At 73.4% G+C, this 51,293-nt stretch carries 50 protein-coding genes and 1 pseudogene; 13 read left to right on the top strand and 38 right to left on the bottom strand.

Going from position 1 to position 51,293, the window contains the following annotated elements; genetic code table 11:
- Positions 1–136: 136 nt before the first annotated feature.
- The 14 genes from AC068A_RS07765 to AC068A_RS07830 all read right to left on the bottom strand — a co-directional run bounded on the left by AC068A_RS07765 (position 137) and on the right by AC068A_RS07830 (position 11,791).
- The gene (locus tag AC068A_RS07765; RefSeq protein ID WP_478582167.1) at positions 137–556 is read right to left on the bottom strand and encodes a DMT family transporter; all 420 of its coding nucleotides are present in this window, start codon (positions 554–556) and stop codon (positions 137–139) included.
- Between the two features lie 82 nt (positions 557–638).
- On the bottom strand, positions 639–959 hold the full coding sequence (locus tag AC068A_RS07770; protein WP_360630012.1) for a DMT family transporter: 321 nt from the start codon (positions 957–959) through the stop codon (positions 639–641).
- A gap of 91 nt (positions 960–1,050) precedes the next feature.
- Positions 1,051–1,533: a nucleoside deaminase gene (locus AC068A_RS07775; protein WP_478582172.1), complete on the bottom strand. Its 483-nt coding sequence runs from the start codon at positions 1,531–1,533 to the stop codon at positions 1,051–1,053.
- 132 nt (positions 1,534–1,665) lie between these two features.
- A complete protein-coding gene (locus AC068A_RS07780; protein WP_478582175.1) occupies positions 1,666–2,760 on the bottom strand; it encodes an oxidoreductase in 1,095 nt (364 codons plus the stop codon).
- 1 nt (position 2,761) lies between these two features.
- Entirely contained in the window at positions 2,762–3,418 is a 657-nt protein-coding gene (locus AC068A_RS07785; RefSeq protein ID WP_478582177.1) for a DsbA family oxidoreductase, read from the bottom strand.
- 274 nt (positions 3,419–3,692) lie between these two features.
- The gene (locus AC068A_RS07790; protein ID WP_478582179.1) at positions 3,693–4,694 is read right to left on the bottom strand and encodes a TIGR03842 family LLM class F420-dependent oxidoreductase; all 1,002 of its coding nucleotides are present in this window, start codon (positions 4,692–4,694) and stop codon (positions 3,693–3,695) included.
- 73 nt (positions 4,695–4,767) lie between these two features.
- On the bottom strand, positions 4,768–6,174 hold the full coding sequence (hydA, locus tag AC068A_RS07795) for a dihydropyrimidinase (protein ID WP_478582182.1): 1,407 nt from the start codon (positions 6,172–6,174) through the stop codon (positions 4,768–4,770).
- A 16-nt stretch (positions 6,175–6,190) separates the two neighbouring features.
- Positions 6,191–7,486 carry an aspartate aminotransferase family protein gene (locus AC068A_RS07800; RefSeq protein ID WP_478582185.1) on the bottom strand — a complete coding sequence of 432 codons (1,296 nt, stop codon included), beginning with the start codon at positions 7,484–7,486 and terminating at the stop codon, positions 6,191–6,193.
- Positions 7,483–8,325, bottom strand: a complete 843-nt coding sequence (locus AC068A_RS07805; protein WP_478582187.1) for a nitrilase-related carbon-nitrogen hydrolase — start codon at positions 8,323–8,325, stop codon at positions 7,483–7,485. The genes AC068A_RS07800 and AC068A_RS07805 overlap by 4 nt, the downstream gene beginning before the upstream one ends.
- A 189-nt stretch (positions 8,326–8,514) precedes the next feature.
- On the bottom strand, positions 8,515–10,254 hold the full coding sequence (locus AC068A_RS07810) for a hypothetical protein (RefSeq protein WP_478582190.1): 1,740 nt from the start codon (positions 10,252–10,254) through the stop codon (positions 8,515–8,517).
- 99 nt (positions 10,255–10,353) lie between these two features.
- Complete coding sequence (locus tag AC068A_RS07815; RefSeq protein ID WP_478582193.1) at positions 10,354–10,734, bottom strand: PPOX class F420-dependent oxidoreductase; 381 nt, start codon at positions 10,732–10,734, stop codon at positions 10,354–10,356.
- Between the two features lie 9 nt (positions 10,735–10,743).
- Positions 10,744–11,136: a hypothetical protein gene (locus tag AC068A_RS07820; protein WP_478582196.1), complete on the bottom strand. Its 393-nt coding sequence runs from the start codon at positions 11,134–11,136 to the stop codon at positions 10,744–10,746.
- 106 nt (positions 11,137–11,242) lie between these two features.
- Positions 11,243–11,413 carry a hypothetical protein gene (locus AC068A_RS07825; RefSeq protein WP_478582198.1) on the bottom strand — a complete coding sequence of 57 codons (171 nt, stop codon included), beginning with the start codon at positions 11,411–11,413 and terminating at the stop codon, positions 11,243–11,245.
- Positions 11,414–11,539: 126 nt separating this feature from the next.
- Positions 11,540–11,791: a helix-turn-helix domain-containing protein gene (locus tag AC068A_RS07830; protein WP_385680245.1), complete on the bottom strand. Its 252-nt coding sequence runs from the start codon at positions 11,789–11,791 to the stop codon at positions 11,540–11,542.
- A gap of 78 nt (positions 11,792–11,869) precedes the next feature.
- Here AC068A_RS07830 and map point away from each other — a divergent pair, with 78 nt between their 5' ends.
- The gene (gene map / locus AC068A_RS07835) at positions 11,870–12,637 is read left to right on the top strand and encodes a type I methionyl aminopeptidase (protein ID WP_478582203.1); all 768 of its coding nucleotides are present in this window, start codon (positions 11,870–11,872) and stop codon (positions 12,635–12,637) included.
- An 87-nt stretch (positions 12,638–12,724) separates the two neighbouring features.
- Here the strand turns inward: map and ggt are convergent, their stop codons facing one another.
- Positions 12,725–14,530 carry a gamma-glutamyltransferase gene (gene ggt / locus AC068A_RS07840; RefSeq protein WP_478582206.1) on the bottom strand — a complete coding sequence of 602 codons (1,806 nt, stop codon included), beginning with the start codon at positions 14,528–14,530 and terminating at the stop codon, positions 12,725–12,727.
- 115 nt (positions 14,531–14,645) lie between these two features.
- Here ggt and AC068A_RS07845 point away from each other — a divergent pair, with 115 nt between their 5' ends.
- Positions 14,646–15,371: a hypothetical protein gene (locus tag AC068A_RS07845; protein WP_478582208.1), complete on the top strand. Its 726-nt coding sequence runs from the start codon at positions 14,646–14,648 to the stop codon at positions 15,369–15,371.
- Here the strand turns inward: AC068A_RS07845 and AC068A_RS07850 are convergent.
- From AC068A_RS07850 to AC068A_RS07860, 3 genes and pseudogenes are all read right to left on the bottom strand, one after another.
- Positions 15,331–16,638 (bottom strand): cytochrome P450, encoded by a 1,308-nt coding sequence (locus AC068A_RS07850; RefSeq protein ID WP_478582210.1) that lies wholly within the window; start codon positions 16,636–16,638, stop codon positions 15,331–15,333. The genes AC068A_RS07845 and AC068A_RS07850 overlap by 41 nt on opposite strands.
- A gap of 114 nt (positions 16,639–16,752) precedes the next feature.
- On the bottom strand, positions 16,753–18,453 hold the full coding sequence (gene murJ / locus AC068A_RS07855) for a murein biosynthesis integral membrane protein MurJ (RefSeq protein WP_478582213.1): 1,701 nt from the start codon (positions 18,451–18,453) through the stop codon (positions 16,753–16,755).
- Positions 18,450–18,703: pseudogene (locus AC068A_RS07860) on the bottom strand (peptidoglycan bridge formation glycyltransferase FemA/FemB family protein); the annotation flags it as partial. The gene murJ and the pseudogene AC068A_RS07860, both read right to left, overlap by 4 nt.
- A 541-nt stretch (positions 18,704–19,244) precedes the next feature.
- Here AC068A_RS07860 and AC068A_RS07865 point away from each other — a divergent pair.
- Together AC068A_RS07865 and AC068A_RS07870 are read left to right on the top strand one after the other, a co-directional pair.
- Positions 19,245–20,447: a L,D-transpeptidase gene (locus tag AC068A_RS07865; protein WP_478582216.1), complete on the top strand. Its 1,203-nt coding sequence runs from the start codon at positions 19,245–19,247 to the stop codon at positions 20,445–20,447.
- Positions 20,448–20,616: 169 nt separating this feature from the next.
- Positions 20,617–22,212: a CocE/NonD family hydrolase gene (locus tag AC068A_RS07870; RefSeq protein WP_478582218.1), complete on the top strand. Its 1,596-nt coding sequence runs from the start codon at positions 20,617–20,619 to the stop codon at positions 22,210–22,212.
- A 2-nt stretch (positions 22,213–22,214) separates the two neighbouring features.
- Here the strand turns inward: AC068A_RS07870 and AC068A_RS07875 are convergent, their stop codons facing one another.
- The 10 genes from AC068A_RS07875 to AC068A_RS07920 are packed head-to-tail and all read right to left on the bottom strand — an operon-like array spanning position 22,215 to position 30,382.
- Complete coding sequence (locus tag AC068A_RS07875; protein ID WP_478582221.1) at positions 22,215–22,958, bottom strand: amino acid ABC transporter ATP-binding protein; 744 nt, start codon at positions 22,956–22,958, stop codon at positions 22,215–22,217.
- 46 nt (positions 22,959–23,004) lie between these two features.
- Entirely contained in the window at positions 23,005–23,622 is a 618-nt protein-coding gene (locus tag AC068A_RS07880) for a histidine phosphatase family protein (RefSeq protein WP_478582224.1), read from the bottom strand.
- A 54-nt stretch (positions 23,623–23,676) separates the two neighbouring features.
- Positions 23,677–24,120, bottom strand: a complete 444-nt coding sequence (locus tag AC068A_RS07885; RefSeq protein ID WP_478582227.1) for a DUF6278 family protein — start codon at positions 24,118–24,120, stop codon at positions 23,677–23,679.
- 58 nt (positions 24,121–24,178) lie between these two features.
- Positions 24,179–24,964: an exodeoxyribonuclease III gene (locus AC068A_RS07890; RefSeq protein ID WP_478582230.1), complete on the bottom strand. Its 786-nt coding sequence runs from the start codon at positions 24,962–24,964 to the stop codon at positions 24,179–24,181.
- A gap of 41 nt (positions 24,965–25,005) precedes the next feature.
- Positions 25,006–25,638: an MBL fold metallo-hydrolase gene (locus AC068A_RS07895; RefSeq protein ID WP_478582232.1), complete on the bottom strand. Its 633-nt coding sequence runs from the start codon at positions 25,636–25,638 to the stop codon at positions 25,006–25,008.
- Positions 25,639–25,668: 30 nt separating this feature from the next.
- Positions 25,669–26,256, bottom strand: coding sequence for a hypothetical protein (locus AC068A_RS07900; protein WP_478582234.1), 588 nt, complete (start codon positions 26,254–26,256; stop codon positions 25,669–25,671).
- Positions 26,253–27,413, bottom strand: coding sequence for an ROK family glucokinase (locus AC068A_RS07905; RefSeq protein WP_478582237.1), 1,161 nt, complete (start codon positions 27,411–27,413; stop codon positions 26,253–26,255). Before AC068A_RS07905 ends, AC068A_RS07900 begins: the two co-directional genes overlap by 4 nt.
- A 16-nt stretch (positions 27,414–27,429) precedes the next feature.
- Positions 27,430–28,305 carry an ATP-binding cassette domain-containing protein gene (locus AC068A_RS07910; RefSeq protein WP_478582239.1) on the bottom strand — a complete coding sequence of 292 codons (876 nt, stop codon included), beginning with the start codon at positions 28,303–28,305 and terminating at the stop codon, positions 27,430–27,432.
- A complete protein-coding gene (locus AC068A_RS07915) occupies positions 28,272–29,354 on the bottom strand; it encodes an ABC transporter permease (protein WP_478582241.1) in 1,083 nt (360 codons plus the stop codon). The genes AC068A_RS07910 and AC068A_RS07915 overlap by 34 nt, the downstream gene beginning before the upstream one ends.
- The gene (locus AC068A_RS07920; RefSeq protein ID WP_478582244.1) at positions 29,351–30,382 is read right to left on the bottom strand and encodes a sugar ABC transporter substrate-binding protein; all 1,032 of its coding nucleotides are present in this window, start codon (positions 30,380–30,382) and stop codon (positions 29,351–29,353) included. The genes AC068A_RS07915 and AC068A_RS07920 overlap by 4 nt, the downstream gene beginning before the upstream one ends.
- Before the next feature lie 206 nt (positions 30,383–30,588).
- Here AC068A_RS07920 and AC068A_RS07925 point away from each other — a divergent pair, with 206 nt between their 5' ends.
- Entirely contained in the window at positions 30,589–31,593 is a 1,005-nt protein-coding gene (locus tag AC068A_RS07925) for a Gfo/Idh/MocA family protein (RefSeq protein WP_478582247.1), read from the top strand.
- Positions 31,594–31,653: 60 nt separating this feature from the next.
- Here AC068A_RS07925 and AC068A_RS07930 read toward each other — a convergent pair whose 3' ends face one another.
- The 3 genes from AC068A_RS07930 to AC068A_RS07940 form a co-directional block, all read right to left on the bottom strand.
- Positions 31,654–32,841: a cytochrome P450 family protein gene (locus AC068A_RS07930; protein ID WP_478582250.1), complete on the bottom strand. Its 1,188-nt coding sequence runs from the start codon at positions 32,839–32,841 to the stop codon at positions 31,654–31,656.
- Positions 32,842–32,889: 48 nt separating this feature from the next.
- Complete coding sequence (locus AC068A_RS07935) at positions 32,890–33,858, bottom strand: DMT family transporter (protein WP_478582253.1); 969 nt, start codon at positions 33,856–33,858, stop codon at positions 32,890–32,892.
- Between the two features lie 201 nt (positions 33,859–34,059).
- Positions 34,060–34,680: a dihydrofolate reductase family protein gene (locus tag AC068A_RS07940; protein ID WP_478582256.1), complete on the bottom strand. Its 621-nt coding sequence runs from the start codon at positions 34,678–34,680 to the stop codon at positions 34,060–34,062.
- Between the two features lie 189 nt (positions 34,681–34,869).
- Between AC068A_RS07940 and AC068A_RS07945 the strand changes: the two genes are divergently transcribed.
- Both AC068A_RS07945 and AC068A_RS07950 read left to right on the top strand, forming a co-directional pair.
- Complete coding sequence (locus AC068A_RS07945; protein WP_478582259.1) at positions 34,870–36,570, top strand: serine/threonine-protein kinase; 1,701 nt, start codon at positions 34,870–34,872, stop codon at positions 36,568–36,570.
- A gap of 108 nt (positions 36,571–36,678) precedes the next feature.
- The gene (locus tag AC068A_RS07950; protein WP_478582262.1) at positions 36,679–37,410 is read left to right on the top strand and encodes an SDR family oxidoreductase; all 732 of its coding nucleotides are present in this window, start codon (positions 36,679–36,681) and stop codon (positions 37,408–37,410) included.
- Here AC068A_RS07950 and AC068A_RS07955 read toward each other — a convergent pair whose 3' ends face one another.
- The gene (locus tag AC068A_RS07955; protein ID WP_478582265.1) at positions 37,411–37,614 is read right to left on the bottom strand and encodes a GNAT family N-acetyltransferase; all 204 of its coding nucleotides are present in this window, start codon (positions 37,612–37,614) and stop codon (positions 37,411–37,413) included.
- A 269-nt stretch (positions 37,615–37,883) separates the two neighbouring features.
- On the bottom strand, positions 37,884–38,216 hold the full coding sequence (locus AC068A_RS07960) for a DUF6415 family natural product biosynthesis protein (RefSeq protein WP_478582268.1): 333 nt from the start codon (positions 38,214–38,216) through the stop codon (positions 37,884–37,886).
- Between the two features lie 154 nt (positions 38,217–38,370).
- Between AC068A_RS07960 and AC068A_RS07965 the strand changes: the two genes are divergently transcribed.
- The gene (locus tag AC068A_RS07965; protein WP_478582271.1) at positions 38,371–39,594 is read left to right on the top strand and encodes a helix-turn-helix domain-containing protein; all 1,224 of its coding nucleotides are present in this window, start codon (positions 38,371–38,373) and stop codon (positions 39,592–39,594) included.
- Between the two features lie 272 nt (positions 39,595–39,866).
- On the opposite strand, the gene alc is transcribed toward AC068A_RS07965, so the two are convergent.
- Positions 39,867–40,988, bottom strand: a complete 1,122-nt coding sequence (gene alc / locus AC068A_RS07970) for an allantoicase (protein WP_478582274.1) — start codon at positions 40,986–40,988, stop codon at positions 39,867–39,869.
- Between the two features lie 2 nt (positions 40,989–40,990).
- Positions 40,991–42,331 (bottom strand): allantoinase AllB, encoded by a 1,341-nt coding sequence (gene allB, locus AC068A_RS07975; RefSeq protein ID WP_478582277.1) that lies wholly within the window; start codon positions 42,329–42,331, stop codon positions 40,991–40,993.
- Between the two features lie 330 nt (positions 42,332–42,661).
- On the opposite strand from allB, the gene AC068A_RS07980 reads away from it, so the two are divergent.
- Positions 42,662–43,465 carry an IclR family transcriptional regulator gene (locus tag AC068A_RS07980; RefSeq protein WP_478582279.1) on the top strand — a complete coding sequence of 268 codons (804 nt, stop codon included), beginning with the start codon at positions 42,662–42,664 and terminating at the stop codon, positions 43,463–43,465.
- A gap of 377 nt (positions 43,466–43,842) precedes the next feature.
- Positions 43,843–45,357 (top strand): hypothetical protein, encoded by a 1,515-nt coding sequence (locus tag AC068A_RS07985; RefSeq protein ID WP_478582282.1) that lies wholly within the window; start codon positions 43,843–43,845, stop codon positions 45,355–45,357.
- Here AC068A_RS07985 and AC068A_RS07990 read toward each other — a convergent pair.
- Both AC068A_RS07990 and AC068A_RS07995 read right to left on the bottom strand, forming a co-directional pair.
- Positions 45,324–46,097: an ABC transporter ATP-binding protein gene (locus AC068A_RS07990; RefSeq protein ID WP_478582285.1), complete on the bottom strand. Its 774-nt coding sequence runs from the start codon at positions 46,095–46,097 to the stop codon at positions 45,324–45,326. The two genes, AC068A_RS07985 and AC068A_RS07990, sit on opposite strands and share 34 nt — an antisense overlap.
- On the bottom strand, positions 46,094–47,188 hold the full coding sequence (locus AC068A_RS07995; protein ID WP_478582288.1) for an ABC transporter permease: 1,095 nt from the start codon (positions 47,186–47,188) through the stop codon (positions 46,094–46,096). Before AC068A_RS07995 ends, AC068A_RS07990 begins: the two co-directional genes overlap by 4 nt.
- A gap of 134 nt (positions 47,189–47,322) precedes the next feature.
- On the opposite strand from AC068A_RS07995, the gene AC068A_RS08000 reads away from it, so the two are divergent.
- Positions 47,323–48,594 carry a sensor histidine kinase gene (locus tag AC068A_RS08000; RefSeq protein ID WP_478582290.1) on the top strand — a complete coding sequence of 424 codons (1,272 nt, stop codon included), beginning with the start codon at positions 47,323–47,325 and terminating at the stop codon, positions 48,592–48,594.
- On the top strand, positions 48,591–49,220 hold the full coding sequence (locus AC068A_RS08005; protein ID WP_478582292.1) for a response regulator: 630 nt from the start codon (positions 48,591–48,593) through the stop codon (positions 49,218–49,220). Before AC068A_RS08000 ends, AC068A_RS08005 begins: the two co-directional genes overlap by 4 nt.
- 49 nt (positions 49,221–49,269) lie before the next feature.
- Here AC068A_RS08005 and yczR read toward each other — a convergent pair whose 3' ends face one another.
- The gene (yczR, locus tag AC068A_RS08010; RefSeq protein WP_478582295.1) at positions 49,270–50,757 is read right to left on the bottom strand and encodes a MocR-like transcription factor YczR; all 1,488 of its coding nucleotides are present in this window, start codon (positions 50,755–50,757) and stop codon (positions 49,270–49,272) included.
- An 88-nt stretch (positions 50,758–50,845) separates the two neighbouring features.
- On the opposite strand from yczR, the gene AC068A_RS08015 reads away from it, so the two are divergent.
- On the top strand, positions 50,846–51,160 hold the full coding sequence (locus AC068A_RS08015; RefSeq protein ID WP_478582297.1) for a hypothetical protein: 315 nt from the start codon (positions 50,846–50,848) through the stop codon (positions 51,158–51,160).
- The last annotated feature ends 133 nt before the right edge of the window (positions 51,161–51,293 follow it).

The raw sequence follows: 51,293 nt of genomic DNA on the forward strand, positions 1-51,293 counted from the left end.
TTTCTTCTTTCCCCTCGGGGCCTCGCTTTTTTTTGCCTGTTTCAGGACCGCTGAGGTGATGGTTTGTCCCTTCCCTGTCCCCTCTTCCTTTTGTGCGGAAGGGCAGCAGGCGCCTGGGGCGTACGGTCGGCGAGCATCAGACCTGAAGTGCTTCGGGCCTGTCCGCGGGGCGCTCGGTTTCCCGCGTCCCGGCAGCCGCCTCGGGGGACTTCGTGCGGTCGGCGAGCTTGAGCCAGACGACCCCGACGATGATGACCGCCAGCCAGGCGCCCTTGGCCACGGTGAGGCTCTCGTCGAAGAAGAGCGGGCCGAAGACCGCGGCGCCGACCGCGCCGATACCCGCCCAGACGGCGTAGCCGATGCTCACGTCGATCGAGCGCAGGGCGAGGCTCAGTGCGTAGAGCGTCAGCAGGAAGAACACCACGGCGACCAGGGACCAGGTCAGGCGGGTGAAGCCCTCGCTGCCGCCGACGGCGAGCGCGTACCCGATCTCGAAGGCTCCGGCGAGGAGGAGCATGAGCCAGGCGTTGGCGGAGCTCCGGGCTGCGTTGGACATGGGAGATGAGTCCTCTCGTGGGGATGTCGTCAGGTGGTTGCGGGGTTGCACAGAATGCGAGGCCGGGAGGTCTGCTCCGGGCTCAGGCGGAACCGCTCAGCTGCAGGCCGACGACGCCGCCGATGACGAGGACGATGCCGATCGCCTTGTTCCAGGTCAGACGCTGGCCGAAGAACAGCGCTCCGAGGAGGGTGATGCCGACGCCGGCGACGGACGTCCACAGGGCGTAGCCGACGCCGACGTCGAACTTCAGCAGCGCCCTGCTGAGGAAGAAGGTCGCGGCAGCCCCGCTGAGCAGGGTGATGGCGGTCCACTTGCGGTTCTTGAAGCCTTCGGCCTTTCCGGCGGCGATGGCGACCGTCACCTCGAAGACGACGGCGATCGCGAGGTAGAGCCAGTGCATGGGGGGTCCTTCCGTGCGGTGAATGGTGGTGAGTGGGGGTGAAGGGCGTCGTACGACGATGCGGGGAGGCGGGAGCCCTGGGCTGTCGGGGCTATCGCCGGGCCCGGCTCATGGTGAGGTAGTCCTGGAAGGGCTGCTCTGCTTCGGGCAGTCGCAGCGCCGTGACCTGGAAGGGCCAGTTCTCCGGATCCTCGGCGAAGAGGGAGTACGAGCTCGTGTAGTCGAAGCCGTACCGGGCAGCGGTCCTGCGGTCGGCGGCGTGCACGACATGGCCGATGCCGGCGTACAGCGCCGCCATGTAGCACAGGGCGCAGGGTTCACCGGAGGCGATCAGAGTGGCTCCTGCCGCGGCGCGGACCCCGTGCTTGGTGGTGGCCTCCCGGAGGGCGACCACCTCGGCGTGAGCGGTCGGGTCGTTGTCCTCGCGGACTCGGTTGAAGCCGGTCCCCAAGATCCGTCCGCTGGTGCCCACGATCACGCCGGAGAAGGGGATTCCACCCTGCGCGACGTGCTCGCGGCTGATCCGGATCGCTTCGTGGACATGGTCCATCAGTTCGCTGTCGTGTGTACGCATGAGCAGTTCGTCTCCCGAGTTGCCCTGAGCCTGGCATACCATTTGCCTGCACATGCAAGCATATGTAGGCAAGAGGCCGCCTTCAGAAATCTCAGCTTAGGGCATTTATCTTGTATGTGCATGCACTAACTGTCAAGCGTTCACATGGGAACGGGCGTTGGCCAGTGTCGCCAGCGGCTCGATCAGCCGGGGGTCGAAGGGCGTCGGGACCGTGCCCGCGGCGACCCTGCGCGGCAGGTCGGGGTTGGCCAGCGCGCCTCTGGCGATCGCCAGGACGTCGGCGTGCCGCTCGTCCAGGATGCGCCGTGCCAGCGCGTCCCGGTGCAGCCCGCCATTGGCGATCACCGGAAGTCCGGTGACGGCCCGGGCGAGCCCGGGAAGCGTCGGCCCGTGCGCAGGCCAGTCCCGTCCTCTTCCCGCGAGATGCAGATAGTCGGCCCCGGCCGCGGCAGCCGCCGTGAAGACGGCACGCGCCTCGGCGTCACCTCCCGGCCATCGCCACGAGGGATTGTTGACCTTCCCCTGGGAGAGGCGGACACCGACCGTGAAGCCGGGCCCGGTCGCGCCTTTGACCGCGGCTGTCACTTCCCGTACGAGCCGGGAGCGCTCCTCGGCACCCCCTCCGTATTCATCGGTGCGCAGATTGGTGTAGGGGGTGAGGAACTGGTCGAGCAGGTAGCCGTTGGCCGCGTGGATCTCCACGCCGTCGAAGCCGGCGCCGCGGGCGCGGGCCGCGGCGGCGGCGAAGCCCTGGACGGCTTCGCCGATCTGGCGGCGGGTCATCTCCATCGGTACGGGCCAGCGGCCGCTGCCGCGGTACTTGGTCAGCTGCTCACCGAGCGGCCGTACCGCCGAGGGGCCCACGGTCCGGTCGCGGAACCGGTTGCCCTGCGCCACGGCCCCGGCATGCATCAGCTGCAGGATGACGCGCGCCCCGGCGGCATGGACCCGGTCGACGACCGGCCGCCAGGCAGCGGCCTGCGCCTCGTCCGCGATGCCGGGCTGGTGCAGATAACCCTGGCTGAAGGCGGTGTCGGTGTAGGTCCCTTCGGTGATCAGGAGTCCGAAACCGCCCTCGGCGAAGGTCTCGTAGTACTCGGCCATCTCCGGCGCGGCCCGGCCGTCCTCGGTCGCGGAGACCCGGGTCATGGAGGCGAGGGCGAATCTGTTGCGCAGCTCCATCCCGGCGAACCGGCAGGCGGTGAGGGCGGGGTGGGCGCCGTGCACCTCAGCAGCTCCCGTCGATACCGCAGGCGGCGCCGTAGGCGTCTTCCTCGGCCTGCTGCGCCTGGGCGTCGAGGATCGCCTTGCGCAATTGGGCGGGGCGCGCGACGCCTTCGATCCGGGTGTCACCGATGAGGAAGGTGGGAACCACCCGCACCTGGTGGGCCGCCGCCTCACGCAGGGCCTCCTGGTGCTTGGCGCGATGGGTGCCGTTCTCCAGCGCGGCCCGGAACCCGGCTTCGTCCAGGCCGATCTCGCCGGCCAGGGCGGTGAGGACGTCGAGCTGTCCGAGGTCCTGGTTCTCCTGGAAGAAGGCACGGAACATCCGCCGGTTGTAGGCGGTCCCCAGGCCGTGCTCGGCCGCGTACTGGTAGCCCTCGAAGGCGAGGGCGGTGTAGGGCTGGGGGGACACGTCGGGGAGCTTGATGTCGACCCCCAGGCGGCGGGCCATGGGGTAGACGGCGCTTTCCCAGATGGCGGGCAGGTAGTCGTCCTCCGGCCGAAGGGTGGGCTGGGGATGGGGCCGCAGCTCGAACGGCATCCACTCGATCTCCACCTCGGCGCCGACATCGTTGACGGCCTCTTCGAGAGGGCCTTCGGCCAGCATGCAGAAGGGGCAGACGTAGTCGGACCAAATCTTGATCTTCACGGGGGCAGCCATGCGCCGACTCCAGGTGAGTGATTGTGCAAGCAATAATATCCCCCTGACAGTGCGTCCGGAGGATGGAGGAGCGGGAAAAGGTTGCAGGATCATGCACTTTGATGTCAAGTCCCCTGCGCCCCGCGGAGGCGAGGCGGTGGGCAGGGAGGACCGTTCGGAAACGGCGGCGCGATCAGATCGGCAGCCGGTAAACCAGAAGCCGTCTCCGAGCCTGGGTGAAACCCCGGCTGGGAGACGGCAGTCCAGGTACTGGACGTGCACCGGGCACGGCGAGTCAGTCGCGTAGCACCGGGATGATGTGCCGGCCGTACTCGTCGATGGTGGCCGCCTTCGCGTCGTGCATGTCGTAGACGGCGAACTGGTCGACGCCGAGGGCCCGCAGGGCCCGCAGCTTCTCGATGTGCGCCTCCGCCGGACCCAGCAGGCAGAAGCGGTCGACGATCTCGTCGGGGACGAAGTCCGTGGACGGGTTCCCGGCCCGCCCGTGGTGGCTGTAGTCGTAGCCCTGGCGGGCCTTGATGTACTCGGTCAGCTCGTCCGGGACCATCGCGGAGTGCTCGCCGTAGCGGGAGACGAGGTCGGCGACGTGGTTGCCGACCATGCCGCCGAACCAGCGGCACTGGTCGCGGGCGTGCGCCAGGTCGTCGCCGACGTAGGCCGGCGCCGCGACGCAGATGGTGATCGCGGCCGGATCGCGGCCGGCGGCCGCGGCTGCCTCCCGCACCGCCTTGATCATCCACTCGGTGAGGTACAGGTCGGCGAGCTGGAGGATGAACCCGTCGGCCTTCTCCCCCGCCAGCGCCAGCGCCTTGGGGCCGTACGCGGCCATCCAGACGGGCAGCCTGCCCTCCCGGATCCAGGGGATGCGGATCGGGTTGCCGTCGACGACCGCCTCCCGGCCCTCGGCGAGGTCCCGGATGACGCCGATGGCCTCGCCGAGCCGGGCCAGGGTGTTGGGTTTGCGCCCCGCGACCCGCATCGCCGAGTCGCCGCGGCCGATGCCGCAGACGGTGCGGTTGCCGTACATGTCGTTGAGGGTGGCGAAGGTGGAGGCGGTGACCTCCCAGGTGCGGGTGCCGGGGTTGGTGACCATCGGGCCGACGTGCAGCTTCTGGGTGTTGGCGAGGATCTGGCTGTAGATGACGAAGGGCTCCTGCCACAGCACGGCCGAGTCGAAGGTCCAGCCGTAGCGGAAGCCGTTGCGTTCGGCTCGGCGCATGAGGCTGACGACCTCGGAGGCGGGCGGGTCGGTCTGCAGGACGAGGCCGAAGTCCATGGGCGGCTCCTTGCGTGGGCGGTGCGGCGTACGGGTACGGGGCGGCGTACGGGTGCGGGGTGCGGGGTGCGGTCTACAGGTACTGGCAGGTGGAGCGGGGCACGAAGGCCCCGTGTCCGGCGCGTCCGGTGAACTCGCGCCGGTCGATGACGAGTTCGCCGCGGGAGAGCACGGTGTCGACGCGGCCGGTGACCCGCTTGCCCTCGTACGCCGAGTAGTCCACGTTCATGTGGTGCGTCTGCGCGGAGATGACCTGCTCGGCGTGCGGGTCGTAGAGCACGATGTCGGCGTCCGAGCCCGGGGCGATGGTGCCCTTCTGCGGGTAGAGGCCGAACATCCGGGCCGGGGTCGCGCAGGCGATCTCGATCCAGCGGCGGCGGGTGATGTGCCCGTCCAGGACCGCCTGGTGGAGGAGGTCCATCCGGTTCTCCACGCCCGGGAGGCCGTTCGGGATCTTCGAGAAGTCGCCGCGGCCCAGCTCCTTCTGCCCCTTGAAGCAGAACGGGCAGTGGTCGGTGGAGACCACCTGGAGGTCGTCGGTGCGCAGGCCCCGCCACAGCGCGGCCTGGTGCTCGCGGGGCCGCAGCGGTGTCGAGCAGACGTACTTGGCGCCCTCGAAGTCCGGCTCCGCGAGGTTGTCGGTGGACAGGAACAGGTACTGCGGGCAGGTCTCCCCGAACACCGGCAGGCCCTTGTCGCGGGCGGCCGCCAGCTCGGCCACCGCCTCCTCCGCCGAGACGTGGACGACGTACAGCGGGGAGCCCGCGACGCGGGCCAGCTGGACCGCCCGGTGCGTGGCCTCGGCCTCGAGCAGCGCCTTGCGGACCTCGCCGTGGTGGCGGGGGTCGGTCTCCCCGCGGGCGAGGGCCTGTTCGACGAGCACGTCGATCGCGATGCCGTTCTCGGCGTGCATCATGATCAGCCCGCCGTTGCCGGAGGCCCGCTGCATGGCGCGCAGGATCTGCCCGTCGTCGCTGTAGAAGACCCCCGGGTAGGCCATGAAGAGCTTGAAGGAGGTGATGCCCTCCTCGACGAGGAGGTCCATCTCCTTCAGGGTGCCCTCGTTGACGTCCGAGAGGATCATGTGGAAGCCGTAGTCGACGGCGCACTTGCCGTCGGCCTTGTCGTACCAGGCGTCGAGCCCCTCGCGCAGGGCGCGGCCCACGCTCTGCACGGCGAAGTCGACGATGGTGGTGGTGCCGCCCCAGGCGGCGGCCCGGGTACCGGTCTCGAAGGTGTCCGAGGCGAAGGTGCCGCCGAAGGGCAGCTCCATGTGGGTGTGGGCGTCGACCCCGCCGGGGATGACGTACTTCCCGGTCGCGTCGAGGACGCGGCCGGCGCCGGCGGTCCAGCTCTCGGCGGTGTGGGAGCCGTGCGCGGCGAGGGCGGTCACCCGGCCCTCCTCGACCAGCACATCGGCGTGGAGCTCGTCGGCGGCCGTGATGACGAGGCCGCCGCGGATCAGGGTGCGGATGGACATGTGCGGCGCCTCCCGGCTACACGATGCTGCGCAGGGCCCGTTCGATGATCTCGGCGCCCTCTTCCGCCTCGGCGACGGTGAGGGACAGCGGCGGCGCGATGCGCAGCACGCTGGTGTTGTGCCCGCCGCCCTTGCCGAGCAGCAGGCCGCCTTCGCGGGCGGCCTCCAGGACGGCGGAGGCCGCGTCCGGGTCGGCCTGGTCGGTTCCGGGCCGGGTCAGCTCCACTCCGGCCATCAGGCCCCGGCCGCGTACCTCCCGTACGGCGGGCACGGTGGCGGCGATGGCGCGCAGCCGCTCCAGGAGCAGGCCGCCGACGCGGCGGGCGTTGCCCTGGAGGTCGTGCTCCAGCAGGTAGGCGAGGTTGGCGAGGCCGGCGGCCATGGTGACCGGGGAGCCGCCGAAGGTGGAGATGGAGTTGGCGTCGAGGCAGTTCATGATCTCGGCGCGGGCGACGACGCCGCCGATGGACATGCCGTTGCCGATGCCCTTGGCGAAGGTGAGCATGTCCGGCGGGCCGCTGCGGGCGTGCGCCTGCCAGCCCCAGAAGTGCTCGCCGGTACGGCCCCAGCCGGTCTGCACCTCGTCGCTGATCCAGAGGATGTCGTGCCGGTCCAGCACCTCGCGGAAGGCCCCGTACAGGCCGTCGGGCGGGGAGGTGAACCCTCCGACGCCCTGGATCGGCTCGGCGATCAGGGCGGCGACGGAGCCGCGGGCCTGGCCGAGCACGTCCTCGAGGTCGGCGACCGCGGCCGCGGTGAACGCCTCGTCGGACAGCTCGGCGAAGGGGCCGCGGGTGCGGACCGCGCCGTGGACGTAGTAGGTCTGGAGCGGCGAGAGGCTGGTCGGGGACCAGCCGCGGTTGCCGGTGATGCCGACGGTGGAGAAGGACCGGCCGTGGTAGCTGTTGCGCATCGCCAGGATCTGGTTGGAGCGGCGGTACGCGGTCGCCAGCAGCAGGGCGGTGTCGTTGGCCTCGGTGCCGGAGGTGGTGAAGAAGACCCGCGCCTCGGGGATGCCGGACAGGGCGGCGATCCGCTCGGCCAGTTCGACCATCGGGCGGTTGAGGTAGAGGGTGGAGGAGTGGATGAGCCGTCCGGCCTGCTCGGTGACGGCCTTGGTGACCTCGGGCAGGGCGTGGGCGGTCATCGTGGTGAGGATGCCGCCGAAGAAGTCGAGGTAGCGGTTGCCGTCGGCGTCCCAGACGTGGCGGCCCTCGCCGTGGGTGAGCTCGATGGGGCGGTCGTAGTAGAGCGCGAGCCAATCGGGCAGGACGGAGCGGTGGCGGCTGATCAGGGGGATCGGGTTGGTCACGGCTGAACGAGCCCTCCGTAGGCGTCGGGTCGGCGGTCGCGGTAGAACGCCCATTGGGTGCGGACCTCTTCGATGAGGCCGAGGTCGAGGTCGCGGACGAGGAGTTCCTCCTCCTTGTCGCCGGCCGTCTCGCCGACGAACTGCCCGCGCGGGTCGACGAAGTAGCTGGTGCCGTAGAAGTCGTTGTCGCCGTACTCCTCCCGGCCGACCCGGTTGATGGCGGCGACGAAGTACTCGTTGGCGACGGCCGCGGCGGGCTGCTCCAGCTGCCACAGGTGGGCGGACAGGCCGCGGTGGGTGGCGGACGGGTTGTAGACCAGCTGGGCGCCGGCCAGGCCGAGGGCCCGCCAGCCCTCGGGGAAGTGGCGGTCGTAGCAGATGTAGACGCCGACCTTGCCGACGGCGGTGTCGAAGACGGGCCAGCCGAGGTTGCCGGGGCGGAAGTAGTACTTCTCCCAGAAACCCTTGACCTGCGGGATGTGGTGCTTGCGGTACTTGCCGAGGTAGCTGCCGTCGGCGTCGATGACGGCGGCGGTGTTGTAGTAGAAGCCGGAGTCCTCGATCTCGAAGACCGGTGCGACGATCACCATGCCGGTCTCGCGGGCGAGGTCCTGCATCCGGCGGACCGTCGGCCCGTCGGGGACCGGCTCGGCCCAGCGGTAGTGCTCGGGCTCCTGGACCTGGCAGAAGTAGGGGGAGTTGAACACCTCCTGGAAACCGATGATCCGCGCGCCCTGGGCGGCCGCCCTGCGGGCGTGCTCCTCGTGTTTGGCGATCATCGACTCGGTGTCTCCGGTCCAGGTGGCCTGGACGAGTGCGGCGCGGACGACTTGGGCCATGAGCTGCTCCTCGCGACGGGAACGCCGACTTCTACGCACGTAGACGGTGCGTAGGGAGTAGAACGTAGGCCCCGTCACACCGCGGGGCAAGACCGCCTTGCACTGATGGCGCAGTCGGTCGAATTGGGTCACGAAACGTTTGTTTTCGATCGAGTTCGATGTGTGGCGGACAGGGGTCGGCGCTCAGGATCAGGAAGCGAAGAGCCTGGCGACGCGCAAGGCGTGTACGAGGTCGCGATGGCGCCCGGCGGACACGGCCTCGGCGGCCCTGAGCAGGCGCGGGACGAACCACTGCGGGTCCCGGCGGGCCAGGCGGGCCGCGTCCTCGGCGGTGCGGACCCGGACGAAGGCGCCGAGGACGGCGTCGGCCTCGCCGGAACGCCCGGCCCCGGCCAGGACCAGGGCCGCCTCGGCGATCTCGGCGGCGGGCCGGGACACGCCCTGGCGCAGCAGCGCCTCGCAGTCGGCGTGCCGGCCGGCCGCGCCGAGGGCCGCGGCCACCGCCGCGAGCCGCTCCGGCGGGAGCGAGGCCGCCTCCCACAGCAGGGTGGCCCAGTCGGCGGCCAGCCCGGCACGGGCCAGCTCGGCGGCGAGGTCCGGCAGCAGCCCGGGCGGCCAGGCGGCGGCTTCGCACAACAGCACATGCGCCTCGCCGCCACGCCCCTGCGCCCGCAGGGTGATCAGCTCGGCCACCGTGCCGCGGACCCCCCGCCCGCCGGGCCGTGCCGCCCCGGCCCCCTGCGGCTGCGGATCCGGCTCCAACTCCGGATCCGGCTCCGGCTCGGGGTGCCCGCCCGCGGCCCGGCCCAACGGGGCCGCGGGGGCAACGTCCTGCAGCTGCGGCTCGGGCCGCCCGAACCGGGCGCCGCGCGGCGGGCTCACCGCGGAACCGGCGTCCTGCGCCCGAGGCTGCGGGTGCGGCTGCGGGTGCGGCTGCGGTTCGAAGTGCCCGAAGCGGGCGCCGCGCGGCGGGGCGGCGGGGCCGGCCGGGTGCCCGGGCGGCGGGGTGAAGGGCGTCGGCCCGGGGGCCGCCGAGCCGGCGTACCGCGCCCCTCCGGCCTTGCGGGCGCCGCCCCGCAGCCACCGCCCCTCGGCCCGCCGCACCCTGCCCGGCGTCTCGCCACCGGAGGCCGGCCCGGGGTCCCCGCCCGGCCCCTCGTGGGACTCCCGCCCCGTATACCCGCCCCGCGCACCACCGTCCGAGGCACCCCGGGATGCACCCGGCCGCCCGTCGCCGCCGACCTCACCGGACTCCCGGCCGGCGTACCCGGCCGGCGCCGCTTCGGCGGAGGTCCGCCCGGGGTCCCCGCCCGGCCCCTCGTGCGGCTCCGGCCCCGGGTGGCCGCCCTGCACATCGGCAGCCTCGCCGGGTGTCCCGGTGCGGCCCGCGCCTGCACCGGGTTCCCCGGACGGCGGTTCGGCAGGGGGCGCGGCCGGCGCATGGGCACGTTGGCGGGGTACCGCGGGAAGCGGGTCGGGGGCGGCGGCCAGGGCCGTCAGGCGGGCCGTGAGGTCCTCGTGCCGGGATGCGGCCCGGGCCGCGTCGTCCCGGAGCCAGGCGAGCTCCCCCGCGACCGCGTCGGCCTCCGCCCGGTCCGCCGCGGCGGCGAGCCGCGCCGTCAGGCTCCGTGCCGCCGCCTCCGCGGCCTCCCGCTGCCCGGCTGCGGCCGCGATCAGGACCTGTAACTCCTCGGCCCCGCCCGGCAGCCGGTCCCACGCGGCGGCGGCTTCCGCCCGGAGCCGGGCCGCGTACTGCGTCTCCCGCGCCGCGAACTCGGCCCCCCTCGCCTGCGCGAGATCGCCGAGCAGCGACTCCACCACGTCCCACGGCGGCATCGCGGCCCCGTCCAGGCAGGCCCGCAGCCCCTCCGGGTCCCGGCGCAGGAACTCCCCGTACCACCCCGCGCCCGGGTCCAGTCTCTGCGTCAACCCGCGTAAGTATCCCGAGAGTTGCGTGATCACCAGCGAAGCCGCCGTCTCCATGCCTGCATGGGAACCCACGGGTGTTACAGGCGGGCTACGGGAAGCTCAAACCTTGACGGCGATCCCCGTGTGCGGGCGCCGCCCGAACCGGACCAGCGCACCCGGCACGTCCACCGACCAGAACTGCCAGGTGTACTTCCGCGACATCAGCCGCCGTACCCGCTTCAGCCCGGCCCCGTCCAGCAGCCGCGCCCGGCCTTCGAGCACCGGCGCCCCGGGCGCGACCCGCCCGCGCACGTCGCACGGGGAGAGGGCGACCCGCCCGTTGTTCCGGATCCGCTTGACCTTCCACGAGTCGGACCGCGTCCAGATGTACAGCTCGCCGCCGTCGGCCACGGCCCACACGGGTGTCGCGACGGGCGTGCCGTCCTTCCGGAAGGTGGTGAGGCTGACGTACTTCGCCCGCCCGAGCTCTTCAAGGGTCATCCTTCGAGGCTACGGCACTGCGCGCGGCCGCCCTCGGGCGGCGGGCCCCTCGCCCTGGCGGGGCAGTTCCAGCCGGACGGAGAAGGTGTGCGCCGCGGAGTGCCCGCCGGGGTGCACCGTGGCGAGGGGGTGCCCGGGGCAGCCCCGGGTGCCGAAGAGCCGGACGGTCGCGGGGCTGTCGTTGTGCAGGTGCACGGCCGGGGCGTCGTGGAGGGCCGGCAGGTCGATGCACACCCCGCTCTCCGGGGCCCGGAGGAGGTCCGCGGCCGGATGCCCGTCGCCATCGGTGTACGCGTAGAGCAGTTGACCGGGCACGGGATGCGCATCGGCCGGGCCGACGGCGGACAGGAGCAGGAGGGAAGCGGCGGCGGCGATGCCGGCCGCGGCGGCGCGGTCTTGCATGCCGTGCAGCGTAAGAGGGCTCTGGCCTGCCGAAACGCTTCATCCCGGCCTGAGGAGCGGCCATTCACCCGAATGCCCGCGGTTCCCTGTGCCCGTCCCCGCCGCGTCATCGGGCCATGGCCCTCCCGGCGGGGGCGGCCGGCGGCGCGGCCGGGCGGCGCCCCGGGTCGGCGGCCCTGCCGTCGGGGACGGCGCAGGCGGCGATCAGCAGGCCGCCCGCCAGGAGGGCGCCGAGGAGTGCGAGTCCGAGTCGTTCGGCTGCGTTGCTGGCTGACACCCCTTCACGTTGCCCCGCGTCCGGCCGTCGGCCCCGCCGATTGCGCCGTTCGGCACGCACGGCCGCCCGAACGCGGGGCGGCGGGCACCGGAACGGGCCAGAACGGCGCGGAACGGGTGCGGACCGTCAGGCGGGGACGAGCGCGCAGCGGCGGATGACGTCGTCCAGCGAGAGGCCGAGCGCCTCGGCGAGGGCGGCCACGGTGAAGAAGGCCGGGGTGGGCGCGCGGCCGGTCTCGATCTTGCGGAGGGTCTCGGCGGAGAGCCCGGCGGTCGCCGCGACCTCGACCATGCTGCGCCCGCCGCGGGCCTCGCGCAGCAGGGTGCCGAGGCGCTCGCCGCGCTCGCGCTCTTCGGGGGTGAGGGGGGTTCGGACCATGGGCCCATCGTACCGGCCGCCCCAACAATCATCCCGGTATAGTTTTACCGGTATAGATTTACCGGTATAGTTATTGGCATGGTTGAGATCAAGACGGAACAGTCGATCAACGAGATGCGTGCCACGGGCCGGGTGGTCGCCCAGGCCCTGGCCGCCGTACGGGATGCCGCGCGCGTCGGGGTGTCCCTGCTGGAGCTGGACCGGGTGGCCCGCGCCGTCCTCACCGGGGCGGGGGCGTCCTCGCCCTTCCTCGGCTACCGGCCGCAGTTCGCTCCGGTCCCCTTCCCCGCGGTGATCTGCGCCTCCGTCAACGACGCGATCGTGCACGGCATCCCGGACGGCAGCCGACTGCGCGACGGCGACCTGGTCAGCATCGACTGCGGGGCGCGGCTCGGCGGCTGGGCCGGGGACGCGGCGGTCAGCTTCACCGTCGGCCGCCCCCGCCCCGCCGACCTGCGGCTGATCGAGACGGTCGAGGCGGCCCTGGCGGCGGGTATCGCCGCCGCCGTGCCCGGCAACCGGATCGGCGACATCGCGCACGCCGTCGGCACGGTCTGCCGCGCGGCCGGATACGGCATACCGGAGGGCTTCGGGGGCCACGGCGTGGGCCGCAGCATGCACGAGGACCCGTCCGTGCCCAACGAGGGCCGGCCGGGGCGCGGCATGCGGCTGCGCCCCGGCATGGTCCTGGCGATCGAACCGATGGTGACCGCGGGCGGCAGCGACGAATACGGGTGCGACGGGGACGGCTGGACCCTGCGGACCCTCGACGGGAGCCGCGCCGCGCACGCGGAGCACACGGTCGCGATCACCGCCGACGGCCCGAGGATCCTCACCGCGCTGTGACCGGGCGGGCCGCCCGTCCGCCCGGCCGACTGCCTGCCTGCCTGTCTGCCGGGCGGACGCGCCGACGGGCCGACGGGCCGCGGCGTGCTACGGCCTGCCGTGCGGGTGGACGGCCATCGCCGAGCCCCCGCCCCGCCGGGTCTTCTCGGCGGCCGCGAGCCAGCGCCCGTCCGGGAGCCGCTGGACTCCGGTGACGGCGCCGATCTCCGGGTTCTGCCGGAACGCGTGGCCCAGTGCCTCCAGTTGGCCGCGCAGCGGGCTGTTCCACAGGGCGGGTTCCAGCTCGGTGGTGGTCTGGTTGCGCTGGCTGGCGCGCGGCGCGGCGATGGCGTCGACCAGCGGCAGGCCCCGGTCCAGGTGTTCGGTGAGGGTCTGGAGGACGGTGGTGATGATGGTGGCTCCGCCCGGCGAGCCCACCGCGAGGACCGGCCGGCCGTGGTCCAGCACGATGGTCGGGGACATGGACGAGCGGGGCCGCTTGCCCGGGCCGGGCAGGTTCGGGTCCGGGACCCCGGGTACCGCCGGGGCGAAGGAGAAGTCGGTCAGCTCGTTGTTGAGGAGGAAGCCGCGGCCGGGAACGGTGATCGCGCTGCCGCCGGTGGACTCGATGGTCAGGGTGTACGAGACGACGTTGCCCCAGCGGTCGGCGACCGTCAGGTGCGTGGTGTTCTCGCCCTCGTACGTGGTCGGCGCGGCCGGGCCCGCAGTGGCGCAGGGCTTCGGGTGGTACGGGTCGCCGGGGGCCACCGGGCTGGTCAGGGCCCGGTCGGGGTTGATCAGGCAGCCGCGCGAGTCGGCGAACCGCTGCGACAGCAGCTGGCGCGTGGGCACCTGCTCGAAGGCCGGGTCGCCGACCCACCGGCCCCGGTCGGCGAAGGAGATCCGGGAAGCCTCGATGAAGCGGTGCAGGTACTGCGCCTCGGAGAGGGCGCCCAGGTCGGTGCGCTCCAGCATGTTCAGCGCCTCGCCGACGGTGGTGCCGCCGGAGGAGGACGGCGCCATGCTGTAGACGTCGAGCCCGCGGTACTCGACCCGGGTCGGCTCCTGCCGCTTGGTCCCGTAGGCGCGCATGTCCCGGGTGGTCAGGTCGCCGGGCCGGACGGTGCGGGTGGCGGCCGGGTCGACGGGGGGCTTGCGGACGGTGTTGACGATCTCGTCGGCGAGCGGCCACCGGTACAGCGCTCCGGCGCCGTTGCGTCCGAGTTCGGCGTACGTGGCCGCCAGGTCCGGGTTCTTGAAGGTGGAGCCGACCACCGGCAGGGCGCCGCCCGGCAGGAACAGCTTGCTGGTGGCCGGGAAGTCCTTGAAGCGGGCCTCGTTGGCCTCGGTCTGGGCGCGGAAGGTGGCATCCACGATGAACCCGTCGCGGGCCAGCTTCTCGGCGGGCTTCAGCAGCTTGGACAGCGGGCGGGTGCCCCATGCGTCCAGAGCGCTCTGCCAGGTGGCGGGCGTGCCCGGGACGCCGACCGAGAGGCCGCTGGTCTGGGCCTCGGCGAACGGGATGGGCACCCCGCGCTCCTGGAAGAGCCCGGCGGTGGCCGACGCGGGCGCGGTCTCGCGGCCGTCGATGGTCTGCACCCGGCGGGTCCTGGCGTCGTAGTGGACGAAGTAGCCGCCCCCGCCGATGCCGGCGGAGTACGGCTCGGTGACGCCGAGCGCGGCGGCCGTGGCGACGGCGGCGTCCGTCGCGTTCCCGCCCGACCGCAGGACCGCGATGCCGACGGCGGTGGCATCGGGATCGACGCTGGAGACGACCCCGCCGTGGCCCACGGCCACCGGCACCTTGGCGGGAGGGCCGTCGGCCTGCGGGGGCGGGCCCGCGGCACCGGTGGACACGAGCGCCCCGGTGAGGGCGGCGGCCAGCGCTAAGTGGCGTGGAGCGGGACGACGCATGGCGTACCTCCGGTCGACGGCCTGTCAGGCCCCCTGCGACAGGGCTGCGGTCGGCACTGTAACTTCACCGCACCCCCCGCGTCAGGGGAAATGGGCCGGGGCTAGCATCCGGCGCATGAACGACGACCTGCGCAACATCGTGCTCGGGGTGGCGGCCACCGCCGTCAGCGGCGGCTTCGGCTGGTTCACGCGGACCCTTCTGTGGCGCCGCGCACTGCGCCGCAAACAGGCGTTCTTCGGCCTGCCCACCGGTTCGGACTGCCTGTTCGTGGTCAACCGTAAGCCGGACGCCGATGCGTGGTCGGTACACCGTAACGACGCCTTCGCGCTGCTGGAGATATCGGCCCTGATCAAGGACTGCGGCGCGAACCTCCAGCTCGTCTCCCACGACGCGGTCCGCCAGGGCGTCGGCGAGCGCACGGAGTTCTGTGTGGGAGGCCCGACCTCGAACGCACGAACGGTGGCCCACCTGTCCTCCATGCTGCCGGGCGTCCGGGTCGGCGCGTTCGAGGAGCCGGAACCGGACCGGTTGGCGATCCACGTCGGTGAAGAGGCGTACCGGTTCGACAAGGGCCGGGTGGAGCACGTGCTGCTGGCCCGGGTGACGACCGGTCCGGGAACCCGCCCGGTGTTCCTGATATCCGGGCAGACGGCGATCAGCAACCAGGCGGGCGCCCGGTACCTGGCCCGCAACCACCGGGAGCTGGCCCGCAAGTACCGGGGGAACTCGTTCTGCGTCGTACTGAAGGTGACCAACTCCGACGCCTACGGCCCGGACGTGACCGAGCTGCTGGCGGACGTCACCGGGCCGGCCCGGACACCCGCAGCGGCAGACGCGTGATCCCGTTGATGAAGTTCGACACCAGGCGGCGCGGCGGGCCCGCGAGTTCCGGCGCGGGCATGCCCGTCCGCCACTCCTCGTGGAGGATGCGCAGCTGGAGCCGGGCGAAATGGGCGCCGAGGCAGACGTGCGGGCCGTCCCCGAAGGAGACGTGCGGATTGGGGTTCCGGCCGAGGTCGAGGCGGCCGGGGGCGGAGAACACGCGCTCGTCGTGGTTGGCGGAGGCGTGGAAGACCACCACCTTGTCCCCGGCCCGGACCGGCTGACCGGCGAGCTCGGTGTCGACGGCCGCGGTGCGGCGGAAGCTGAGCACGGGCGGGTGGACGCGCAGGAGCTCCTCCACGGCCCGGCCGGCCGGCACCTCCCCGGCGGCCAGCCGCCGGTACTCGTCCGGGGCCTGCGCGAGGGCGAGCAGCCCGCCGGGGGCCGCGCTGCGCACGGTGTCGTTGCCCGCGACGGTGAGCAGGAAGAAGAACATCTCCAGCTCGGCCGGTTCGAGTCCGGCCTCGGCGAGGGAGGTCATCACGTCGTCGCCCGGGTGGCGGCGCTTGTGGGCGGCCAGTTCGCGCGCGTAGCCGAACATCTCGCCCAGCAGCGCCGGTGAACGGGGGTTGAGCGGTGTGCCGTCGGGGCCGCGCAGGGGTTCGGGCGCGTCCTCGGGATCCTGGTAGCCGATGACCCGTACGGTCCACTCCAGCAGCAGGGCGCGGTCGCCGGGCGGGATGCCCAGCAGGTCGGTCAGGTTCAGCAGCGCGTACTCGTCGGTGACGGCGGCGACCACGTCGGCGGCTCCGTCCTCGGCCTTTCCGCGGGCGTCGGCGAGCAGGGTACGGGCCCGCTCCCGGACCCGGGCGGCGAAGGCGTCGACGCGGGCGGGGGTGAAGGCGCGGGAGACCAGCCGGCGCAGCCGGCCGTGGTCCGTGGGGGTCTCCCCGGGCCCGCAGGGCCCGGGGGAAGGATCCTGGTTGAGCATGGTGCGGCGCAGGAAGGGCAGGTCGGCCGGGTCGGGGTCGCGGATCTGGGTGGCGCCCAGCCAGGAGGAGTACGCGGCGTGGTCGCGGAGCACGCGGACCACGTCGGCGTGCCGGGTGACCGCCCAGAAGCCGGGTCCGGCCGGCCAGCCCTGGATCTCAGGCTCGTCCTGCCAGGCCACCGGGTGCCGCTCGCGCAGCAGTCGGTAGCTCGCGTGCGGGATGCCCTCGGCGTAGATGCGGGGGTCGAAGACGTCGGGGAGGCCGGCTTCGGGCTGCGGGGACGCGGGATGCATGCGCCCACGGTGGCGGCGCGGGCCGTCCCCCGCAAGAGGCCGCCCCCGGCACGGGGCAGCCGGGGCCCCGCAGCTCGGCGCCCGGTCGTGTCCCAGGGCGGTGGTGGGCGGTGTCTACCGCCGGCGGCCCGCCCGGCGCCGCAGGGAGTCCGAGAGATCGGTGATCTCGGTCAGGCGCAGCGGCCCGGCGAGGAGGACGACGACGAGGGCGATCACCGCGGTTCCCGCGCCGGCCGCGGCGAGGTCGCCGAGGCCGGACCGGTCGGCGGCGCGGGCGGCCGCGTACCCGGCGGCGGCGGCCGGCAGGGCGGCGGCCAGCAGCCGCAGGTGGGTGCCGAGCGCGGTGGCGGGGACCGCTCCGGGGCCGCTGCGGCGCGGGCCGAGCCGCCGGGCGAGGACGCACGCGGTGACGGCGAGGCCGGCGAAAAGGGCCACGGAGTAGGCGGCGGCCATGCCGGTGACGGACCAGCGCGGGGGCAGCAGCAGGTAGGCGGCGGCCGAGAGCCCGGCGTTCAGCCCGGCGATGACCAGGTTGAGGAAGAACGGGGTCCGGGTGTCGGAGAGGGCGTAGAAGCCGCGCGAGAGGACGTACTGGCCGGAGAAGGCGATCAGGCCGGGGGCGAACGCCACGAGCATGCCGGCCATGGCCTCGATGTCGGCGGCGCCGGTGCGGCCGTACCCGAAGACGCTGCCCATCACCCAGGGGGCGAGGGCGGCGAAGAGCGCGGCGGCCGGGACGACGAGGGCGGCGCTGGAGCGCAGCGCGTACGACACGTCGCGGCGGACCGCGGCGAGGTCGCCGTCGGTGGCGGCGGCGCTCATCCGGGGCATGAGGGCGGTCACGAGGGAGACGGTGATGATGCCCTGCGGGACGATCCACAGCTGGTAGGCGTTGCTGTAGGCGGTGTAGCCGGCGCCGCCCGCGAGACCGGCTTCGACGGCCTGGCGGCCGGCGGTGGTGGACAGCCGGGTCACGACCCAGTAGCCGATCTGGTTGGTGAACACGAGCATCACCAGCCAGCCCGCATTGCGCAGCGGGCGGGCCAGGCCCTGGCCGCGCCAGTCGAAGCGGGGGCGCCAGCGGAAGCCGGCGGCGCGCAGGGCGGGGATGAGGGCGAGGGCCTGGACGACGATGCCGGCGGTGGTGCCGAGGCCGAGGAGCCGGGTCTCGCCGGCGGTCAGCCCCTGCCCGCCGTGGTGGGAGAAGTACAGGAAGAGGCCGAAGACGCCGATGATGACGAGGTTGTTGAGGACGGGGGTCCACATCATCGCGCCGAACCGGCCGCGGGCGTTCAGCACTTGCCCGAGCAGGGTGAACAGCCCGTAGAACAGGATCTGCGGGAGGCAGTAGCGGGCCAGGGCGACGGTGGTCCCCGCCTGGCTGCCGGTGTACGGGGTGTACGCGGCCACGAGCAGCGGCGCGGCCAGCACGGCGGCCGCGGTGAGCAGCAGGAGCACGGCCGTGCAGGCGGTCAGCAGCCGGTCGGTGTAGGCGGCGCCGCCGTCCTGGTGCTCCTTGGCGGCGCGGACCAGCTCGGGCACGAAGACGGCGTTGAGGGCGCCGCCGACGAGCAGCATGTAGATGATGTTCGGGACGGTGTTGGAGACGGCGTAGGCGTCGCCGAGCAGCCCGGTGCCGAGCGCGGCGACGACGACGGCGGAGCGGACGAACCCGGTGGCGCGGGAGACGATCGAGCCGGCGGCCATGAGCGCGCCGCTGCGCAGCACCGAGGACTTGGGCGCTGCCGCGGCGGGCGCCCCGGCACCGCCGGGCGCTTCGGGTGCGGCGGGCGCGGCGGGCGCGGCGGCCGTCACCGGCGGGCCAGGTAGGTCTGGAAGGCCTGGAAGGCCTTGCACAGCGCCGTGTTGGCATGTCCGTCCAACGGGATCTCCCACTCTCCGAGCGTCTCGACGACGTGCCCGCCGGTACCGAGCTTCCAGCGCAGCAGTCCGAATGGGCGTTCGGCGGGGTCGAGAGTGGAGGGTACCCCGCGCCTTCGTATGCGTCCGCTCCGAGGGCATGCGCGTCGCGCATCATGTGCCACTGGAGGGCGTTGCGGGGCCTACCGGGCGAAGTATTTGCGGGTGCCGGGGAATTGGCGGTACCGCACGAGCGCGGCTCCGGTGGTTTCCCCGTCGGAGTGGTGCCATCCGACCGTTTCCGAGCACCCGCCGGAGGCCCTTTTCCCCGGCCCGGGACGGGCACTGGAGAAAATTGCATTCCGGTTCCGGGAAAGAAAGGAGCGGTGTTCGGCTGTCGGCAGGGAACGGAACTCTGGCTCCCGGTTCCGGTCACGGCTCCGGCCGTGGTCCCGGCGCTGGTCCCCACCGTGGCCCCGGCCCTGGTACCGGTGCTGGTGGCGGGCGGGGGCCGCGAGCAGCGCGCCTACGGCGGATCGGCCTTCCTGCACGTCCGGCGCGGGTCGTACGGGACTCTCCCAGGGGTCCGTGACGGATCTGCGCGGCGTTTGTGACAGAACGATGACCGTTTCGCTGCAGTCCATGCCACCAGCAGAAAGTCCGAATCTTTTCGGCGGATTGTGCAACCCGGAGTCGCCCTGTCCGCATCTCCCCATCCGGACGACCGTTGCTTTGGAGGGATTTCGTTGAGCCGCACACGCCGTTTCGCACACCGCCGCCACGCCATGCTGGCGGGCACCGCACTCATGGCCGCAGCGCTGACCGCCTGCGGAGGCGGCGGCGAGGTCATCGGCAAGGCGGAGCCGAAGAAGAACAAGCCGGACATGGCGATCTCCGTGAACCTCGCGGGCGACCAGGCCAAGCCCGGCGAGCCGGTGAAGGTGACGCTCGCCGCGGGCAAGTTCGCCCAGGTGAAGGTGTCCGACGGCAAGGGCGGCGAGCTGCCCGGGAAGATAGCCGACGACGGCCGGACCTGGACCTCGGAGCGCAATGCGGCGCCGGGCACGGACTACCGGGTCGAGGCGCAGAACACGGACAGCCAGAGTGCGAACGCCCAGTTCAAGACGGCGGCCGCGGACAAGGTGAACAAGGTCACGATCATCCCCGGCAAGGGCGGCACGGTGGGCGTCGCCCAGCCCGTCTCGCTGGTCTTCGACAACCCGGTGAAGAACAAGGCCGAGGTGGAGAAGCACCTGAAGGTGACCACCTCGAACAACACCGAGGGCTCCTGGGGCTGGTTCAAGGACTACACGGGCAACGACCGCGTGGACTGGCGGCCGAAGGAGTACTGGAAGTCCGGCACCGAGGTGAAGGTGGAGATGAACCTCAACGGTGTGGACTCCGGCCAGGGCGGCGGCTACTTCGTGCGCGACTACGACACCAACTTCAAGATCGGCAAGGACCGCCGGCTCCAGGTCGACCTCGACAGCAAGCGGATGTCGGTGGTCGAGGACGGCCAGACGGTGAAGACGATCCCGGTCTCGGCGGGCACGCCCGGCGGCAAGAAGGCCTCCTGGTCCGGGAAGATGGTGCTGATGACCAAGGAGGGCACCATCCGGATGGACTCCCAGACCGTGGGGCTGGGCGACTCCTACGACAAGATGGTCGACTACTCGATGCGGGTGACCTGGTCGGGCATGTACATCCACGCCGCGCCGTGGAACTCCACGTACTTCGGCCGGACCAACGCCAGTTCCGGCTGCGTGGGGATGAGCGACGCGGACGCCAAGTGGCTGTTCGACTCGTCCCAGGTCGGCGACGCGGTCGAGGTGACGGGAAACGGCTCCAAGGGCAAGGCGGACATCGGCAACGGGTACGGCGAGTGGAACCTGTCCTGGGACGAGTGGAAGGCCAAGAGCGCGCTGAACGGCGCCGCCCAGAACGGCTGACCGGCAACAACCGCTCCGCCACGGCGGACGTGGCCGCCGCGGACACCGCGACCTCACCGGGAATTCGATCAATCGTTACCACCGCGTAACCCACTGATGGGTTACCCAGGGTAAGCAACTCCGGTTACCGTCGGGTTACTTCGACATCGGCGCATGCAAGGAGCCCACGATGGTCCGCACCCCCACCGCGGCGGCCGTGGCGGCCACCCTGACCGTGGCCGCCCTGGGCCTGACCCCCCAGCAGGCCTGGGCGGCGGCCTCCGCCCCTTCCCCCACCGGCTCTTTAGCCACCGCGTCGGCGGGCTCGCCCGAGCTCGCCTTCCACGACATCCCGGGTTCGGGCGGTACCACCCTCAAGGGCAACGTGTTCACCCCGGCCCGCGCCGAGGCCGGCCGCACGTACCCGCTGATCGTGCTGCCCGGCAGCTGGGGCATGCCCCAGATCGAGTACATCGCCCAGGCGAAGAAGCTCGCCGACTCCGGCTACATCGTGGTCAGTTACGCCTCCCGCGGCTTCTGGCTCTCCGGCGGGCAGATCGAGGTGGCCGGCCCGCCCGACGTCGCCGACGTCTCCGCCGTCATCGACTGGGCCCTGGCCCACACCCCCGCCGACCCCGGCCGCATCGGCGTGGGCGGACTCTCGTACGGCGCGGGCATCAGCCTGCTCGCCTCCGCGCACGACCCGCGGATCACGACCGTGGTGGCGCTCAGCGGCTGGGCCGACCTCATCGAGTCCATCTACTCCGGCCGCACCCAGCACCTCCAGGCCACCGGCCTGCTCGGCGCCGTGGGCCACGCCACGGGCCGCCCCGGCCCCGAACTCGACCGGATCCTCGCCGACTTCATGAACTCCCGCCTGGACCGGGAGCAGGAGATGATCGAGTGGGGCCGGGTGCGCTCGGCGTCGGAGCAGGTCGACCGGATCAACGCCAACGGCACCGCGGTCATGCTGGGCAACGCCTGGGGCGACACCATCTTCCCGCCCAACCAGTACGCCTCCTTCTTCGAGAAGCTGACCGGCCCCAAGCGGCTGGAGTTCCGCCCCGGCGACCACGCCACCGCCGAAGTCACGGGCCTGTTCGGGCTGCCCAACGACACCTGGACCAACGCCCGCCGCTGGTTCGACCGCCACCTCAAGGGCGAGCGCAACGGGGTGGACACCGAGGCCCCCGTGCAGATCAAGACCCGCAGCGGCGGGGGCTACGAGGGCTACGCCGACTGGAAGTCGGTCGGTGCGGCCGGCACCGAGAAGCTCGCCCTGAACGACACCGAGCACCTGTTCACCGGCGTCAACACCGGCGCCGACGGCGGCGTCGTCCTCCTCTCCAGCGCCCTGGACCAGTTCGCCAAGATCCCGCCGATGGCCTCCGTCCCGCTGCTGCCGCGCACCTTCGCCGCCGTCTGGCAGTCGGAGCGGTACGGCAGCGACAAGCACGTCCGCGGCACGGCCCGGCTGCACACCACCGTCACGCCCACCAAGTCCGACGGCACCTTCATCGCGTACCTGTACGACGTGGGCCCGCTCGGCATCGGCAAGCTGGTCACCCACGCCCCGTACACCTTCCACGGCAAGACCCCGGGCCGCGCCTTCGGCGTGGACCTGGACCTGTTCTCGACGGCGTACGACGTCCCGGCCGGCCACCGGATGGCCCTCGTCATCGACACCGTCGACCCCCTCTACGCGGAGTACAACCCCTTCGGCGCCCAGCTCACCTTCACCTCCCCCACCACGGACCCGTCCTATGTGGCGGTCCCGCTGCGCTGAGCTCAGTGCCTGAGGATCTTGGAGAGGAAGTCCCTGGCGCGGTCGCTCTCGGGGGCGGTGAAGAACTGCTCCGGGCTGCGGTCCTCGACGATCACACCGTCGGCCATGAAGACGACGCGGTTGGCGGCGGAGCGGGCGAAGCCCATCTCGTGGGTGACCACGACCATGGTCATCCCCTCCGCCGCCAGCTGCCGCATGACCTCCAGCACCTCGTTGATCATCTCCGGGTCGAGGGCGGAGGTGGGCTCGTCGAAGAGGAGGGCCTTGGGGTCCATGGCCAGGGCGCGGGCGATGGCCACCCGCTGCTGCTGGCCGCCCGAGAGCTGGGCGGGGAACTTCTCGGCCTGGTCGGCGAGGCCGACGCGCTCCAGCAGCTCCCGGGAGCGCCGGTCGGCCTCCGCCCTGCCGCGCTTCCTGACCTTGATCTGTGCGAGGGAGACGTTGGCCAGGACCGTCTTGTGCGCGAAGAGGTTGAAGGACTGGAACACCATCCCCACCTCGGCGCGCAGCGCGGCCAGGTCCTTGCCCTCGGCGGGCAGCGGCCGGCCGTCGAGGGTGATCGTGCCCGACTCGATGGTCTCCAGGCGGTTGATGGTCCGGCACAGGGTGGACTTGCCGGAGCCGGACGGGCCGATGACCACCACCACCTCCCCGCGGCCGACGGTGAGGTTGATGTCCTTCAGGACGTGCAGCTTCCCGTAGTGCTTGTTCACGTCCCGCAGCTCGATCAGCGCGTCGACGGCCATGACCTGCCCGCCCCCTTGTTCCACAGTGTGCCGAGGTCGGGCTCAACTATCCGGGCCACGGCCCCACTTCGTGCGCCGACACGCCCGGGGCGGACGCTCCGGGGGCGGCTTCCGCGGACGGCCAGGCCTCGGGGAGGGTGTAGTGCCAGCCCTCCCGCCAGCCGAACGGGGCGTCGACCAGGTCTTCGATCGAGGCGCCGTGCAGGAGGCAGTCGAGCGCCCATTTGTTGGCCGAGTGGGAGATGAGGAGGACGCGCTGTCCGCTGCGGGCGGCGGCCAGGTCGCGGAGGAAGTCCGCGGTGGCCCCGATGACCTGGCGGTAGCTCTGGCCGCCGGGGAAGGGGGTGTCGATGTGCCGGGAGCGGCGGCCGGCCAGGTCGGCCACCGGGCAGCCGTTCAGCGCTCCGTAGTCGCATTCCCGCAGCCGCGGGTCGCGGTGCACGGGGACGGGGCTGCCGGCGAAGGCGATCCGGGCGGTCTCGACTGCCCGGTGCAGGTCCGAGACGAAGACGGCCGCGAGACCGTCGTCACGGCGGCGTTCACCGAGCTCGGCGGCGAGGCGCCGGCCCGCCGCGGAGAGCCTGCCGGGCAGCCGGCCGGTGGCGATGCCCCGTTCGTTGTCCTCGGTGAGCGAGTGGGTCTCGAAGACGATGTCCACGGCCATACGGGCTCCGTTTCCGATTCCGGTGCCGGTCCTGAGCGGCCTCCCCGAGGCCGCTCAGACGCCTTCGGAGGCCTCGGCGTACACCTGGGAGAGCTCGGGGGATCCGGTCATCGCCCAGGACACCCCGCACTCCACCACGTTCAGCTCCCGGCCCGAGGCCAGCACGATCACCGGCTGCCCGTCCGGGCGCACCTGCCAGCTCGTGCCCGGTCGGGTCCGGATGATCACCGTGCCGAGGTAGAGGCCCGCGTCGTTGCCGAGCCAGGGCGCGAGCTCGGGGTCCCGGCGCCAGCGCGGCATCAGCTGGTCCAGCGCCTCCAAGGAGGCCGGGGTCTCGTCGAGTTCGAGTCCTGCCGCGCGGGCCTGGGCGCGCAGCATCTCGCATTCCGAGAACAACTCGCCGATGCCTTCGGGGTCCTGCGCGAGGGCGGCGGCGAGTCCCGCACCCCGTTCCGTGTCGTTCCGGTTGAGCCAGTGGTCCAGGAAGGGGATGTTCATACGGCCCAGCCTGGCACCGCGGCGCCCGACTGGCCACAGGGCGCGCCTGGATCCGCCGCTACGCGTCGAGCTCGAGGTCCACGACGACGGGGGCGTGGTCGGAGGCGCCCTTGCCCTTGCGCTCCTCGCGGTCCACGTAGGCGTCCTTGACGGCCTTGGTGAAGGGCTCGTTGCCGTAGACCAGGTCGATGCGCATGCCGCGGTTCTTGGGGAAGCAGAGCTGGCGGTAGTCCCAGTACGTGTACGGGCGGTCGTACTTGAGCGGGCGGGGCACCACGTCCGACAGGCCGGCGGCGCGCAGCGCCTCCAGGGCGGCCCGCTCGGCCGGGGTGACGTGGGTGAGGCCCTCGAAGACCGCCGCGTCGTAGACGTCCTCGTCGGTCGGGGCCACGTTGAAGTCGCCGAGCACGGCGAACGGGCGGGGGCCGGCCGCGTCCTCGGCGACGGCCTCCTTCAGCGCGCGGAACCATTCCAGCTTGTAGCCGTAGTGGTCGTGCTCGACCTCGCGGCCGTTGGGCACGTACACCGACCACAGGCGGACCCCGCCGCAGGTCGCGGAGATCGCCCGGGGCTCCTGGACCCCCTCGTAGCCGGGGCCGCCGGCCAGGCCCGCGACCACGTCCTCCAGGCCGACCCGGGAGACCAGGGCGACGCCGTTCCACCGGCCGGTGGCGTTGACGGCGGCCTCGTACCCCAGCTCGCGCAGCTCGTCGAAGGGGAACTGCTCGGCGGTGCACTTGGTCTCCTGCACGCAGAGCACATCGGTGCCGGAGGACTCCAGCCAGGCCAGCAGCCGCGGCAGCCGGGCGGTGATCGAGTTGACGTTGAAGGTGGCGATACGCATACCAGACAACCTACCGCCCGGCGCCGACACCCGGCCGGTGCTCAGAGGGCGGCGGTCTCCCCCGCGGCCATCCGGCTGTGCGGCGCGCCGCCCAGGTTGTCCAGGGCCGTGTCGTAGATGGGCCGGGCGATGTCGGCGAGGTAGGCGTCGTGGATGTCGATGGCGCGGACCGGCTTGACCTCGCGGACATAGTCGATCACTTCGGCGATCTTGTTCCACGGGGCGTGCACGGGGAGCATCAGGGTCTCCACCGGGGTGCCGGGGACGGTCAGCGCGTCGCCGGGGTGGAAGAGGGAGCCGTCGACGAGGTAGCCGACGTTGGTGACCCGGGGGATGTCCGGGTGGATCACGGCGTGGAGCTCTCCGTGCACCTGCACCTCGAACCCGGCCGCGGTGAAGGCGTCGCCGTGGCCGACGGTGTGCACGCGGCCCGGGTAGGCGGGCGCCAGCCGGTCCGCGACGCTGCGCAGGGTCCACAGCCCGGCGGCGGGGTTGGCGTCGAGCGCGGCCCGCAGCCTGCCCTCGTCGAAGTGGTCGGGGTGCTCGTGCGTGACGAGCAGGACGTCGGCCCCGAGGCCCGCGTCGGGCTCGCTGAAGGCGCCGGGGTCGATGACGAGCACGCGCCCGTCCTTCTCCACCTGGACGCAGGAGTGCAGCCGCTTGGTGAGCTTCATGATCCCAGGCTAGCCGCCCGGGCCGGGCGGTTAGGGGACGGCGGTGGAGACCACGTAGACGCGGGGCTTGGCCGGGTCGGTGAGGTCGACGGTGACATCGCGGGTGGGGCGCGGTTCGGGCTGCTCCAGGGTGGTCCCGTACCAGCTGTTGGACGGGCCCCAGCTCCAGCCGGCGACGGCGGCGTCGTGCGCGGAGATGGAGACCTCGGGGGTCAGCGCGGAGCGGCTGGTGCCGAGGCTCGCGAGGAAGGCGTCCAGCTCGGCCGGGGTGACGGCGAACTGCACGTACAGCCGGCTGGTGTGCCAGTTGTTGGTCTCGAGGAAGCCCACCCGCCAGGCCTTGAGCGGGATGGGGACGTCGTAGATGCTGCGCTGCACCCGGGAGGGCCAGCCGGGGCGCACCTTGGTCGCGCCGACCTTGGCGGCCTTGTCGCGGCCGCTGGCGCGGCTCTGCTGGGCGGAGACGGCGAGGTAGCCCGCGGGCACGCCGATCAGCAGCAGGATGATGATGGCGGTGATCCAGCGGCGGCGGACGACGCGCTTGCGGTCCTCGGCCGGGGCCGGCGACGCCGCCTCGTCGGTGGCGGACGCCGGGCGGGGCAGGGTGGGGGGTGTCACTGCGTTTCCTGGTCCTCGGGGCGTGGGGTGGCGCGCCGGCCGAGCTGCGCGTAGCGCTCGTACCGCTCGACGCGCCGGCGCGTGGCGCGGCGGAAGCGGCGGGCGACGAGCCGGGCGAGGTCGGCGGCGCCGACCATGCCTGCCTCGGGCCCGAGCTGGGCCTTGGCGATGCGGGCCTCGGGCCGGTAGCCGCGGCCGGTGAGGTGGCGTCGGAAGGCGTCCCGGGCGGGGCCGATCAGCAGGTCGTCGGCGGCGCTGACGCCGCCGCCGATGACGAAGCAGGAGGGGTCGAGGGCGGCGGCGAGGTTGGCGATGCCCACCCCGAGCCACTGGCCGATGTCCTCGAGCAGCTCGACGCACATGGCGTCGCCCTCGCGGGCGAGCTCGGTGATCAGCGGTCCGGTGATCTCGGGGATGTTGCCGCCGACCCGGGCGATGATGTCGTGCGCGACCGGGGAGTCGGCCGCGGCCAGCTCGCGGGCCTCGCGCACCAGGGCGTTGCCGGAGCTGTACTGCTCCCAGCAGCCGCGGTTGCCGCAGGGGCAGCGGTGGCCGCCGGGGACGACCTGCATGTGGCCGAACTCGCCGGCGACGCCGAACTTGCCCCGCTTGACCTGGCCGCCCTCGAGGATGGCGCCGCCGATGCCGGTGCCGAGGGTGATCATGACGAGGTGGTCCTCGCCGCGGCCGGCGCCGAAGCGCCATTCCGCCCAGGCGGCGGTGTTGGCGTCGTTGTCGACCATGACCGGGACCGCGAGGCGGGACTGGAGGGCGTCGCGCAGCGGTTCGTCGCGCCAGGCCAGGTGGGGGGCGAAGAGGACGCGGGAGCGGTCGGCGTCGACCCAGCCGGCCGCCCCGATGCCCACGGCGTGGACGTCGTGCCGGTCGGACAGATCCAGGACGAGCTCGACGATGGTGTCCTCGACGACCTTGGGGCTCTTGGACTTGTCGGGGGTCTCGGTCCGGATCTTCTCCAGGATCACGCCGTCGGCGTCGACGACGCCCGCCATGACCTTGGTGCCGCCGATGTCGATGCCGACCGTGGGGACGCGCGGGGCGGTCAGGTGCGACCGGCGCTCACGGGTCCCGATGGTCCGCAGGACGGTGCCCCGCGCCGACCCCCGGTGGGTGAGCGTGAAGTCCCGGTACGTGCTCATCGAGTCGTGTCGTCCCTCAGGGTGCGGTGGTGCCGTGTGCGGTGCCGTCTGCGGCGGCGTCGGATGCGGGGTGCCGGTCCGATTCTGCCACTCGCTCCAGCTCGTGGCTCAGTTCGTCCAGCTCGGAGCCGCCGGCCATCTGCCGGGTGAGCTCGTCGAGGGTGATCGAGCCGCGGGTGTGGCTGCCTGCCATGGTGCCGCGCTTGAGCAGGACGAAGCGATCCCCGACCAGGTGGGCGTGGTGCGGGTTGTGGGTGATGAGGACCACGCCGAGGCCGGCGTCGCGGGCGGCCGCGACGTACTTGAGGACCACACCGGACTGCTTGACGCCGAGGGCGGCGGTGGGCTCGTCGAGGACGAGGACCTTCGCGCCGAAGTGGACGGCGCGGGCGATGGCCACGCACTGCCGCTCGCCGCCGGACAGGGTGCCGATCGGCTGGTCGACGTCGCGCAGGTCGATGCCCATGCGCAGCAGCTCGGCGCGGGTGGTCGCGCGCATGAGGTCCACGTCGAGGCGGCGGAAGGGGCCGCGGCCCCGGGTGGGTTCGGAGCCCAGGAAGAAGTTCCGCCAGACGGGCATCAGCGGGACGACGGCGAGGTCCTGGTGGACGGTGGCGATCCCGCGGTCGAGGGCGGCGCGCGGGTTGGCGAGGGCGGTTTCCTCGCCCTCGATCTCGAAGGTGCCGGCGTCGTGCCGGTGCAGCCCCGCGATGATCTTGATGAGGGTGGACTTGCCGGCGCCGTTGTCGCCGAGGACGCAGGTGATCTCGCCGGCGGAGACCTCCAGGGAGACGTCCCGGAGGGCGCGGATGGTGCCGTAGGACTTGCCGACGCCGGTCAGCTTCACGAGGGGCGTGCTCATGCCCGTGCCTCCGCCCGCTTGCGGACCCATGCGTTGAGCAGCACGGCCAGCAGCAGCATCGCGCCGAGGAAGAACTTGAACCAGTCCGGGTTCCACTGGGCGTAGACGATGCCGTTGCTGGTCATGCCGAAGATGAAGGCGCCGACGGCCGCGCCGATCGCGGATCCGTAGCCGCCGGTCAGCAGGCAGCCGCCGATGACGGCCGCGATGATGTACAGCAGCTCGTTGCCGACGCCCTCGCCGGACTGGACGACGTCGTACGAGAAGAGGATGTGCTGCCCGGAGATCCAGGCGCACAGCGCGACTCCCATGTAGAGGCCGATCCGGGTCTTCACGACCGGGACGCCCACGGCCCGGGCCGCGTCCGCCGACCCGCCGACCGCGAAGATCCAGTTTCCGGCGCGGGTGCGCAGGAGGATCCAGGTGGCGACGGCGACCAGGGCGACCCACCACAGGATGGTGACCTTGAGGGTGACCGCGCCCACGGTCCACTGGGAGGCGAAGAGCGCGCGGGCGGAGGGGAAGCCCTCCATGTCGGAGACGCTCTTGGTGGAGACGGTGCCGCCGATCAGCTTGGTGAAGCCGAGGTTGAGGCCGGTGAGCATCAGGAAGGTGCCGAGCGTGATGATGAAGCTCGGCAGCTTCGTGCGGGTCAGCATGAACCCGTTGAAGAAGCCGATGGCCAGGGTGACCAGCAGGGACACCCCGACGCCGACCCACGCGTTGGCGGTCATCTGGTAGCTGAACATCGAGCTGACCAGGGCCGCGGTGGTGACCATGACGCCGGCGGAGAGGTCGAACTCGCCGCCGATCATCAGCAGCGCCACCGGGACCGCCATGATCCCGATGGTGGAGGCCGCGTACAGGATCGTGCTGAGGCTGGAGGTCTGGAGGAAGCTGGGGGCGGCGAAGGAGAAGAAGACGAAGACGGCGGCGGCGCCGGCGACCGCGCCCAGCTCGGGGCGGCCGAGCAGGCGGCGCAGCAGGGAGGCGGGCACGAGCCGCTCGTCGCCGGAGCCGGAGCCGGAGCCCGGGGCCGGCGCCGGGCCGGGTGCCGGAGCGGGGGCGAGCGCGGTCATCGGCTGCCCCGCTTGATGTACTCCTCCAGCTTGGCGGCCTCGGCGCCGGTGACGATCTGCGGCCCGGTGAGCACCGGGCGGCCGCCGCCGAGCACGTCCGCGTTGTAGCGGTGGAGCCACAGCAGGTCGACGGCCTCGTAGCCCTGGAGGTAGGGCTGCTGGTCGACGGCGAAGCCGAGGGCCCCGGACCTGAGGTCGCGGGCGACGGACTCGTTCAGGTCGAAGGTGTCCACCTCGGCCTTGCTGCCCGCGGCCTCCTTGGCCTTGACGGCGGTCGGCGCGAAGGGGGCGCCGAGGGTGAGGATCGCGTCGACGGACGGGTCGGCCTGGAGCTTGGCCTGGACGGCGGCCTGGACCGCGGGCATGTTGGTGCCCTCGACGTACAGGTTCTCCATGGTGCCGCCGAAGGTCTTCCTCGCTCCGGCGCAGCGCTGCTCGTGTCCGACGTTGCCCTGCTCGTGCAGGACGCATACGGTCTTCGTGCGGCCGCGCTTGGTCAGCTCGGTGCCGACGGCCTCGCCCGCGACCTGCTCGTCCTGCCCGATGTGGGTCAGGGCGCCGTACTCCGCCGACTGCGCGGAGCCGGAGTTGACGGTGATGACCGGGATGCCGGCCTTGACGGCCCTGCCGATCACGTCCTTGAGGGCCTCGGGCTTGGCGAGGCTCACGATGATGCCGTCGGCCTTCTGGTCGATGGCGTTCTGCACGAACTGGGCCTGCTGCTGCGCCTGGTCGTCGTGGGCGTAGACGAAGTTGATGTTGTCCTTGGCGGCGGCCTCCTTGGCGCCCTTCTGGACGATGTCCCAGAAGGTGTCCCCGTCGCCCGCGTGGGTGATCATCGCGAAGGTCCAGCGGGGGGTGGACACGGCGGGCCGGCCCGCCGCGGCGGCCTTCGCCCGCTCCTCGGCGCGTTTGCCGCCCGTGCTGCTGCAGCCCGCGAGGGAGGCCCCCAGTACCGCCGCGAGCACGGCGCCCACGACGCGTACCCCTGTCCCTGTCCTGGCCACGTCTGCGCGCCCTTCCCTCATACCGTGCTCTTCTGCGGTCCGCTCTTGCGCGGTCCGCACCCCTGCGGTCCGGTCCGCCGATATCAAAGCGGTCATTCCGGTTTCAGCCGCCCAGTATCCGCCACAGTGGCGCATGTGAGGCCATCGGGGGCTTCCCGAGGCCTCCGGGCCCTCCGGCTGCCGTCATGCGGATTGACAGCCTCCGCCGGGCGGGCCAGGTTGAGTGCATGCGCATCGGGCTGATCGGAACAGGGCGGATCGGCTCCTTCCATGCGGCGGCACTGGCCCGCCGCCCGGACGCCGGCTCGCTCCTGCTCGCCGACGCCGATCCCGCGCGGGCCGTACGGCTCGCCGACCGGCTGGGGGCCACGGCCGCGCCCTCCGTGGACCAGGTCTTCACCTGGGGCGTGGACGCCGTCGTCGTGGCCTGCTCCACCGACGGGCACGCGGAGCTGGTGCTGCGGGCCGTCCGCGGCGGGCTGCCGGTGTTCTGCGAGAAGCCGCTGGCCGCCGACCTGCCCCGGACCCTGGCGGTGCTCCGCGAGGTGGCCGCCGCGGACGGCGTGCTCCAGCTGGGCTTCATGCGCCGCTTCGACGCGGGCTACCGGACCGCGCGGGAGCTGGTGCGCTCCGGAGCGCTGGGCCGGCTGCACACCGTACGGACGATGACCGCCGATCCGTCGCCGCCGCCCGCCGCGTACCTGGCGGCGTCCGGGGGCCTGTACCGGGACTGCCTGGTGCACGACTTCGACATGATCCGCTGGGTGACCGGGCGGGAGGTGGCGGACGTGTACGCGACCGGCTCGGACGCCGGCCCGGCGCGGTTCCGCGAGGTGGGTGACGTGGACACGGCGGCGGCCGTGCTGACGCTGGACGACTCCACCCTGGTGACGTGTACGGGCACGCGCTGCAACGGGGCCGGGTACGACGTGCGGATGGAGCTGGCCGGGGAGCTCGACCAGGTCTCCTCCGGGCTGGACGACCGTACGCCGATCGCCTCGACGGAACCGCACGGCCCGCCCCCGGCCGCCAAGCCGTGGGCGGGGTTCCTGGAGCGGTTCGCCCCGGCGTACGAGGCCGAGATCGCGGCGTTCGTCCGGCTGGTCCGCGGCGAGGGCCCCAACCCCTGCGACGGCCGGGAGGCGCTGGCCGCGCTGCGGGTGGCGGAGGCCTGCGAGCTGTCGCGGCGGGAGCGCCGCCGGGTGGCCATGGCGGAGCTGCCGGACCTGTGACGGCCGGACCCGTGACGGCCGGACCCGTGACGGCCGGACGCGGGGGCGCATGGGCCGCCGCTACCAGCGCACCGGAAGCCGGGTCACGCCCCGCATCAGGCTTCCGCCGATCCAGACCGGCGGACCGGCGTCGGGGTCCTCGGCCAGGCCGGGGAAGCGTTCCAGCAGGCCGCGGATCGCGATCCGGCCCTCCATCCGGGCCAGCGGGGCGCCGAGGCAGAAGTGCAGGCCGTGGCCGAAGGCGAGGTGGCCCTGCGGGGCGCGCCGGATGTCGAAGGTGTCGGGGGCCGGGTAGCGGCCGGGGTCGCGGTCGGCGGCGGCCAGCGAGACCAGGACGGTGGCCCCGGCCGGGATGGCGGTGCCGCCGAGCTCCACGTCCCGGCGGGCGTAGCGGTACGTGGCGTTCTGCACGGGGCCGTCGTAGCGGAGCACCTCCTCGACCGCCCCGTCGAGGAGGCCGTCGTAGTCGGCGCGCAGGTCGGCGAGCTGGTCGGGGTGGGCGAGCAGGGCGCGGATGCCGTTGGCGACGAGGTGGACGGTGGTCTCGTGGCCGGCGATCAGCAGCAGGAAGGCCATGCCGATCAGCTCGTCCGGGGAGAGCGAGTCGCCGTCCTCGTCCCGGGTGCGGATCAAGGCGCTCAGCAGGTCCTCCCCGGGGTCCTCGGCCTTGCTCGCGACGAGCTCCCCGAGGTAGAGGCTCAGCTCCCGGTGGGCCTGCATGTCCGGGGTGTCGCCAGAGGGGGCGACGACCTCCTTGGACCAGTAGGAGAAACGGTCCCGATCCAGGTCGGGGACGCCGAGCAGCTCGCAGATCACCGTCATGGGCAGCGGGAAGGCGACGGCCTCGACCAGGTCGGCGGTGCGCTGCGGCCGGGCGGCCATCGCGTCGATGAGCTCGTCGGTGATCTGCTGGACGCGGGGGCGCAGGGCCTCGACGCGGCGGGTGGTGAACTCGCGGGCGACCAGGCGGCGCAGCCGGGTGTGCCGGGGCGGGTCGGACTCCAGCATGTTGAGGTTGGCCGCGGTGCGGGCGACGTCCGGCAGGCTGCGGCTCCAGTCCTTGGACAGGTCCGGGTGGTTCAGGGCCTGCCGGGCCTCCTCGTGGCCGACGACGATCCAGCCGGGCTCGTACTCCGGTGCCGAGACCCCGACGGGGTGGACGGGGCCGGCGGCCCGCAGCCCGGCGTAAAAGGGGTACGGGTCGGCGCGGAAGTCCGGGGAGTTCCCACTGATGTCCGGTTGAGGCATGTGGCCACCCTACGGCGGCAGTTGATCCTCTGGCCCGGCGGTTTCCGGTCACTCCCGGGCCCGGACCCGGCCCGTTCGGGCGGCTGCGGCGCGGCGGCCCCAGGCGGTGCCGGCCAGGATGAGGGCGGCGCCCGCGAGGCCGGCCGGACCGAGGTGCTCGCCGCCGAGCGCGATGCCGGCGACGGCCGCCCACAGCGGCTCGGTGCCCAGCAGCAGGCTCACGCGGGAGGGCGAGGTGCGGCGTACGGCCCACATCTGTACGAAGAACGCGAACAGGGTGCAGCAGAGGGAGAGGAAGGCGAGTCCGGCCCATTCGGCGGGGCCGAAGGCGGCGGCCGCCGCCCAGGGGGTCGCGCCGGTGCCGGGCAGGGCGGCCAGGACGGCGAAGACCAGGACGGCGGCGCCGAGCTGAACGGTGGTCAGGGACAGCGAGTCGGCATCCCGTACGGCCGCCATCCGGGCCGTGAGCAGCACGTTCACGGTACGGGCGAGGGCCGCCCCGAGGATGAGCAGGTCACCGGGGCCGGGCGCGGTGAACCCGGCCCCCTGCGTGAGCAGCACGACCCCGGCGACGGAGAGGCCCGCGGCGGCGAGGAACGCCCCGGACGGGGCCCGCCGCGCGAGGGCGGCCTCGGCGAGCGGGGTGAAGATCATGGTGAGGCTGATGATCAGGCCGGCGTTGGTGGCCGAGGTGTGGACGACGCCGTACGTCTCCAGGACGAAGACCCCGCCGAGGACGAGGCCCAGCAGGCCCGCGCCGCGCAGCTGGCGGCGGGTGAGGGCGCGCAGCCGCCGCCATCCGGCGACGACGAGCACGGGCAGGACGAGGGCGAAGCGCAGCACGAGCACGGCGATCACGGTGTCGGCGGCGGTGATCCCCTTGGCGGCGAGATAGCTGCCGCCCCACACCACGGCGACGGCCAGCACGGGCAGGTCGGCGCGGCGGGTGAGGCGGGCGGCGCGGCCAGCGGGGGCGGCAGCGGCGGCGGGGCGGTCGAGGAGGGGGGACGGCGGCACCGGGGTTCGTCTCCAACGGCTGGGGGCGGGTGGAGACTTCGGCGGCTCGCACGGGGGCGGCCCCACCGTACCGGAGCCGATCATGCCGGTCGATCGCTTTGCGGGGGCGGGGCCGGACGTGGGTGGGGCCGGCATCCCGTGGCATCCCGTTCCCGCGCCCCGACCCGGTCACCCCGTCCCCGCCTCCCCCGCCCGTCCGTGTCAGTCGAAGGAGCCGAAGGAGGCGCGGCCCGTCGGCCGGTAGGTGTGGATGGCGATCCCGTTCGGGGTCGTGCGCGAGGAGGCCAGCTCGCAGGCCGTCGGCAGCCCGCCGGTCGGGAACAGCCGCTGTCCGCCGCCCAGGTAGACGGGGAACGCCAGCAGGTTCATCTCGTCCACCAGGTCCCGCGCCAGCAGCCACTGGGCGAGCAGCCCGCTGCCGTGCACCTGGAGCTCCCGGCCCTCCTCCAGGGCGTCCTTGACCCGTACGACCTCGCTCTGGAGCTCGTTTCCGTCGACGACGGTGGTGCCGGCCCACTCCGGGTCCTTGATGGTGGTCGAGGCCAGGTACTTCGGCAGACTGTTCAGCCGGCTCGCGATCGGGTCCGCCGGGTCGGTCTTCTGCGGCCAGTACGCGGCGAAAATCTCGTACGTCCGGCGCCCGAGCAGGAACGCCCCGGCCCGGTCGAAGGTCTCGTTGATGAACTCGCCCGCGGCGTCGTCGAAGAACGGCACCACCCAGCCGCCGTACTCGAACCCGCCGCGGCGGTCCTCGTCCGGTCCGCCGGGGGCCTGCATCACGCCGTCGAGGGTGAGGAAGGTGGTGAGGGTCAGCTTGCCCATGGCTCTGCGCTCCTGGATCGCGGTCGGTTGCGGCTGCCGCCGTTGCACCGGTTCAGACTCCCGCTCCGCCCCGGACTCGTCGCCGCGGCGCGCACGGACTCCCCTCGGATTCGCGCCACCGCCCGCCGCTTAAGCTCTCTCGTTGATCAACTCATCTGTTGATCGGCGGAACAGCAGGGGGGAAGACCCATGAGAAGCGCGGCCGAGGTGTTCCAGCCGCTCCAGGCGGATGATCCGCAGGTGGTGGCGGGCTACCGGCTCGCCGCCCGGCTCGGTGCGGGCGGCATGGGGCGGGTCTACCTGTCGCACACCCAGGGCGGCCGCCCGGTGGCGATCAAGGTGGTCCGGCCGGAGCTGGCCGGGGACCCCGCCTTCCGCCGGCGTTTCCACCGGGAGGTGGAGGCGGCGCGCCGGGTGCGGGGCGCCTACACGGCCGAACTGATCGATGCCGACGCCGAGGGCACGCCGCCCTGGCTGGCCACGCTGTACGTGCCCGGTCCCTCGCTCGCCGACGCCGTCGCCCGGCGCGGACCGCTGCCGGTGCCGGCCGTGCTCTGGCTGGTGGCGGGCGTGGCCGAGGCGCTGCAGGTCATCCACGACGCGGGGATCGTGCACCGCGACATGAAGCCGTCGAACGTGCTGCTGGCCGCCGACGGGCCGCGTGTGATCGACTTCGGCATCTCGCTGGCCTCGGGCATCACCCGGCACACGACCACCGGCGCTGCGGTCGGCACGCCGACCTACATGGCCCCCGAGCAGGCGTCCGGGGCGGAGGTCACGGCGGCCACCGACGTGTTCGCACTGGGGCAGACGGCGGCGTTCGCGGCCCTGGGCCGGCCGCTGTACGGCGACGGCCCCTCGGTCAGCGTGCTGTACCGGATCGTGCACGAGGAGCCCGACCTGGAGGCGGTGCCGGAGGCGCTGCGTCCGCTGATCAGCCGGTGCCTGGCCGCCGATCCGGCCGACCGGGCCACCCCCGCGGAGATCGTGGAGTGGTGCCGGAAGCGGCTGGGCGGGGACGCCGACGCAGGCGGCGGCCCGGCCGTGTGGCGGGAGATCACGGGCCCGGAGGTGGAGATCCCGGCTCCGGTGGCGGACCCCACCCCGGTCCGTACGCTGGCGGCCCCGCCCTCGCCCTGGGCGCCGCCGGCGCTGACGACGAAACCGGCCGGGCCGGAGGAGGAGAAGGCCCGCCGCCGGCGCAGGGCGCTGATCGCGGCCGTGGCCGTGGTCGGCGCGGTGGCCCTGGGCGCAGGAGCCTGGACCATCTCGAACGCCCTGGACGCGTACCGCGACCGGTCCTCGGCCAGGACGGCATCGGACAGCACGAAGCCGGGCGCATCGGCGGGGGGCGGCCCGGCGTCCGGCGCACCCGGAACGGCCACGGGCACCGGCAAGGGCACGGGCAGCGGCGACGGCAGCAGCACCGCAGGCGGCGGGACGTCGGGCCCGTCGCAGCCCCAGGCGAACAAGTCCGGGCCGCCGAAGCCGACTGCGTACACACAGCAGTGGCTGGACGACAAGACGTCGGTGAACATCAAGGAGCCCACGCGGCAGGAGAACACCAAGGGCGACATCCGCTTCACCTGCGACGGGGGCAAGTACGAGGGTGCCTGCTCCCTGGTGAGCGATACCAGCGTGATGAACCTGGCGTTCGCCAAGCAGGGTGCCTCCTTCGAGGACTGCCGCGCCCTCCTCGGCCGTGCCGATTTCGGCGACGCCGAGCAGCGCCGGCTGCCGCTGGCCGCGGTCGCGGCCGGCAGCGAGATCTGCGTCAAGCACCCCTCGGGGGACATCGCGCTGCTGGTGGTCCAGACGAAGTCGACGGCGGCGGTGCCGCGGGTACCCGGCTTCCTCACCGCGGACATGACGGTCTGGCGGGCCTCCTGACGGCTCCCCGGCCGCGCGGAACGCCAGGTCGGATTCCCGCCAGCACCGGCCCGGCCGCCCCGCTTCCATGGGACTCGTTGAACAGGCAACCAACAACGAGGAGGGGCCATGAACGGCAGGACCGCTGTGGTCACCGGCGGCAGCCGGGGCATCGGCGCGGCGATCGCGCTGCGGCTGGCCGAGGAGGGCGCGGACGTCGCGATCACCTACGCCGGGAACGAGCAGGGGGCGGCCGAGGTGGTGCGGCGGATCGAGGAGCTGGGACGCCGGGCATACGCCGTACGCGCCGATGCCGGGGACGCGGGCGAGGCGGCGGGCGCCGTCGAGTGGGCCGCCGACGCCCTCGGCCGGCTCGACGTCTTGGTCAACAACGCGGGCATCGGGGTGATCCGCCCGTTGGCCGAGCTGACCCTGGCCGATGTGGACCGGGTGCTCGCGGTCAACGTGCGCGGCGCGTTCCTGGCGGCCCAGGCCGCGGCCGAACGGATGGGCGCGGGCGGCCGGATCATCACCATCGGCAGTTGCATGGCCCGCCGGGTCCCGGGTCCGGGCGGCACCCTGTACACGATGAGCAAGGCGGCGCTGGCCGGCCTGAACCGGGCGCTGGCCCGCGAGCTCGGCGGCCGCGGCATCACGGCGAACCTCGTGGAGCCCGGGCCGGTGGACACCGACATGAACCCGGCCGACGGCCCGTTCGCGAAGGCGCAGAGCGACCTGACGGCGCTGGGGCGGTTCGGCAGGCCCGAGGAGGTCGCGGCGGTGGTCGCGTTCCTGGCGGGCGAGCAGGCCGCGTACGTGACCGGCGCCGAGTTCTCCGTGGACGGCGGCCACGCGGCATAGTCAGGGGACCGGTCCGACACGGAGCAGGAGCAGGTCGAACACCGGGCCGTCGGGGGTGCTGCGGTACGGGCCGGCGTACTCGTAGCCCAGCCTGGAGTAGAGCCGGCGGCCGCGGTCGTTGGTGGGCAGGGCGAGCAGGGCGGGGACCCGGCCCGGCCCGTGGGCGCGGATCACCGCGTCCGTGCCGGTGCTGGGGGTGGTCAACTTCTCCTCCTGGCTGCTGACCGTGGTGGTGCGGTACGCGTCGAGCCACTCGGCGACGGCCGGGACGGCTGTGTACCGCTGCAGGGCCTCCCCGCCTCCCCGATCCCATCGCCGACGCGATCGGCGTCCCCCCTCGCACCTGGTACGCGAGTAGCCCCGGCTGGGGGCGAGGGGTGGGGTCGGGGCTCAGGCGCGCGCGATGCCGGCGACGAGCAGGCCGAGTATCGCGAGCAGGACGACGACGTACAGGCCTTCGAGGACGCGCCGGGTCACGACGCGCTCGCCTCGGCCGGGTGCTCCAGTGCGCGCATGAGCTGCCGGATGATCCTGGCGAGGCCGCGGGCGTGGTTCCAGTTCGCGTGGGGGCCGGACCCCAGCGGGCCGACCGCCGCGAAGTACTCCCACTCAGCGAGGGCCTCGAACGCCCCGACGGGGCGCTGCCCCGAAGGTGTCCCGGAGAGAGCATCGTGGAGCCTCTGCCCGCACGTGATCAGGCTGTCGGTGAGCGCCGCGACGCCCTCCGGGCCGGGCCGATCCCCGTACGGGGCGAGCGCTCGGGCGATCAGGGCGGTCGCTTCTGTCTGGTCCTGCAACGTGCCCATGCCGGGGCTCCCTACCGTCGTCAGCGGGTGATAGAGCAGGACTGGCGAGTGCGCCCTTGGCACCGGCGTGCGCCCCTGCTGTGCAACCACCATGTCGGCTGACTGTCGGCCCAATCCACTGCCGGGCCCTATAGGGCCGTCCTATATTCCAAGGATGGAGCCGGAGTTGGACGTATGGGTACACCCCGACCTACGCGCAGCCGCAGCAACGGAGGACTGGCCGACGCTGCTGAAGAGGTGGCGGAAGGCGACCCGCAGTAGCCAGAGCAAGCTCGGTGCCCTCGTCGGCCTGGCACAGCCGGACATCTCCGCGATCGAGAACAGGCGGCGCGCGGTGACCTCCGTTGAGGTCCGGCAGCGCATCATCGATGGCCTCCGCATCCCGGCCGAACTCCTTGGTGGAGCGGGCGCCGGGATGCCGTTGCCCTCGCTGGCCCTGCCGGGCGGCCTGGTGACCGATCCGGAAACCGAGCGCCTGGAGCGGGTCACCGCGTCCGGGATGCGGCTGGACGCATCCTCGCTCGCCGCGATGGAACGCCTGCTGGCGGAGCACCGCCGGGCCGAGGACACCCTCGGCTCGCGGGTCATGAACGCGGTGGTGACCAAGCAGTTCGAAGCTGTGGCCGGACTCTACGAGCAGGCGCGCGGCCCGCTCGCCGACAGGCTCGTGAAGGTGATGGCCGAGTACGCGCAGTTCCTCGCGTGGATGGCCCAGGACCAGGACAACGCGGCGTTGGCACTGGCCTGGTTCGACCGCTCCTACGACTGGGCCCTCGAATCCGGGTACGGCGACATGGCCGCCACCACCATGAGCATGAAAGCCCACCTCGCCTGGTCCCAGGGCCGCGCCCGGCGCGCCATCCGCCTCGGGGAGGCCGCGGCCTCGACGGAGGGGGCGAGCGACGGAACCCGAGCCATGGCCGTACAGATGGCCGGCCGAGGCCATGCCCTCGACGGAGACAGAGACTCGGCGTACCGTCGCCTCGATGAAGCGCAGCTGATCATCGCAAACGCCGTCGACGTCCCGCCCTGGCTGTACTTCTACGATGAGCCCTGGTTCGCGGCACAGCGCGGCATGGCCGACCTGCACCTGAGGGACTGGCCGAACGCGATCAGGAACCTGACGGACGGCCTGGCCGGGTTCGCCACCGGGTTCCGCCGTGACCGCGCCTGGTACGGGGCGTGCCTTGCCCACGCATATGCGGGCGCTGGGGAACCAGAAGCAGCCTTGACGACTGCAACCGGCATCCTCACCGATGCCTCCGAGGTCGGTCGGCCCCACGCGTGGGGCGAGCTGCACAAGGTGGGCGGCCTGCTGCTCCGGAAGGGTGCCCCGGAAGGCCGGGCCCTGGTGGACATGCTTGCGGAACTCGACTGAAGAACGCGCGAAGGCACCCCCTCCCGCCCGAAGGCGAGAGGGGGCAGTGCTGTTCAGGCGATGCAGGTAGTCGGAGCCAGGAGTCGGCCTCGCGGCCCGGGAAACCAGGAGTCGGCCTCGCGGGCCCGGGAACGCCGACGGGGCGCGCCGGGTCGGGATGCTCCGGTGCGCCTCGCGGGCTGTCCGGGGGCGGTCGGGGACCCCAGTGGTCCCCGAGGATCTCGGCCTCAGGGAGTCTTACGCGGGGCGGCGTCGGCCGCCCCGCCACCGGATCAGCCGCCGAGCTCCTGGTGGCGGGCGGCGAGCGCGGCCGCGCCGGTCTCCGTCAGGGAGCCGTACAGGCGCAGCCGGGAGAAGCCGCCGTCGGGGAAGATGTCGATCCGGACGTGGGTGCCGACCGCCGGGGTGTCCAGCACGAAGCGGTGGTTGGTGTCGGGCTGGAGGCGGGTGCGGGGCAGGAACTCCGTCCACTCGCCCTCCTCGCCCGTCTTGACCGACAGGGAGGCCCAGCCGGCCGAGTTGCCCTTGAGGTAGGCGGTGTCGATCTCGACGGCGCGGATCTCCGACTCGGCGACCAGCCGGTAGCGGATCCAGTCGTTGCCGTTGTCGCGGCGGCGGGCGGTCTCCCAGCCGTCGTCCATCTTGCGGGAGCGGCCCGGGTTGATGGTGTTGGCCGGCGGGGAGTAGAAGCGGTTGGACGCGTCCTGGACGGCGCCGCCGTTCTCCAGGGCCACGACGTCGAAGGAGCCGAGGGCCCGGAGCCACTCCGGGTCCGGGAGGACCTCGCCGTACACGCGGAGGCGGGCGATGCCGCCGTCGGGGTGCTGGTTGACGCGCAGGTGCGTGAAGCGCTGCTCCACGTCCACCTCGAAGCCGTTGGCGGCGTGGCCGCCGACCGGGGTGCGCGGGACGAGGGTGGTCCACTTGACGTCGTCGCCGAGGAGCTCCTCGGGGGTGGGGGCGAGCGCGCCCTCCCAGTTGACGCCCTCGACGGAGACGGCCTGCGGCATGTTGCCGCGGAAGTGGGCGGTGTCGACGACGATCCCGCGGATCACGCCGGGGGCGCCCAGGCGTACGAGGGCCCAGTCGTGGTCCTCGGCGGTGGGCCAGGGCTGCTCGGCGGAGACGCCGCGGCGGCGGCGGGTCTCCCAGCCGTCCATGACCTTGCCCTTGTGCCCGAAGTCCTCGGGGTCGAAGTGCGCGGCCTCGGAGACCAGGAGGTTCTCGCGCTGGGCGAAGAACTCGTCGTTGGCGGCGATGACACCGGCGCCCAGCTCACGGGCGGCGAGGTTCGCGTACTGGGTGAACGGGAACTCGGCCGTGCGGTAGTCGGCGTACGGGTCGCCGCCCCCGTACGGGTTCGCGTTGCCGGTGAAGGAAGGGATCGCTGCCACGGTCAGTTCTGCCTTTCGAGGAGGAGGCCGGTGGGCTCGGACGGGGTGCCGTGGTCGGCGATCTTCCGCCCGCGCAGCCAGGTGGACTTCACGACGCCGTACAGGGTCCTGCCCGCGTACGCCGTGACCTGGTTGCGGTGGTGGAGCTCGGCCGGGTCCACAGTGAACGTTTCTTCGGGGGCCAGGACCGCGAAGTCGGCGTCGCGGCCGGCCTCGATGGCGCCCTTGCGGTCCAGCCCCGCCAGGCGGGCGGGGGCGGCGGACATCCAGCGGACGACGTCCTCCAGGGTGCGGCCGCGCCTGCGTGCCTCGGTCCAGATGGCGGGCAGGCCCAGCTGGAGGGAGGAGATGCCGCCCCAGGCCGTGGAGAAGTCGGCGGTCTTGAGGTCCGCGGTGGAGGGCGAGTGGTCGGAGACGATGCAGTCGATGGTGCCGTCGGCGAGCGCGTCCCACAGCAGGTCCTGGTTGGCGGCCTCGCGGATGGGCGGGCAGCACTTGAACTCGCTGGCGCCGTCGGGCACTTCCTCGGCCGTCAGGGTCAGGTAGTGCGGGCAGGACTCGACGGTGACCGCCACGCCCTCGGCCTTGGCGGCGGCGATCAGCGGCAGCGCGTCGCCGGAGGACAGGTGCAGGACGTGCACGCGGGCGTTCAGCCGCCGGGCCTGGGCGATCAGGTTCTCGATCGCGGTGTTCTCGGCGTCGCGCGGGCGGGAGGCGAGGAAGTCGGCGTACTTCGGGCCGGGTACGACCGGCGCGGAGTCGAGGTGGCGGGGGTCCTCGGCGTGCACGATCATCAGGCCGCCGAAGCCGCTGATCTCCGCGAGGGAGGCGGCCAGCTGGTCCTGGTCGAGCTGCGGGAACTCGTCGACGCCGGACGGGGAGAGGAAGCACTTGAAGCCGAAGACCCCGGCGTCGTGCAGCGGGCGCAGGTCCTTGACGTTGTCGGGCAGGGCGCCGCCCCAGAAGCCGACGTCGACGTGGGCCTTCTCGCGGGCCACGTCCTGCTTGATGCGCAGGTGGTCCACGGTGGTCGTGGGCGGCAGCGAGTTCAGCGGCATGTCGAGGACCGTGGTGATGCCGCCCGCCGCGGCGGCGCGGGTGGCCGTCCAGAAGCCCTCCCACTCGGTGCGGCCCGGGTCGTTCACGTGGACGTGGGTGTCGACCAGGCCGGGGAGCAGGACGTCGTCGCCGAAGTCCTCGACGCGGGCGCCGGCCGGGGCCTCGGCGTCGTGCGGCAGGACGGCGACGATCTTCCCGGCGGCGACGGCGACCGAAGCGGCGCGCGTTCCCCCGGGGGTGATGACGCGAGTCGAGCGCAGTACCAGTTCCACGTCGTCGGACACGCCGGAACCTCCCCATCTACTTCCACAGAGCGAAATTCAACGTTCTGTTGACGGAGTCTTCATGTCGATCCGGGGCCCAGTCAAGAGTGTCCGGACGGTGCACCGACACGCCGGGGGCCGCACTTGGATGTTTCCACGACATGGAATTAAGATTTCACCATCCAAAATGTAGCTATCGCCACGGCGGGCCGGCCCGGTAACTTCCCGAGCACCTCCGCCACCGGCCGAACCCACTCTGACCGGCGAGGACGGCACCGCCCCGACACTGGGGCCGATGCCGGCCGACCGGTAGGCTGCTTCCTTGCCTGCCTGCACCGAAAGGACCGCGCCGTGCCGACGTCCAGCGCCAGCACCACCGACGCTTCCGCCAAGCCCACCGCCGGCGGCGGTGGCGTCCAGTCCCTCGAGCGCGCCTTCGATCTGCTCGAACGCATGGCCGACGCGGGTGGCGAGGTCGGTCTCAGCGAGCTGTCCACCGCCAGCGGCCTGCCGCTCCCGACCATCCACCGTCTCATGCGCACGCTCGTCGCGTGCGGCTACGTACGGCAGCAGCCCAACCGGCGGTACGCCCTCGGCCCCCGCCTGATCCGCCTCGGCGAGTCCGCCTCCCGCCTGCTCGGGACCTGGGCGCGGCCCTACCTCGCACGGCTGGTCGAGGAGACCGGCGAGACGGCCAACATGGCCCTGCTCGACGGGGACGAGATCGTCTACGTCGCCCAGGTGCCCTCCAAGCACTCCATGCGCATGTTCACGGAGGTGGGCCGCCGCGTCCTGCCCCACTCCACCGGCGTCGGCAAGGCCCTGCTCGCCCACACCCCGGCCGAGGAGGTACGGGCCCTGCTCGCGCGCACCGGCATGCCGGCCGCGACCGAGAAGACCATCACCACCCCCGAGGGCTTCCTCGAGGCCCTGGAGCAGGTCCGCAAGCTGGGCTACGCGGTCGACGACAACGAGCAGGAGATAGGGGTCCGCTGCCTCGCCGTGTCGGTGCCGAACTCGCCGACCGCCGCCGCGATCTCCATCTCGGGCCCGGCCGGCCGGGTCACCGAGGACCTGACCGCGTCGATCGTGCCGATCCTCCAGAACGTGGCGGCCGAGCTGTCGGTGGCGCTCCAGACCCAGAGCCCCGCCTGAGCCGGGGCCCTGCGGGGCCTCGCCGAGCCCGAGCCTCCTGCCCGACGTGCCCCGCCGGAACCACCCGGCGGGGCACCGGCATGCCGGGACGGCCCCTGCCGGGCGGGCAGCACCGCGGCCGTCGGGCCGGGCGCCGGGCCCGGGCCGTGACTGGCTGAGCGCGCAGTTCCCCGCGCCCCTGGGGGGCGTCATCTCCGTGAGCTGGGCCGTGCGGGTGTTGTGTGGCCGGGCGCGCGGTTCCCCGCGCCCCTGGCGGGGGCGGGCCGGGTTCGGGCGGCGTTGGGCCGGGTGCACGGCTCGTGTGGCGGGGCCGGGACGGCCGGGGCAGCGTGGTGCGCACCTGCCCGCGTCTCCCCCGAGGTCCCCGAGGTCCGCCCATGGCCCGCGACTCCCTCACGGCGCCCCTGCCGGGGCGCGCCCTGCGCCCACCGCCCGCGGACCCGGCGGCACGCCGGCGCGACCTGACATGGCTGGCGCCCGTCGCCGCCGTCTACGCCCTCGCCCAACTGCTCCTGGCCGTACCCGGCACCGGCCTCGGCTGGGACGAGACCGTGTACGTCAGCCAGGTCGCCCGGGACGCCCCGGCCGCCTTCTTCAGTGCCCCGCGCGCCCGCGGGATCAGCTACCTCGTCGCCCCCGTCGCAGCCGTCACGTCCTCCGTCCTGGCGCTGCGGATCTACCTGGCCCTGCTCGCGGCGGCCGCCCTGCTGCTCGCGCTGTGGGTGTGGCGCCGGCTGCTGCCCGCCCCCGTGCTCGCCCTCGCCGGCCTGCTGTTCGCCGGGCTGTGGCCCACCCTGACGTACGGGCCCCAGGCCATGCCCAACCTCTGGGTGGCCTTCGCGGCGCTGACCGCCGTCGGCTGCTTCCTGCGCGCCGCCGCCGACCGCTCGGACCGCCTCGCCCTCGCCGGGACGGGCACCGCCGTGGCGCTCGCCGCGCTGATGCGTCCCGCCGACGCCTTCTGGCTGGTCCTGCCCCTGGCCTGCGCCGCGGCGGCCGTTCCGGCCTGGCGGCGGCCCGCCCTGCCCGCCGTGCTCGTGGCCGGCGCCCTGGCCGGCTCGGCGCCGTGGCTGGTCGAGGCGCACCTGGGCCACGGGGGCGTCCTGGCCCGGCTGCACCGGGCGGGCGAGATCCAGGGCGGGCTCGGCTGGCACCCCGCCTTCTGGGACCACCTGCGCGCCCTCGGCGGCCGCACCCTGTGCCGCCCCTGCGAGGGGCCGTGGAGCCAGCCGGTCACCGGGCTGTGGTGGCTCGCCCTGCCCCTGCTGGTCGCGGGCGGGCTGGTCGCCGCGTACCGCGGCACGGAGCTGCTGCGGCCGGTCCTGGCGGCCACCGCGGCCGGACTGTCCCTGGCCGCGCCCTACCTGCTGATGGTCGGGTACGCCGCCCCGCGCTTCCTGCTGCCCGCGTACGCCCTGCTCGCGCTGCCCGCCGCGCTGTGCCTGGCCCGGCTGCTGCGCCCGGCCCGCGGCCGCCTGCTCGTCCGTACCGCGCTGTGCCTGGCCCTGGCCGGGCACCTCGCGCTCCAGCTGCTGCTCACGGCCACGCTGGCGGACCGCAGCCGGCTCATGCGTACCGCCTTCACCGCCGTCGCGGCCGAGCTGCACCGCCGGGGCGTACGGCCGCCGTGCGTCGTCAGCGGCGAAGAGGCGGTCCGGGTCGCGTACCGCACGGGCTGCGCCTCGCGCCAGGTGTACGGCGGCCACGACGGCAGCATCAGCGCCGCGGGCCTCACCGCCCTCGCGGCCCGGCTGCCCACGGCCGTGCTGGTCGTGGACGGCGCCGCCGCGCCGCCGTGGGCGCGGGGCTGGCGGCCCCACCCGCTGCCCGACCTGCCCGGGGAGCGCCACTGGCGGGCCTACCTCGCGCCGTCGGCGCGCCCCGCCGGCTGAGCGGCGGCGGAGGCGGCTGCCGCTGCGGCCGCTGCGGCTGTGGCGCCGGCCGTCGGGCCGCCGGCCGGGGCGGCCACCGTGAGGCGGCCGTCCGTCATCGTCGCCGTGCGGTCCATCCGCTCCAGGTGGGCCCGGTCGTGGGTGACCAGCACCGTCGCCGTGCCGCGCTGCCGGGTGAGGGTGACCAGCAGGTCCAGGACGGCCGCGCCGCGCTCGTGGTCCAGGGCGCTGGTGGGCTCGTCGACCAGCAGCACCGCCGGCTCGTTCATCAGGGCCCGCGCGATGTTCACCCGCTGGCGCTGGCCGCCGGACAGCTGGTGCGGACGCTTGTCCGCCTTGTCGGCCATGCCGACGGCGTCCAGCAGCTCCAAGGCCCGGCGGCGCAGGGCCTTCGAGGGGCGGCCGGACAGGTGCGCCATCACCTGGAGCTGCTCGGCCGCGGTCAGCGAGGCCAGCAGGTTGGACTGCTGGAAGACGATGCCGATCTTCTCGCGGCGCAGGGCCGCCTGCTGCGCGGGAGAGAGCACCGTGGTGTCCTGCCCGGCCACCTCCACCCGCCCCGAGTCGGGGGTGACCAGGGTGGCGGCGACCGCGAGCAGGCTGGACTTGCCGGAGCCGGAGGGCCCGACCACGGCCGTCAGGGTGCCCGCGGCCACCTCCAGGCAGACCTTGTCGAGGGCGGTCAGCCGGCTCTCGCCGTCCGGGTAGGTGAGCGTGACGTCGTGGACGAGGAGGGTCATCGGGCGCTCCCGAGCGCGGTCAGGGGGTCGACGGCGGTGATCCGCCGGATGGACAGGGCCGCGCCCAGCGCACCGAGCACGATCATGATCGCGGCGGGTGCCAGGACGGTCGCGGCGTCGAGGACGAAGGGCACGTCGCCGCCGCTGATCAGCGCGCCGATGCCGGCCGCGAGCGCGGTGCCGAGCCCGGTGCCGATCGCCAGCATGGCCACGGCCTGGCCGAGGGCGTCCCGCAGCAGGTACGGGGTGGAGGCGCCCAGCGCCTTCAGGACGGCGATGTCGCCGGCGCGCTGGATGGTCCAGATGGTGAAGAAGGCCCCTATGACGAGGGCGGAGATCGCGAAGAGGAAGCCGCGCATCAGCTGGAGCGAGCCGTTCTCGGCCTGGTAGGACCCTATGGCGCCGAGGGCCTCGTCGATGGTCTGGGCCCGGGTGCCCGCGGCGGCGTCGCCGGCGGCGAGTGCGGCACCGGACGCGTCGGGCGCGTCCAGGGCGACGACGGTCGCGGCGGTGTCGAGGGAGGTGCCGGGGTTGCCGATGTGCTGCCAGTCGTTCAGGTCCATCCAGACGACCGGGGTGTGGCTGTAGGCGGCGGTCCCGGAGACGGCGGCCACGGCCAGTTCGAGCGGGCCGATCTTCAGCCGGGAGCCGGGGGTGAGGCCCCCGAGCTCCTTCGCGGCCTTCTCGGCGAGGACCACCCGGCCCTGGCCCAGGCCGGCGGCGGGCGGCGCCAGCGGGCCGGCCGGGTCCACGCCGAAGACGGACACGGCGGCGGTGCGCTCACCCGCGGCGGCGTTGGTGGTCCGGATGCCGAGCGGCTGCGCCGACCCCACGCCGGGCCGGTCCCGCCAGGCCTGCCAGGCCTTCTGCGACACCTGGGAACGGGTGAACGACACCTTCTGGTCCCCGGGCGGCTCGGCGAAGGCCAGGTGGGTGGCGGGCAGGCCGGTGACGGCCGAGACGTTCTCCCGGGCCAGGCCGGCGGTGAGCCCGGACAACAAGCCGACCAGCAGGGTGATCAGCAGGACCACCGAGCCCATGAGCGCGAAGCGGCCCTTCGCGAACCGCAGATCTCTCCAAGCGACGAACATGCCCCCCACCTTGGTCTCCCCCATGCCCGCCGGGCATCGCGCCACGGGAGCGATCCTGGTATCGAAGGACGCATCCCGACATCAAACTTTCGATTGACCGGGCCCGCCCGGGACCCGCATACCCTGGTCGGGCCATGAACGCGTCACCTTCCCGCCCCCTCACCCCCCGCACCCCTCGCACCCCCTTCACCCCGGTCTCCCGCGTCCTGCGGGTGTGCCTGCACGCCTTGCTGGTCGCCCTGCTCGTGCTCGCCGCGGGGCGGGCCGTCGCCGACTCCGTTCCCTCGGCGGGCGCGGTGGTCGCCGTCTGCGCCCTGCTGGCCGCGGTGTACGGGGCCGGCGCCCGCTCCCCCGTCGTACGCGGATCGGCCGCGGCCGCGGGGGTGTGGCTCGCGGCGCTCGGCGCGGTGTGGGCGGGGCTGCTGGTGCTGTCCCCGGACGGGCTGTGGATCGCGTTCCCGCTGTACTTCCTGGAGCTGCACCTGCTGCGGCTGCGCTGGGGCATCGCGGCCGTGGCCGTGACCGCCTGCGCGGCCATCGGCTCGTTCCTCGCCCACAGCGGCACCGTGACGCCGGGCGCCTTCCTCGGGCCGCTGCTCGGCGCCGCCGTGGCCGTCGCGACCGTCCTCGGCTACCAGGCGCTGTACCGGGAGAGCGAACGCCGCCGCGAGCTGATCGAGGAGCTCATCACCACCCGGGCCGAGCTGGCCGCGGCCGAGCGCGACGCCGGGACCATGGCGGAGCGGGAGCGGCTGGCCCGGGAGATCCACGACACCCTGGCCCAGGGGCTGTCCTCCATCCAACTGCTGCTGCGGGCCGCCGAGCGGGCGCTGCCCGAGCGGGACCCGCGGCTCGCCCCGGCGCTGGAGCACATCGGCCGCGCCCGGGAGGCCGCCCAGGACAACCTCGCCGAGGCGCGCCGGTTCGTGCGGGCGCTGACCCCGCCCGACCTGGAACAGGGCTCGCTGGCCGCGGCGCTGGAGCGGCTGTGCGCCTCGGCGCCGCAGGCCCGGTTCTCGGTCAGCGGCACCCCGCGGGAGCTGCCCACCCCGTACGAGGTGGCCCTGCTGCGGATCGCGCAGTCGGCCCTGGCCAATGTGGTGCGGCACGCCGGGGCCGGACGCGCCGAGATCACCCTGACCTTCATGGACACCTCGGTGACGCTGGACGTCGTGGACGACGGGGCCGGCTTCGAACCGGCCAGCGCCCCCTCCGGCGACGGAGGCTTCGGGCTGCCGGCGATGCGGGCGCGGGCCGAGACGCTGGGCGGGCTGTTCACCGTGGAGTCCGCGCCGGGCCAGGGCACCGCCGTGGCCGTCACCCTGCCGCTGCCCGCAGACGCCGCAGACGCCGCAAGCGCTGCGGACACCGCCGGTGCCGCGGACCACCCGGAGGCCTCCCGATGACGATCCGACTGCTGCTGGCCGACGACCACCCGGTGGTGCGGGCCGGGCTGCGCGCGGTGCTGGACACGGAACCGGACTTCACGGTGGTCGCGGAGGCGGCGACCGCCGAGCGTGCCGTGGAGCTGGCCGCCGGCGGGCAGGTCGACGTGGTCCTGATGGACCTCCAGTTCGGCGCGGGCATGCACGGCTCGGCGGCGACCGCGGAGATCACCGCCCGGCCCGGGGCGCCCCGGGTGCTGGTGCTGACCACGTACGACACGGACGCGGACATCCTCGCGGCGGTCGAGGCCGGCGCCTCGGGCTACCTGCTCAAGGACGCCCCGCCGGAGGAGCTGGCGGCGGCCGTGCGCACGGCCGCGGCCGGCCAGTCGGCGCTGGCCCCGGCGGTGGCGCTGCGCCTGATGGACCGGATGCGGACGCCCGCGCAGGCGCTGACGAAGCGGGAGCTGGAGGTGCTCCAGCTGGTGGCGGACGGCCTGTCGAACCAGCAGATTTCGAAGCGGCTCTTCCTCAGCCAGGCCACGGTCAAGTCCCATCTGGTGCACGTCTACGCCAAGCTCGGCGTGGACTCCCGTACCGCGGCGGTGGCCGCGGCCGCCACCCGCCGCCTCATCCGCACCCCGTAGGCCGCCGGGACGCCGTGCACCCGGCGGCCGGGCCGCCGGGCCGCCGTGGCTAGGCCACCCAGTGGGGCCGCTCCACCGACGGGGCCAGGGGCGCGCCGTCGTGGCAGGCCGCGGCGAGGCGGCGTACCGCCTCCTCCAGGTGGTCCGCGGGCAGCGTGTACGGGATCCGGATCCGGTGCTCGAAGGTGCCCGGGTCCACTCCGAAGCGGGCGCCGCGCCCTATGTGCACCCCGCCGGCGGCGGCCCGTTCCGCCAGCGCCGAGCTCACCGGCGCGCCCAGGTCCACCCAGAGCGACATCCCGCCCGGCGGAACCCGCCAGGACCACTCCGGGGTGTGCCGCTGGAGCGCCCGTACGAGGGCCTCGCGCTGGTCCCGCAGCTGCGCGAGGCGGGTGGGCAGGGTCCGCTCCGCGCTCTCCAGCAGGGGCAGCGCGACCAGCTGGTCGAGCACCGAGCCGGTCATGTCGGCCGCCACCCGCACCGAGGCCAGCTCGGTGACCAGTTTCTCCGCGGCCCGGATCCAGCCCACCCGCAGCCCGCCCCAGTGCGTCTTGCTGAGCGAGCCGATCGTCACCACGTGGTCCGCCGCGCCCCGCGGCGCCAGCGAGGCCAGCGGCTCCGGGGCCGGGACGTCGAGTGCGATGTCGGCGGTGGTCTCGTCGACCACCAGCCAGGTACCGGTCCGGCGGGTCGCCGACAGCAGCCGCAGCCGCTGCTCGGGCGGCATCAGCGCGCCCGTCGGGTTGTGGAAGTCCGGGATCGTGTAGGCGAGCCTCGGCACGGTCTGGCGCAGCGTGGACTCGGCGGTCTCCATGTCCCAGCCCGCGTCGGAGACGGCGACGGGCACGGTGCGCAGGCGGGCGTGCCGCAGGGCGTCGAGGACGTTGGCGTAGGTCGGGTTCTCCGTCACGACGCGGTCGCCGGCCTGGCAGAGCAGGCTCGCGACGAGAACGAAGGCCTGCTGGGCGCCGGCCGTGACGAGTATCTGCTCGGGGCGGGTGGCCAGCCCCCGCCGGGTGAACCGGTCGGCGACGGCGCGGCGCAGCTCGGGCAACCCGAAGGGGTGGTACCCGGGGTCGCGGGCGAGGGCGGGGAGCCGGGCTGCCGCCCGGGCGAGGGCCTCGGCGAGGTTGTCCTCGGGGGCGCCCATGGCGGCGATGGCGAGGTCGATGCCGCCGTCCCGCTCGGTGCGGTGGGCGGCGGCCGCGTCCAGCAGGTGGGTGCCGACCGGGCCGTGCCCGTCGGGCAGTTCGGTCCAGGTGCCGGAGCCCCGTCGGCTGCGGCAGTAGCCGCTCTCGCGCAGCAGGTCGTAGGCCGCGGTGACGGTGGCCCGGCTGGCGCCGAGCGCCTCGGCGAGCTCGCGTTCGGCGGGCAGCCGTACGTGCAGGGGGATGCGGCCGTCGAGGACCAGGCTGCGCACGGCTTCGGCGAGGGACCGGTAGCCGGGGCGGGACCGTACCTCGGCGGGCAGCAGCGCCGCGAGGGCGCGGCTGCCGATCGTCCTGTCCGCCGTCCGGACCACTCGCCCGCTTGCCATGCCAACCTCCCCCGATTGGCTCTGCCCGCCAGGCCAATCAAGGGTCCAGACTCGCCGCATTGGCCCCTGACTGGCAAGGAGATTCCCGATGCACGCCGTCCGGACCCCGCTCGCCGCGCAGACCACCCCGCCCCCGGTCCTCACGGACCGGGACGAGCGCGCGCTGGCGGCAGCCGTCGAGAACCGGGTCTGCGAGCCGCTGCGGCCCGGCGCAGTGCTCGCCTCGCTGCGGCGTACCCTGTGGCGCATCCTCGCCCGGCCGCCGCACACCACGGGCCCGGTCCGGGGGCGAGAATCGCTGCCATGCCAGCCAACTCCCCCGCCGGTCCCCTCCCCGGCCTCCCCGATGTCCCCGACGTCCCCGGCCGCTCCCTTCGGTCCGGGCAGTCCTCCCGCCCGGTGATCGCCGGGCTGCTGCTGGCGGCCGGGGGGGGGGGGGGGGGGGGGGGGAGGAGACAAAAACCCCCCGACCGCCGACCGGAGGGATTTTGCTGAGAGAGAGGGGGGGGGGGTGTTGGGGGGGGGGGGGGGGTGTG

The organism is Streptomyces sp. NPDC043854, from assembly GCF_056436005.1.

Coding starts and splice junctions, on each gene's coding strand:
- AC068A_RS07815 (WP_478582193.1), bottom strand. CDS start 10,734: ATGACCCTTGAAGAGCTCGGGCGGGCGAAGTACGTCAGCCTCACCACC.
- AC068A_RS07985 (WP_478582282.1), top strand. CDS start 43,843: ATGGCCCGCGACTCCCTCACGGCGCCCCTGCCGGGGCGCGCCCTGCGC.
- map (WP_478582203.1), top strand. CDS start 11,870: ATGGTTGAGATCAAGACGGAACAGTCGATCAACGAGATGCGTGCCACG.
- AC068A_RS07910 (WP_478582239.1), bottom strand. CDS start 28,305: ATGGGTCCGCAAGCGGGCGGAGGCACGGGCATGAGCACGCCCCTCGTG.
- AC068A_RS07875 (WP_478582221.1), bottom strand. CDS start 22,958: ATGGCCGTCGACGCGCTGATCGAGCTGCGGGACGTGAACAAGCACTAC.
- AC068A_RS07930 (WP_478582250.1), bottom strand. CDS start 32,841: ATGCCTCAACCGGACATCAGTGGGAACTCCCCGGACTTCCGCGCCGAC.
- AC068A_RS07885 (WP_478582227.1), bottom strand. CDS start 24,120: ATGAACATCCCCTTCCTGGACCACTGGCTCAACCGGAACGACACGGAA.
- AC068A_RS07945 (WP_478582259.1), top strand. CDS start 34,870: ATGAGAAGCGCGGCCGAGGTGTTCCAGCCGCTCCAGGCGGATGATCCG.
- AC068A_RS07960 (WP_478582268.1), bottom strand. CDS start 38,216: ATGGGCACGTTGCAGGACCAGACAGAAGCGACCGCCCTGATCGCCCGA.
- AC068A_RS07895 (WP_478582232.1), bottom strand. CDS start 25,638: ATGAAGCTCACCAAGCGGCTGCACTCCTGCGTCCAGGTGGAGAAGGAC.
- AC068A_RS07785 (WP_478582177.1), bottom strand. CDS start 3,418: ATGGCTGCCCCCGTGAAGATCAAGATTTGGTCCGACTACGTCTGCCCC.
- AC068A_RS07905 (WP_478582237.1), bottom strand. CDS start 27,413: ATGAGCACGTACCGGGACTTCACGCTCACCCACCGGGGGTCGGCGCGG.
- AC068A_RS07880 (WP_478582224.1), bottom strand. CDS start 23,622: ATGGCCGTGGACATCGTCTTCGAGACCCACTCGCTCACCGAGGACAAC.
- ggt (WP_478582206.1), bottom strand. CDS start 14,530: ATGCGTCGTCCCGCTCCACGCCACTTAGCGCTGGCCGCCGCCCTCACC.
- AC068A_RS07915 (WP_478582241.1), bottom strand. CDS start 29,354: ATGACCGCGCTCGCCCCCGCTCCGGCACCCGGCCCGGCGCCGGCCCCG.
- AC068A_RS07925 (WP_478582247.1), top strand. CDS start 30,589: ATGCGCATCGGGCTGATCGGAACAGGGCGGATCGGCTCCTTCCATGCG.
- AC068A_RS08015 (WP_478582297.1), top strand. CDS start 50,846: ATGCACGCCGTCCGGACCCCGCTCGCCGCGCAGACCACCCCGCCCCCG.
- hydA (WP_478582182.1), bottom strand. CDS start 6,174: ATGTCCATCCGCACCCTGATCCGCGGCGGCCTCGTCATCACGGCCGCC.
- AC068A_RS07965 (WP_478582271.1), top strand. CDS start 38,371: ATGGAGCCGGAGTTGGACGTATGGGTACACCCCGACCTACGCGCAGCC.
- AC068A_RS07820 (WP_478582196.1), bottom strand. CDS start 11,136: ATGCAAGACCGCGCCGCCGCGGCCGGCATCGCCGCCGCCGCTTCCCTC.
- AC068A_RS08005 (WP_478582292.1), top strand. CDS start 48,591: ATGACGATCCGACTGCTGCTGGCCGACGACCACCCGGTGGTGCGGGCC.
- AC068A_RS07870 (WP_478582218.1), top strand. CDS start 20,617: ATGGTCCGCACCCCCACCGCGGCGGCCGTGGCGGCCACCCTGACCGTG.
- AC068A_RS07790 (WP_478582179.1), bottom strand. CDS start 4,694: ATGGACTTCGGCCTCGTCCTGCAGACCGACCCGCCCGCCTCCGAGGTC.
- AC068A_RS07990 (WP_478582285.1), bottom strand. CDS start 46,097: ATGACCCTCCTCGTCCACGACGTCACGCTCACCTACCCGGACGGCGAG.
- AC068A_RS07770 (WP_360630012.1), bottom strand. CDS start 959: ATGCACTGGCTCTACCTCGCGATCGCCGTCGTCTTCGAGGTGACGGTC.
- AC068A_RS07830 (WP_385680245.1), bottom strand. CDS start 11,791: ATGGTCCGAACCCCCCTCACCCCCGAAGAGCGCGAGCGCGGCGAGCGC.
- AC068A_RS07805 (WP_478582187.1), bottom strand. CDS start 8,325: ATGGCCCAAGTCGTCCGCGCCGCACTCGTCCAGGCCACCTGGACCGGA.
- AC068A_RS07850 (WP_478582210.1), bottom strand. CDS start 16,638: ATGCATCCCGCGTCCCCGCAGCCCGAAGCCGGCCTCCCCGACGTCTTC.
- AC068A_RS07890 (WP_478582230.1), bottom strand. CDS start 24,964: ATGCGTATCGCCACCTTCAACGTCAACTCGATCACCGCCCGGCTGCCG.
- AC068A_RS07765 (WP_478582167.1), bottom strand. CDS start 556: ATGTCCAACGCAGCCCGGAGCTCCGCCAACGCCTGGCTCATGCTCCTC.
- AC068A_RS07995 (WP_478582288.1), bottom strand. CDS start 47,188: ATGTTCGTCGCTTGGAGAGATCTGCGGTTCGCGAAGGGCCGCTTCGCG.
- yczR (WP_478582295.1), bottom strand. CDS start 50,757: ATGGCAAGCGGGCGAGTGGTCCGGACGGCGGACAGGACGATCGGCAGC.
- AC068A_RS07950 (WP_478582262.1), top strand. CDS start 36,679: ATGAACGGCAGGACCGCTGTGGTCACCGGCGGCAGCCGGGGCATCGGC.
- AC068A_RS08000 (WP_478582290.1), top strand. CDS start 47,323: ATGAACGCGTCACCTTCCCGCCCCCTCACCCCCCGCACCCCTCGCACC.
- AC068A_RS07940 (WP_478582256.1), bottom strand. CDS start 34,680: ATGGGCAAGCTGACCCTCACCACCTTCCTCACCCTCGACGGCGTGATG.
- AC068A_RS07920 (WP_478582244.1), bottom strand. CDS start 30,382: ATGAGGGAAGGGCGCGCAGACGTGGCCAGGACAGGGACAGGGGTACGC.
- AC068A_RS07775 (WP_478582172.1), bottom strand. CDS start 1,533: ATGCGTACACACGACAGCGAACTGATGGACCATGTCCACGAAGCGATC.
- AC068A_RS07845 (WP_478582208.1), top strand. CDS start 14,646: ATGAACGACGACCTGCGCAACATCGTGCTCGGGGTGGCGGCCACCGCC.